This window comes from Microcella sp. (genome assembly GCF_030645145.1).
Classification (GTDB): Bacteria; Actinomycetota; Actinomycetes; order Actinomycetales; family Microbacteriaceae; genus Microcella.
The window spans coordinates 1-42,742 of sequence record NZ_JAUSMI010000085.1; the positions used below are offsets into that span (position 1 = coordinate 1).

Below are 42,742 nucleotides of genomic sequence, written 5' to 3' on the forward strand. Positions count from 1 at the left end.
CGCCGGAATCCTGATCCCGGTGGGCCTCGCGGGGCTCGTCGCGGGCGCGGTCGCCGGCATCGGGGCGACGGATGCCCTGCTCGCGCGCGCCGCCTCCCGACGCGTCGCGCGCATGACCCAGGAGTTCCCCACGATCGTCGAGTTCCTCGCCCTCAGCGTCTCGGCAGGGGAGTCGATCCTCGATGCTCTCCGCCGGATCGCCGGCACCGGCTCCGGCGAGCTCGCGAGTGAGGTCGAGCGCGTCGTCTCCCGCACGGCCGCGGGGCAGCCGCTCGCGCGGGCTCTCGCGGAGCTGCGCGACGACCTCGCGATGCCCGCGGTCTCCCGCCTCGTCGACCAGATCCTCGGCGCACTCGAGCGCGGAACCCCCCTCGCGGAGGTGCTGCGGGCCCATGCGCTCGACGCGCGGGAGGAGTCCAAACGGCAGCTTCTCGAGGCGGCGGGTACGCGCGAGGTCGCGATGCTCGTCCCGCTCGTCTTCCTCATCCTCCCCGTCACGGTCCTGTTCGCCGTCTGGCCGGGGCTCATGGTCCTGCAGGTGGGGCTGTGAGCGACGACGCGCGCGGAACCCGGCTCGGGCTGTGGAGAGCCTCCGTCGTCCTCGAGCGCGGATGCGCATCCTGTCGGCGGTCATCGAACGAAAGGATCCATCATGTCCCGCTGGAACGCCCTCACCTCCCGATTGCGAGCCGAGGATCGCGGCGACGTTCCCGGCTGGGTGCTCATCACGCTCATGACCGCCGGTCTCGTGATCGTCATCTGGGCGCTCGCCGGTCCGGCGCTCAGCGGGGTCTTCCAGCAGGCGATCGATCGAGTCACCGGCTTCTGATGCGCGCCGCGCGGGCGGACCGGGGCTCGGCGCCGGTGGAGTTCGTGCTCGTCGGAACGCTCCTCACCCTCGTCGCCCTGTCGGTCCTGCAGATCGCGCTCGCCTCGCACATCCGCTCCACCCTGATCGACGCCGCCGCCGAGGGAGCACGGCATGCGTCTCTGGCCGATACGACGATCACCGCGGGGGTCGAGCGAACGCGCGACCTCATATCCACCGCCCTGGGCCCGTCGTACGCCCGCAACGTCACCGCGACGACGAGCGACTACGCCGGCGCGCCCGTCGTCGTCGTGACGGTTCGCGCTCCGCTGCCGCTCCTCGGAATGGCCGGCCTAGACGACGGGCTGGAGGTGTCCGGTCGTGCCGCGATCGAGCCGAGCGGCTGACGATGCGGGCTCGGCATCGATCGAGTTCCTGACCGCGGGAATCCTCCTGCTCGTCCCGATCGTCTACCTCGTGATCCTCGTCGCGACGGTGCAGTCCGCCGCCCTGGCGACGGAGGGCGCCGCGCGGCAGGCGGCTCGCGTGTTCGTCCAGGCCCCGTCGGTCGAGGTCGGCGAGGCCGGCGCCGCCCGCGCGCTCTCGCTGGCTCTCGACGACCACGGCGTGTCCGCCGAGACGCGCGTGACGATCACGTGCGCCCCCGACCCCGCCGACTGCCTCGCACGTCGCAGCTGGGTGACCGTCCGCATCGACGCGCGGGTGCCGCTGCCGCTCGTGCCACCCCTCCTGGACGTCCGCGCGCCGCTCGCGGTGCCGGTCGAGGCGACCTCGACGCAGCAGGTCTCGCGCTTCGGCGGCGCTCCGTGAGCACCCGCGGGGTCGACTGGCGCCGCGACGACGGCTCGATCCTCCCGCTCATCGCCGGGTTGGCGAGTCTCGGCCTCGTCGTGGTCCTCCTCGTGACCGCGGCGACCTCCCTCTACCTCGAACGCAAGCGCCTGCTGTCGCTCGCCGATGGCGCCGCCCTCGTCGGCGCCGAGTCGTTCGACCTCGACGACGTCGAACTCGTCGGGCAGGACCTTCGGCCGCGGCTCACCTCCGCCGCGGTCGCGCGCGATGTCGTCGCCTATCTGAGCGAGGCACCGATCGGCGGGCTCGAGGATGTCCGTCTCGAGCGCGCCGCGACCGACGATGGTGCGACCGCTGTCGTGAGCCTCTCCTCCTACTGGCGCCCGCCGGTCGTGACGCTCTTCGTGCCGGAGGGCATCCGCATCGATGTGACCGCCGAGGCCCGGAGCGTGGTGCGACGATGATCCGGCGGCCGACGACCGACCGCACCCGACCCGTCAGGAGGCGGTCGTCATGAAGTTCCTGCTCACGTCGTCCGGCATCACGAATCCCAGCATCGCCGACGCCCTGACCGAGCTCCTCGGCAAGCCTGTCTCCGAGTCGCACGCCCTGTTCGTGCCCACCGGCGTCTATCCGTTCCCGGGGGGCGCGGCGAGCGCGTGGGAGGCGACCAGGGGCAAAGAGGGCGCGCCGCTGACCGACCTGGGCTGGAAGTCGATGGGAGTCCTCGAGCTCACCGCGCTCCCGACCATCCGGAGGGAGAACTGGGTCCCCGCCGTCGAGGAGGCCGATGCGCTTCTGGTCTGGGGCGGCGACGTCCTCTACCTGACGCACTGGATGCGCGAGTCCGGCCTCGCGGACCTGCTCCCGACGCTGACCGACCTCGTCTACGTCGGCACGAGCGCCGGGAGCATCGCCGTCACGCCCTACAACTGCGACGCCGAGTTCGACCTGGAGTTCGTGCCCGACGGCAGCGACATGGGCGAGAGCGCCGAGCGCGCTCTCGGGCTCGTCGACTTCACGGTGTACCCCCACCTCAACGACCCGGACATGGAGGACACGGCGCTCGCCAACATCACGACATGGGCGTCGACGATCCCCATCCCGACGTACGCGATCGACGATGAGACCGCCATCGCCGTCGTCGACGGAGAGGCGCGCGTCGTGTCCGAGGGGGAGTGGGCGCTCCTCAACGGCGCCTGAGGCCGTCGTTGTCTTCCGGCACCCCGGGCGACGTGACCGCGAAAGCAGGAAGCGGGATTCCTCGATGGGTCCGCGTCAACCCCGTACCTATCAGCGCACGTCCCCCGGAATGGTGTGGTTAGGTTGCTTCCATGGCTGAACTGGCTGGCTCTTCGATCCTCATCCTCGGCGCGACCGGGGGATTGGGTCGGCACCTCGCTCGACAGCTCGCCGAGGCGGGCGCGAACCTCATCCTCAGCGGTCGCTCCCAGCAGGCCCTCGACGAGCTCGAGGTGAGCGCGATCTCCATCGCCGGCGACCTCCGCGATCCCGAGCTGCCCCGCACCCTCGTCGCGACCGCCGTCATGGCCTACGGCCGCCTCGACGGCGTCATCAATGCCTCCGGCGTCGTGGCGTTCGGCCCCATCGCCGAGACGAGCGACGAGGTGCTCGACGAGCTCTGGCAGGTCAACGCCCTCGCCCCCATGCGCATCGTCCGCGCCGCCGCCCCCGCTCTCGCCGAGGCGAAGACCGAGGGCTCCGCCCCCTTCGTCGTCAACTTCAGCGGACTCGTCTCCGAAGCACCGACCTCCGGACTCGGCGCCTACTCGGCCGTCAAGTCGGCGCTCGCCATCTACCAGCAGGTCGCCGCCCGCGAGCTGCGCCGGCAGGGCATCCGTGTCCTGGATGCCCGTCCCGGCCACACCGAGACCGAGCTCTCCCGGCACCCCATCGCCGGCGAGGCGCCCAAGCTGCCCACGGGCTACGAGCCCGAGGGCGTCGCGCGCCGCGTGATCGCCGCGATCGTCGCCGACGAGAAGGACCTCCCCTCGAGCGCCTTCACCGAGGTGCCGGCGGCCGAGTCGGAGATGATCCCGGTCGAGCCCGCCGACGTGAACACCGGCGCGCACCCCGCCGTCCGCATGGCGGCGCAGATGCCGCTCGAGGCGTCCGCGCCCGTGAACAGCTCGTCCGAGCCCTCCTCCGCCACGGAGGGCGGCGCGGCTGACGGCGAGCAGGCCGGCGACGATCAGGCCGGTGACGATCAGGCCACGCTCGAGCAGCCCGCCGCGGCCATGCCCCACGCCGAGCAGACGGAGGCCGAGCAGCCCGAGCCCGAGCAGTCGAGCCCCGCATCGGTCGGCAGCCCTGCCTCCGTGGACAGCCCCGCGTCGGTGGAGAGCGCCGAGTCGGCGGAGAGCGCGGCCTCCGTGCCGAGCCCGCCGGACGAGGAGCACGAGAACCAGGCTGAGCCCGAGCAGCAGCCTGAGCCCGAGCACCAGGCTGAGCCCGAGCAGCAGGCTGAGCAGCCCGAGCACGACGCCGACGACGCGGACGACGATGACTCCGAGGTGTTCCACGCCGAGGCCGTCGAGTACGTCGCTCCCGACCACCACGACGACTCGCAGCACGACGGCGAGCAGCACGACGAGGGCCAGCAGCCCGAGCACGCCGAGCACCGCTGAGCCGAGCGGCGCGGGTCGCTCTCGCGCGTCAGCCGTCGTCGCGGGGCAGCTGGCGCGGGATGTACCGGGCGAGCAGCACGGCTCCGCCGAGCCCGACGACGCCGAGGGCGGCCGCGGCGACGGAGAGGCTCGCGACGGCGGTGATCGCCGACAGCAGGAGCGGGGCCGTCGCGCCCCCGGCATCCATCGTGAATCGCCACGCGCTGAGGAACGGCGCCGGGTTCTCGCGGCCCGCGAGGTCCGACCCCATCGTCATCACGACGCCCGCGCCGATGCCGTTCGCGAGCGACAGCCACAGGGCGACCGCGACGAACCACGCGACGGGGTTCGCGCTCCCGGCCGAGAGGGCGAGGCCGATGAGACCGAGCCCCAGGCCGATCATCGACGGCACGGCGGTGTAGAGGCGACCGAAGCGGTCCATGAGCCAGCCGCCGAGGTAGAACAGCGCGAAGTCGACGCCGCCTGCGATGCCGATGATGAGTGCGGTCTCGGCGCCGCCGAGCCCGATGCTCACCGCCCACAGGGGCAGGATCACCTGCCGCACCGACCGCGTCGCCGCGATCGTGAGCGCGCCGAGACCGAGGCGAGAGAGCACCGAGCGCCGCGCCGCGATCGTGCGGAACACGGCCCCGAGCCCGAGCTCGGCCCCCGCGGGCGTCGACCGGTGGTGGAGCATGCCCTCGGGGTCGGGCAGCAGCAGGATGCTCGCCGCGACCACCGCGCACATGACGAGCGAGAACCACAGGACCGACGTGAGCTCTCCGGTCAGGGCGATGATGCCCGCCGCGATGAACGGTCCGATGAGCAGACCCAGTCGGAAGGACCCGCCGAGCGTCGAGAGCGCTCGCGCGCGGAAGGCCGCGGGGACGACGCTCGTGAGGAGTGCGTGGCGGGCGAGCCCGAAGACGGCGGCGGCGAAGCCGATCATGGCCATCGCGGCGCCGAGCACGATCGGGGACGGGGCGAGCAGGGCGAGGAGCACGCCCACGCCCGCGAGCGCGGAGGCCCCGAGCATCGTCGTGCGCTCGCCGAGGCGGCCGACGATCCAGCCGGCGGGGATGTCGCCGAGCAGGACGCCGACGACGACCATCGCCGCGACGAGGCCCGCGCCGGCGAGGTCGGCCCCGAGGCGCCCCGCGAGGGCTGGGATGAGAGGCAAGATCGCGCCCTCGCCGATGATGAAGAGCGTCGACGGCACGAACGCGGGTGCGGCCATCGTCCTCCAGTTGAAGGCGGGCTCGTCGATCATCATCTCGGGGCCAAGGCTACGCCCGGGAAGCTCGCCCGCCCCGCCGGTAGGCTGGGGTCGACATGATCGAACTCGACATCGCCGAGCGCATCGCCGCCGCCCGCTCCACCTTCCGCGACATCAAGTCGGTCGTCGACGTCGAGGGCCTCGCGGCCGCCGTCGCCGAGCTGAGCGAGCAGGCGAGCGCTCCCGACCTCTGGGATGACACCGAGAAGGCGCAGAAGATCACGAGCGCCCTCAGTCACCGCCAGACCGACCTGCGCCGCATCACCGAGCTCGAGCAGCGCCTGGACGACCTCGACGTGCTGCTCGAGATGGCGAAGGAGGCCGACGACGAGGACGCGACGGCCGAGGTCGCGAGCGAGCTCGACGCGATCGAGAAGACCCTCGGCGACATGGAGGTGCAGACCCTCCTCGACGGCGAGTACGACGACCGGCCTGCCGTCGTCACGATCCGCTCCGGCGCGGGCGGCGTCGACGCCGCCGACTTCGCCGAGATGCTCATGCGCATGTACCTGCGCTGGGCCGAGAAGCACGGCTACTCGGCGACCGTCATGGACACCTCCTACGCGGAGGAGGCCGGCATCAAGAGCGCGACCTTCCAGATCGACGCCCCCTACGCCTTCGGCACGCTGAGCGTCGAGGCCGGCACGCACCGGCTCGTGCGCATGAGCCCCTTCGGCGCGGCCGGCAAGCGCCAGACGAGCTTCGCCGCGGTCGAGGTCATCCCCCTCATGGAGGATACGGCCGAGATCGAGATCCCCGAGTCGGACATCCGCGTCGACGTCTTCCGCTCGTCCGGCCCCGGCGGGCAGAGCGTCAACACGACCGACTCCGCCGTCCGCATCACCCACCTCCCCACGGGCACGGTGGTGTCGATGCAGAACGAGAAGAGCCAGATCCAGAACCGCGCCGCCGCGATGCGCGTCCTCCAGTCGCGACTGCTGCTCATCCAGAAGGAGCAGGAGGCCGCGACCAAGAAGGAACTCGCCGGCACGATCACCGCGAGCTGGGGCGACCAGATGCGCTCCTACGTGCTCGCGCCGTACCAGATGGTGAAGGACCTCCGCACCGAGTACGAGGAGGGCAACCCCTCCAAGGTGTTCGACGGCGACCTCGACGGCTTCATCGCCGCCGGCATCAAGTGGCGCAAGCGCCCGCAGGACGACTAGGAGCCCTCCCGCTTCCGGGTGTCGCTCCTCGCGGCCCCGTGCCCCCGGCTTAGGCTGACGCGCGATGATTCGATTCGACGAGGTCACCAAGGTCTACCGCGGAACCGCGAAGCCGGCGCTCAACAGCGTCAGCCTCGAGGTGCTCAGCGGCGAGTTCGTCTTCATGGTCGGCGCCTCCGGCTCCGGCAAGTCGAGCATGCTGCGCCTCGTGCTCAAGGAGGACCGCCCCTCGTCGGGCGCGATCCACGTCCTCGGGCAGGACCTCAACCGCATCTCCAGCCGCAAGGTGCCGTACTTCCGGCGCAACCTCGGCGTCGTCTTCCAGGACTTCCGCCTCCTGCCGAACAAGACCGTCTTCGCGAACGTCGCCTTCACCCTTCAGGTCATCGGCAAGAGCAAGGGCTTCATCCACGAGGCCGTTCCCGATGTCCTCGCGATGGTCGGGCTCGAGGGCAAGGCCGAGCGGTTCCCGCACGAGCTCTCCGGCGGTGAGCAGCAGCGCGTCGCGATCGCGCGCGCCGTCGTCAACAAGCCGTCGATCCTGCTCGCCGACGAGCCCACGGGAAACCTCGACCCCACGACGAGCATGGGCATCATGACGCTCCTCGAGCGCATCAACGCCAACGGCACGACCGTCATCATGGCCACGCACGACGCCGGCATCGTCGACCGCCTGCAGCGCCGCGTCGTCGAGCTCGTCGGCGGCCGCGTCGTGCGGGATGAGCGCGGAGGCGGCTACGTCACCCAGGCGATGCCGCAAGTGCAGCCCGACATCGTGATCCCCGCCGCGGGACCGAGGGAGGGCCTGCGATGAGGCTCGCGCTCGTTCTCGGCGAGGTCGGCCAGGGCCTCCGCCGCAACCTCTCGATGGTCGTCTCGGTCGTCCTCGTGACCTTCATCTCGCTGACCTTCGTCGGCACCGCGATCCTGCTGCAGGCGCAGATCAACCAGATGAAGTCGTACTGGTACGACCGCGCCCAGGTCGCGGTGTACTTCTGCACCGACTTCTCCGGCGTCGGGGGGTGCGATCAGACCGCCGCGACGCCCGAGCAGGTCGCCGCCGTCGAGGCGCAGCTCGAGTCGGAGACGCTCGCGCCGTTCATCGACGCCTACTACTTCGAGGATCGCGAGCAGGCGTTCGAGAACTTCCAGGCCCAGTTCGAGGGCAACGCGATCGCCTCGCTCGTCACGCCCGAGCTCATGACCGAGGCGTACTGGGTCAACCTCGTCGACCCGACGCAGAGCCAGATCCTGGCGGATGCCCTCTCCGGGCTCGCGGGCGTCGAGAGCGTCGTCGACCAGCGCTCCTATCTCGACCAGATCTTCAACATCCTCAACGCATCCAGCTTCACCGCGATCGGGATCGCCGCGCTCATGCTCGTCGCGGCCGCCCTCCTGATCGCCACGACCATCCGGCTCTCGGCGTTCTCGCGACGGCGCGAGCTCGGCATCATGCGGCTCGTGGGCGCCTCGAACCGGTTCATCCAGACGCCGTTCGTCATCGAGGGTGTCGTCGCGGCCCTCATCGGGTCGGTGCTCGCGGCCGGTGCCGTCGTCGCGATCGTGCAGTTCTTCGTGCAGGGCTACCTGTCGGAGACGCTCCCGCAGACCTCCTTCGTCGGTCTCGACGACGCGCTCCTCGTCGTGCCGGTGCTGCTCGGCGTCGGCGCACTGCTCGCGGCGGTGTCGGCGAACGTCGCCATCACGCGCTACCTGCGCGTCTGAGCCTCAGACCTCGAAATACAGGTGAGCGTGCAGTCGGCATCGCTCGTTGAAGGGGTGCGCGCATGCGGGGCACGCGTCGACGACGGCGTAGCGCTCGATCGTGAGCTCGTGACGGCAGACGCCGCAGACGATGGCTCGGCGATCCCACTCCTCGCGCGGCCAGCGCACGGCGTCGTGGTCTTCGCACTCCTCGTGGCACGAGAAGCACGGGTAGTACCGGCCGCAGCAGCGGAACCGGATCGCGACGACGTCCTTCTCTGTGCGGTAGTGCACGCACCGGGTCTCGTCATCGACGGTCCGACCGAATACGACGACCACGCGGCCCCCCTCATCGTCTGCGCCCCTTCGCGATCGCCCCTCAGCGACGGTGGACGATCGACATCATTCTCGGCGAAACTGCGTCGAGCCCCTCCAAGCGCCGCTCCACTCGATACTGCCAAGGTGGTTCTCATGAGCGAATCCCGACCCTTCAGCCTCTCACTCTCCGACCTCACCCGCATCGCCGTCTTCGCGGCGCTCGTCGCCGCGCTCGGCCTCGCCGGTGCCGTCTCCCTGTTCGGCAACGCGGTCCCGATCACCCTGCAGACGCTCGGCGTCATGCTCGCCGGCACGATCCTCGGCGCCTGGCGCGGCGCGATCTCGATGACCGTCCTCCTCGCGCTCGTCGCCGTGGGCCTCCCGCTGCTCTCCGGGGGGCGCGGCGGCTTCGGCGTCTTCCTCGGCCCCTCGGCGGGATACCTGCTCGGCTGGGTCGCGGGCGCCGCGGTCATCGGGTTGATCGCCGCTCCGCGGCGGGGCGCACGCCCGCGCGCGTGGCGCGTGCTCGTCGCCTGCCTCGTCGGCGGCATCGGGGTCGTCTATCTGATCGGAGTGCCGGTGCAGTCGCTCGTGACGGGCGTTCCGCTCGCCGAGACCGCCCTGCTCAGTCTTGCCTTCGTACCGGGCGATCTCGTCAAGGCCGTGCTCGCGACCCTCATCACCTCCGCCGTCGCCAAGGCCTACCCGGCGGCGTTCGGGGGCCGTCGCGCAGCATCGAGCCCCGCGGAGCCGTCGATCTCGAGTTCGACGACCGCCTCGTAGTCCGTGCTCATCGTCGACGCCGTTCTCGATCGCGCCAACGCGCGGCCCGATTCGGTGGCTCTCGCCACGGAGTCGGGCCGCGTGCGCTGGGCGGACCTCGTCGTCGGCGACGGGATCGATCACGGTTCCGGCGTCGTCGCGCTGCACGACGGCGACCCTCTCGCTCTCCTTCCGCGGCTCGTCAGCACGTTGCGCGGCGGTGGGGTTCCGCTCGTGCTCGACCATCGCTGGACCGCCGAGCACGTCGCCGCCGTCGTGGCCGGCCTCGACCCGCCACCCCCGATGCGAGCCGCGTGGGCGGCAGTGAGCTCCGGAAGCACCGGTCGCCCGCGCGTCGTGCTGCGCGAGGAGCGCTCGTGGAGTGCGAGCTTCGCCGCCGTCGATGAGCTTCTCGCGTTGCGTTCCGACGACCGCATGCTGCTGCCGACGCCGCTGTCGAGCTCGATCGCGCTCTTCGGGCTCGCGCACGCGCTGAGCCGGGGCTTGGCCGTGTTCGCACCCGCCCGCGCGCGCGACGCGGCGCTCCGCGCGCTGCTTCCCGAGGCCACGATCGTGCACACGACGCCGACCATGGTGCAGCGCGTTCTCGACCTGCTCGACGCGGGGGCCGAGCACCGGTTACGCCTCGCACTCGTCGGCGGAGCCGAACTCGACGACGCCCAGCGTGCTCGCGCCATCGCGCATGGCATCAGTGTCGTCACCTATTACGGCGCCGCCGAGCTCTCGTTCGTCGCCGTCGACCGCGACGGCAGCGGATTGCGCGCGTTCCCCGGCGTAGAGATCCGGCGCGAGCCGGTGCCCGGCGGCGCCCTCGCTCGGCTGTGGGTGAGATCGCCGTACCTCGCGAGCGGATATCTGGGCGCCGATGGCGCGCTCGAACGCTCCCCGGAGGGGTGGGCGACGGTCGGCGACCTCGTAGACCCGGTCGACGCGGCCGATCCGGAGCGCATCGTCGTTCGGGGTCGCGGCGACGCGGCGATCCTCACCGCCGCCGCGACGGTGCTGCCCGACGACGTCGAGCGCGTCCTGCGCTCGCTGCCCGGGGTGCGCGACGCCGCCGTGTTCGGCGAGCCGACAGCCCGCGTCGGGGCGCTCGTCAGCGCCCTCATCGAAGCCGATCCCGCAGCGGTCGACCTCGCCGCCTGGCGCGCGGAGTGCCGTCGCCGACTCGCCCCGGCGCAGCGGCCCCGGCACTGGTACCTCACCGCCGCGCTGCCCCGCACCGCTGCGGGCAAGGTCGCGCGGGCCGAGCTCGAGCGCGCGCTCGCCGAGTCGGCGGTGCAGCGCCTTGGCTGAGCGCCCCGTCATCGTCGCGGCACGGCGCACTCCGATCGGAACGGCGGGTCAGCGCCTGCACGCCGTGCCCGTTGACGAACTCGCGGCGCGCGCCCTGCGTGCGGCGCACGACGACGCGACGGCCGCCGTCGGGGCTCTCGCGCTCGCCGATGTCGTGCTCGGCAATTGCATGGGACCCGGCGGCAATACCGCCCGTGTCGCCTCCCTCGCGGCCGGCCTGGGCGAGCGAGTGCCCGGGATGACGATCGATCTGCAGTGCGGCAGCGGCCTCGCCGCGATCCTGACCGCGGCCGATTCGCTCGTCGCCGATTCCGCCGGACCGCGCATGCGCCTCGCCGGCGGCGCGGAGAGCGCCTCGACGGCGCCGACGCGCGTCCGTGACGGTCAGCCGTACTCGCGCGCCCCGTTCGCGCCAGCGGGGTTCGCGGACCCCGGGATGGGCGCCGCAGCCGAGGACCTCGCCGTACGGCGCGGCATCAGCCGATCCCGTCAGGACGCCTATGCGCTCCGCAGCCACGGCCGCGCCTTCGCGACGAGGGAAGCGGGCGGGTTCGACGCCGAGCTCGCCCCCGGCGGCGAGCTTCCGCGCGATGACGGGCCGCGGAGGATGACCGCGGCCGTGCTCGATCGCTTCGGTCCGGCCTTCGCCCGGCAGGGCACGGTGACCGCCGGCAACTCCTGCCGCGTCTCCGACGGCGCCGCCGTCGTCGCGCTCGTCCCTGAGAGCAGTCGCGGAGCTGCACCGGGGCTCGCGATCGTCGCCGGCGCCATTGTCGGCTGCGATCCGGCCCTGCCCGGCTGGGGGCCGGTTCCCGCCGTCGAGGAGGTGCTCCGTCGCGCCGGAGTGAGCCTCGACCGGGTTACCGCCATCGAGATCGTTGAAGCCTTCGCCGCCCAAGTGCTCGCCGTCGGCGATGCGCTCGGCCTGAGCGAGGGCGAGCACGTCGACGAGCGGCTGTGCGCCGAGGGAGGGTCACTCGCTCTCGGGCACCCCTGGGGGGCGAGCGGCGCGGTGCTCATGGTGCGCTTGTTCTCTCGGCTCGTTCGCGGCGGGGCGCCCGCCGGTGCGCTCGGCCTCGCGACGGCGGCCGTCGGCGGCGGGATGGGCGTCGCCGTTCTCGTCGAGGTCGTCAGGTGACGCCCGCCGCGACGCCGCACGCGATCGTCGTCGACGCGGTGAGCGTCGAGCGCAACGGAGTCCGCGTGCTCGAGAGCGTCACGACGACCGTGGATGCGCACCGCGTCGCCGTCATCGGAGCGAACGGCTCGGGCAAGTCCACGTTCGCGCGGTTGCTCAACGGCTTGATCACCCCCTCGAGCGGCTCGGTGCGCGTGGCCGGACTCGACCCTGCGCGTCAGGCCAGGAAGGTTCGCGAGCTCGTCGCATTCCTCTTCACCAACCCGGAGTCGCAGATCATCATGCCCACGGTCGCCGAAGACGTGGCGTTCTCGTTGCGCGGGAGCGGATTGCCCCGCGAGGAGGTCTCGCGGCGGGTGATCGGCATCCTGAGCGACTACGGGCTCGACGGGCTCGCCGATCGATCGGCGCACGAGCTGTCGGGCGGGCAGAAGCAGTTGCTCGCGCTGTGCTCCGGCCTCGTGCGTGAGCCGCAGATTCTCGTGGCGGACGAGCCGACCACGCTGCTCGACGCCGCGAACACCAGACGAGTCTCGGATGCGCTCGTGGCCCTTCCGCAGCGGCTCGTCGTCGTCACGCACGATCTCGTCCTCGCGGCTCGGTGCGACACCGCGCTTCTCTTCGATCGTGGTCGTCTCATCGCCCAGGGCGACCCCGCCGAGGTCGTCGCGCGGTACGAGCGGGAGTTCTGCTGATGGTCGGCGCGCTGAGCCTCTACGCGCCGGGCACGAGCCCGCTGCACCGCCTGCCGGCGTCGACGAAGCTGCTCGGGCTGCTCATCGGTGGCCTCGTCGTCACCGTGCCGCGACCCGATGCACTGCTGCTCGGCATTGCGGCCGCCGGAGTGGTCGCGCTCTACCTCGTCGCCCGACTCGGCCTCGCCGAGCTCGGCCGCCAGATCTGGGGAGTCCGCTGGATCATCGCGGTCGTCCTCGTGGGCCAGCTCATCTTCCTGCCCTGGCACGTCGCCGCCCTCACGAGCACGCGCATGCTGCTCGCCATCCTCCTCGCGGCGCTCGTCACGCTCACCACGCGGGCGAGCGACATCCTCGAGGCGATCGAGCGCGGGCTCGCGCCGTTGCGCCGATTCGGGCTCAGAACCGAGCGGATCGCGCTCGTGCTGGGAATGGCGATCCGTGCCGTGCCCATCGTGATCGATCTCGCTTCGGAGGTGCGCGATGCCCAGCGCGCCCGCGGCGTCGGCGGCAGCATCACGGCGATGGTCGTGCTGCTGCTCGTGGGCGCCCTGCGTCACGCCGACGATGTCGCCGATGCCCTCGCCGCCCGAGGAATGGACGACGATGAGGAGCCGGTTATGCTGGAGGGCTCCGTGCGCCCGCGCGGAGCATCCCGACTGCGCCTACGGAGGTGAATCGTGCCCAAGGAACAGGGCCGCAAGGTCGTCGCCACCAATCGCAAGGCCCGGCACGACTACACCATCGAAGACACCTTCGAGGCGGGCCTCGTGCTGAGCGGCACCGAGGTCAAGTCGCTGCGCATGGGCAGGGCGAGCCTCGTCGACGGCTACGGCTACATCGACGGCGGTGAGGCGTGGCTCGACGCCGTGCACATTCCCGAGTACTCGCAGGGCACGTGGACCAACCACCCTCCGCGCCGCAAGCGCAAGATGCTCCTGCACAAGCAGCAGATCATCAAGATCAGCCAGAAGACCAAAGAGGGCGGCTACACGCTCATCCCCTTGAGCATCTACTTCAGCGACGGGCGGGCGAAGGTCGAGCTCGCGGTCGCGAAGGGCAAGCGCGAGTATGACAAGCGGCACGCGCTGCGCGAGCGGCAGGATCGCCGCGAGGCCGAGCGCGCGATGTCGAGCCGCAAGAACCTCGGCGACTGAGCCGGGTCGCGCTCGAGCGTCCCGAGCGCGCGGGGCTCAGGGTGACCGCTGCCTGAACGCCGGGCCCTGATGCGCCGCGTAGGCTCGTCGTTCGTGACCGCACGATCGAATGCCCCCGAATCCGCCTCCGACGAGGCAGTGGGCGGCGGGTCGACGGGCGGCGGGGCGATCGGGGCGGATGGCGTGAGCGAGCGCACCCGCTGGCAGGCCTTCGCGGTCGCGGTCGCCGTCGCCTCGCTCACGATCCTCGACCTGTCGAAGGTCAACGTGGGCATCCCCGCCATCGAGCAGGCGTTCGGAGCCAGCCCGACGCAGATCCAGCTCATCGTCGCCGGCTACGTGCTCGCCTTCGGCATCGTGCTCGTCCCCTCGGGCCGCTACGGCGACCTGCACTCGCGGCGGCGCATGTTCCTCATCGGTCTCGTCGTGTTCCTCATCGCGAGCCTCCTGTGCGCGATCGCGCCGACGGTCGAGCTGCTCGCCGCCTCGCGCATCCTGCAGGGAGTCTCGGCAGGCCTGCTCATGCCGCAGGTGCTCGGACTCACCCAGCAGCTCTTCACGGGCGCCTCGCGCGGCCGCGCGTTCGGCATCTTCGGAGCGGTCATCGGCCTCTCCACGGCCTTCGGGCCGACCCTCGGCGGGCTGCTCATCGGCGTCGGCGGGCCCGAGCTCGGCTGGCGGCTCATCTTCTGGATGAACGTGCCGCTCGTCATCGGCCTCTTCCCCGTCGCCTACAAGCTCCTGCCGCGCACGCAGCCCGACGCGCACGGCCCGCGCGACCTCGACCTGTTCGGCACCGCCCTCCTCGGCGGCACCGTGCTGAGCCTCATGCTCCCCTTCGTGCTCACGACGGGCTCGCCCGATGACGACCCCGCCCGCTGGTGGTGGCTCGCGGCCTTCGTCGTCCTGGCGGCGGCGTTCGTCGCGTGGGAGCGCCGCTACACCGCCCGCGGTCGCGCCGCGATCGTCGACTTCGCGCTCTTCCGCATCGGCGCGTACCGCAACGGCACGCTCATCGCGACGGCGTACTTCGCGGCCCTGCCTGCCACCTTCCTCACGCTCTCGCTCTTCCTGCAGTTCGGCCTCGGCCTCGAGCCCGTCTACGCGGGCATGGTGACGATCCCGTTCGCCCTCGCCTCGGCGGTGACCTCCTGGTACAGCGGCCGCGTCGCGACGACGATCGGCCGCCCGGTGGTCGTGTGGGGGCTCATCGGCGTCGTGCTGGGTCTCGGCGGCACGATCGCCTCCGCGTTCCTCCTGCCCGCGGGCGTCTCGCCGTGGGTCATCGCGGCGTTCATGGCGCTCGCCGGCGCCGGCGGCGGCGCCGTCATCGCCCCCAACCAGACGCTGACCCTCGCGGATGTCCCGCTCACCTCCGCGGGCGTCGCCGGCTCGATCGGCCAGGTCGGCCAGCGCGCCGGCACCGCGGTCGGCATCGCGGCGGCCACCGCGGCCTTCTACGCCACGATCTACGCGGAGGAGGGAATGGCGGGCCGGGTCGACATCTACCAGAACGCGTTCTTGCACGCGGCCCTCGTCATCCTGGGCTTCGTCGGCGTCGCCCTCGTGCTCGCGCTGCTCGACCTGCGCGCGCGGCGCACGGGGGTGCTCGAGAACTCGCCGAGCGCCGCGGGCGAGCGGGTCGAGCAGGGCTGAGGATCAGCGCGACGTCGCCCGCAGCTCGACCGTCGCCTGGACGACGACGGGCTCCGGCCGCAGCTCGAACGCGCCGTCTCCCGCTGCGCCGCCCATGAGCGCCGTGGCGCGCTCCATGCGAGGCATGGGGGCATCGCCGCCGGCGCCGAGCATCCCCGGATCGGCGAGCGCGACCACCTCGAGCGCGCCGCGCCCGATGCTGCGAGCGTAGGCGGTGGCCTTCTCGACGGCGTCGGTCACCGCATCGTGCCGCACGGCCGCGATCGCGTCCGCGTAGCGATCGTCGGTGAGCGACCAGTCGACGCCGTCGATGCGCGCCAGAGTCTCGCCGCTGATGAGGTCGAGCAGCTCCGGGAGCGTAGCCGTGGTGCTGTCGCCGATCACCGTGATCGAGCCGGCGACCGACGCGCGGTGACGCACGACGGGAGGGCGGCCCTCGCCGACCCACTCGCGATCGGCGTGCACGTGCACGTCGTCGGCCGACCAGTCGTGCACGCGACCGTCGCGCCGATGCGACTCGATCGCGTCGGAAAGTCGCTCGAGCGTCTCGCGAGCGCTCACGAGGGCCGCCGCGCGATCGGGGGCCACTGCTCCGATCGAGAACGCGATGACGGCGCGATCGGGGGCGTGCTCGGCGCGGGCGCGGCCGCGGACGGTGATGGTCGTCTCGGTCATGGCTCTCCTTGGACGGTTTGTCAGCGGTGACGTATACTGTAGGGCTGTGCTCGAAGGAGCACTCGCAGGGCGATCAGTCGCTACCGGTGCGCGTCAGGCCGGGCAGGGGCCGCCCGTTCACAACTCCACAGCGCGTGATGACGACCCACCTCAGCGCCCCTCCACCGCCTCGTGCCCGGCACGACGCGACGCGACGGGTGAGGTGACGCACGGGGATGATCGGTTTCGACATTGCCTGCGAAACGATGAGAAGCGGGTCGAGGATGCAGGGTTATCTCGTTAACGATCTCTGCAAACAACAGGTGCCAATGCTAAGCGCACCGACTTCGCTCTCGCCGCCTAAGGCAGAGTAGATAGTCCGTCAGTCCGGGTTCGCCTCCGCCCCGGTCACTGGCGTCATCAAGGAGGCTCGCTGCGTGCTTGCGTCTCAGGTGCACGCGGGACTCGAACTGAGGCTGGGCTCGTCGACCTAGGGGTCTGCAACAAAGGTCGGAGCCGAGCAGAACGTCTCAGCAGACTACGCCCGTAGAAGGCATCGGATCACAGCAGTGGACGGGGGTTCGATTCCCCCCATCTCCACCACTGGTCGTCATCACGCGCTGTGCGAGTCGCCCCCATTCGCCCCTCACCGGATCGAGTCCTTCCGTGCGCACGCTCCTCAACATCATCTGGCTCGTGCTCTCGGGCTTCTGGCTCTTCCTCGGCTACGCGCTCGCCGCCGTCATCATGTTCGTGCTCATCGTCACGATCCCGTGGGGCATCGCCGCGTGGCGCATCGGCGTGTACTCGCTGTGGCCGTTCGGCAAGGAGGTCGTCGACCGCCCGACCGCGGGCATCGGATCGGCGATCGGCAACGTCGTCTGGGTCGTGCTCGCCGGCTGGTGGCTCGCCCTCGGGCACATCGCCTCGGCGCTCGCGCTCGCCATCACGATCATCGGGCTGCCCTTCGCGTGGGCCAACCTGAAGATGGTGCCCGTCGCCCTCCTGCCGCTCGGCAAGCAGATCGTCGAGCAGCGCTAGCCGACGTTCTTCGGCCGCACCCACTCCTCGCCGAGGACGTGCTGGCCGAGGAAGGCGAACACCGTCTCGTACCAGACGATCGCGTGCTGGGGCTTGAGCACCCAGTGGTTCTCGTCCGGGAAGAACAGGAACCGGTGCACGGTCGAGCCGTCGTCCTCCGCGTGGCGGGCGTTGAGCTCCGACCACAGGCGCAGGCTCTCGCCGATCGGCACGCGGTAGTCGCGATCGCCGTGGATGACGAGCATCGGCGTCACGATGTCGTCGATCGCGTGATGCGGCGAGTTCTCCGCGAGTCCCTTCTCGTCGAAGATGCTCATCCAGTACGCCGAGTTGTCGGTCGTGCCGCCGAACTGGTCGAGCGCCCACAGGCTCGCGTGGCTCACGATCGCCCGGAAGCGATCGGTGTGCCCGGCGACCCAGTTCGCCATGTAGCCGCCGAACGAGCCGCCCATCGCCGCCGTGCGCGACTCGTCGATCTCGGGTCGCTGCTCGACCGCGTCGGTGATCGCCATGAGGTCGGTGTAGGGCTTCTCGCTCCATGAGTTCCAGCCGCGGGCGATGAAGTCGAGGCCGTAGCCCGTCGACAGCGCCGGGTCGGGCAGCAGCACGGCGTACCCGCGCGCGACCGCGAGCTGCGGCGCCCAGCGCCAGCTCCACGCGTTCCAGCTGTTGAGCGGCCCGCCGTGGATCCACAGCAGCAGCGGCGCGGGGCTCTCGGCCGAGGCGCCCTCGGGCGTCAGGAGCCAGCCGCGCACGCGCGCGCCGTCCTCCGCCGTCGTCTCGACCTCGACCATGTCGCCGACGGGGGCGGGCGGCGCGGCCGGGGTCGCGAGCTCGGTCACGGCTCCGGTGCGGGCATCGATGCGCGCGGGATGCGGGGGCGACTGCCAGGAGGACCGCAGCGCGATCACGTCGCCGGTTCGCGCATCCACGCTCAGGTTCGCGTAGGCGAAGTGATCGTCGACGAGGCGGACCACGGGGCCGCCGTCGAGCGGGGCGCGGAAGACAGGGCCGCGCCCGTCGTGGTCAGCCGCGACCACGAGCGACTCGCCGTCGGGGGCGAAGAGGAACTCGGCCGGCCAGCGATCCCAGCCGATCGCGATGCGGCGCGGGTTCGCGCCGTCGAGGTCGGAGACCCAGAGCTCGTGGTCGCTCGGGCCCGCGGGCGTGCTCACGGGCACGCGCAGGTACGCCAGCAGGGTGCCGTCGTGGTTGATCGTCGGGAACTCGTACTGCACGCCCTCCTCGCCGAGGATCGTGCGGCGCTCGCCCGTCGCGACGTCGATCGAGACGAGCTCGTAGCGGGCGAGCCCGCGGCGCGGCAGCCGCACGGCGGCGATGAGCGTGCGCCCGTCGGGGGTCAGCGCCTGACCGGCGGTGTCGGCGGTGCGGCCCGGACGCGGCGTGAGGTCGCGCGGGCGCGGGAGGTGCGCGGGGTACGGGGTCGGTGCCGCGTCGTCGTCGCCGCTCGCGGGATCGACGGAGGAGCCGGCGGCATCGGGCGCGCGGTCGGGGAGCGCGTCGGCGAGCTCCGCGAGGTCGAGCGCGAGCAGGTGCGGCTCGGCGGGGCCGAGGTCGTGGTCCCAGTACCGCACGGGGTAGGTCTCGTGAAGGATCGCCTTCACCTTGCGCTTCTTGCGCTCGGCGAGAGCCGCAGCGTCGTCCTCGAGCGAGTCGGATCCGGGCAGCAGGTCGGCCGCGAGCACGACTGCGTCGCTCGAGAGCGCGGTCGCCGCGACTCCGCTCACGCCGCCCGCGAGACGGGTGATCGGGCGGGCCTCGCCGCCGCGCGCGGGCAGCAGCCAGAGCTGCGCGACCTCGTCGTCGCCGTCGCCGTCGGCATCGGGCCGGCTCGAGACGAAGAGCGCGTCGCCCGACGCCGTGAACGCGACGCCCGACTCGCCCTTCGCCGAGCGCGTCAGGCGCCGCGGAGCGCCTCCGCCGTCGGCGGGCACCTCCCACAGCGCGCGCTCGTAGCGGGTGCGGTCGGCGGAGAGCGTGGCGACCGTGAGCACGACGCGCTCGCCGTCCGGCGAGAGGGCGACGCCGTCCACGCGCGGCAGCGCGATGTAGGCGTCGAGCGAGTGGAACGGGGTCGAGGGCGTCGCGTCGGTCATGCCCTCGACGCTATCGAGAGGAACGGGGCGGCGTCGCCGAGCGCTCGCACGAGCATCCGCCCGCTCGGTCGCTCAGCCGCCCGCCGCGAGCTCGCCGCGCGACCGCTCGGGCGAGTGCAGGCGGCTGAGGATGCGGTCGGCGCTCACGGGCGTGCGGCCGTCGACGAGAGAGACGATCACGCTCGTGAGGGTCGCGGCGGAGATCGTCCAGAGCCCGGGCTGCGCGAGCAGGCTCGAGAGCGCGCCCGCGCCCGGCCCCACCGCGGCCGAGCCGATGAGCGCCGCCGTGCACGAGACCGCGCCGACGATCATGCCCGCGACGGCTCCGCGGGCCGTGAGCCGTCGCCACCAGATGCCGAGCAGGATCACGGGCGAGAGCGCCGAGGCCGCGAAGACGAACACGGTGCCGACCGAGGTCACGAGCCCCTGCGGCGCGGTCGCGAGGGCGACCACGAGCGGCACGAACGTACAGAAGACGGCCGCCCAGCGGAACGACGTGACGGTGCCGTGGAAGAGATCCTGGCTGACCGCGCTCGAGAGCGAGACTACGAGCCCGGAGGAGGTGCCGAGGAACGCCGCGAGAGCCCCCGCGACGACGAGGGCGGTGAGCAGGTCGCCGGCTGGCCCGGGGATGAGCCGCGAGGGCAGCTGGAGGGCGACGGTGTCGGCGACCCCGGGGGCGGCGAGGTCGGGGGCCGCGATGCGCGCGATGAGGCCGATCGTGCTCGAGGCGATGTAGAAGGCGCTGATGAGCACGATGACGCCGACCGTCGTCCAGCGCGCCGAGCCGCCTGTGGGGCTCGTGTAGAACCGCACGAGCACGTGGGGGAGGCCCACGGTGCCGAGCAGCAGGCCGATGAGCAGCGAGGTCGTCGCATAGGCGTCGAGGCCGGCGGGCCCGAGACCCTGCGGGAAGACGAGAGCGGGGTCGATCCGGGGCTCGGTGCCGCTGAGGGTGATCGCGAAGAAGATCGCGGGCACGGCGAGCGCGGCGAGCTTGAGCCAGAACAGGAACGCCTGCACGAAGGTGATCGAGCGCATGCCGCCCGCGGCGACCGATCCGCCGACGACGAGCGCGACGGTCGTCGCGCCGACCCAGGGTGGGATGTCCGCTACGACCGTGAGCGCGAGCGATGCGCCGTGCAGCTGGGGCACGATGTACAGCCAGCCGATGATGAGCACGAGCGCGCTCGTGAGCCGGCGGGCGAGGAGCGAGTCGAGCCGCGCGTGGATGAAGTCGGGGATCGTGTACGCCCCGCTGCGCCGCAGGGGAGCGGCGACGAGCATGAGGACGAGCAGGTAGCCGGCGGCGTACCCGATCGGGAACCAGAACGCGTCGGAGCCCGACAGCAGAACGAGACCCGACAGCCCCAGGAACGTTCCCGCGGAGAGGTACTCGCCGCTGATGGCCGAGGCGTTCCAGACCGGGCGCACGGTGCGCGAGGCGACGAAGAAGTCGCTCGTCGTGCGCGAGATCCGCAGCCCCCAGATGCCGATGACCGCGGTCACGACGACGACCGCGACGATCGCGGCGATCGAGAGCGCGGCGTTCACTCGTGCTCCACGAGCTGCGTGAACCGGCCCTCGAGCCGCTGGCAGGCGAGCGTGTAGCCGACCGCCCAGATGACCATGAGCGGGTAGAAGCCGTACGCGTGGATGAGCCACGACAGCGGCACGCCGCCGAGCACGATCGCGTCGAGCAGCGGGATCCGGCTCATCACGACCGTCACGAGCACGAGCGCGACGCCGAACGACAGGAGGCAGACGATCGCGAGCCGCCCCTGAGCCCGCATGAGGGTGCGGGTGAAGAGCGTCTCGGCCTCGCCGACCGCCCAGCGGCCCGTCCGCGGCGCGGGATCGGTGCGCGCGCTCGCCGCGTCGATCGAGGTCACGCGCTCGCGCGGCGGGCGGGACGCGCCGCGGCGGCGCTCGGCACCGCCCCCCGTGCCGTTCTCGGTCATCGCCCGCCCTGGCGCGGCTGCAGCATCGCCTCGCGCACGATCGGGATCGAGCGGCGGCTCACCGGGACCTCCTCGCCGGCGACCGTCAGGGTCGGATGCGCGCCCCCGAGCCGCACGGCCGTGATCGCGTCGCGGCGCACGAGGTACGAGCGGTGCACGCGGATGAACCCCGCGCCCTGCCAGCGCTGCTCGAGCTCGGAGATCGGCTCGCGGATGAGGTGGCTCTCGGTCTCGGTGACGAGCCGCGAGTAGTCGCCCTGCGCCTGCACCCAGCGCACGTCGCTGCGGTGGACGACGCGCATGATGTTGCCGACCCGCACGGGGATGCTCTCGTCCGGCGGCGCATCCGGCCCGGCGGGGCTGTCGCGCAGCGCGAGGATGCGGCCGACCGCGCGCCGCAGCCGCTCGCGCCGGATCGGCTTGAGGATGAAGTCGACCGCCTGCACGTCGAAGGCCTCGATCGCGCCGGCCTCGTCGGCGGTGACGAAGACGATCGCGGGCGGCTCGGCGAAGCGGGAGACGGCGCGCGCGAGGTCGAACCCCGAGAGCCCCGGCATGTGGATGTCGAGGAAGGCCGCGTCGACCTCGTGCTCGGCGAGCAGGCGCAGGGCCTCCGACCCCGTCGAGGCCCGCAGGATCCCGCCCACGCGCGGGTCGCCCCGCAGGAGCGACTCGAGTTCGTCGAGCACGCGGCGCTCGTCGTCGGCGATGAGGAGGTCGATCGTTCGCGCGGCCTCGGCGACGTCCGGGCGAGCGGTCATGCGCTCGACCCCCGATCGGTCTCGTTGAACGGCTGCGATTTCGGGATGCGCATCCGCACCATCGTCCCCGCTCCCTCGTTGGTCTCGATGATGAGCGCGTGATCGTCGCCGTAGATGCTCCGCACGCGCGCGTCGACGTTGCGCAGCCCGATGTGGTCGGTGCGCTCGCTCTCGGTGAGCAGCGCGCGCAGGGCCGAGGGTCGCATGCCGACGCCGTCGTCGTCGACCGTGATCTCGGTGTGCGTGCCGTCGTCGCGCGCCGCGATCACGACCGTGCCGCCTGCCTCGCGCGGCTCGAGCCCGTGACGGATGGCGTTCTCGACCAGGGGCTGCAGGCTCAAGAAGGGGATGACCGTCGCGAGCGTCTCGGGCTCGATGCGGAGGGTCACGCTCAGACGCTCCTCGAAGCGCGCGCGCTCGAGCTCGACGTAGGAGTGCACGCTCGTGAGCTCGTCCGCGAGCGTCGTGAACTCGCCCTGCGAGCGCAGCGTGTAGCGGATGAAGTCGGCGAAGTCGAGGAGCAGGTCGCGCGCCCGCTCGGCGTCGGTGCTCGTGTAGGAGGCGATGACGCTCAACGCGTTGTAGATGAAGTGGGGGCTGATCTGGGCGCGCAGCGCCCGCAGCTCTGCCTCCGCGAGCGCGGCGCGGGAGGTCTCGAGCTCGCCGAGCTCGATCTGCGCGCCGCACCACGCGGCGACCTCCGTCGTCGCGCGCACGAGGGGAGCCTGCACGCGGGTCGCGAACGCGACGATCGCGCCGACGACGCGGCCGTTCGCGATGACGGGGGCGCCGACCGCCTGCGGCGCGTCGTGACTCTCGACGCCGTCACCCGCCGATCGCCCGGAGAGCACCTGGCGCTGACCCGACTGGATGACGCTCGCCGCCAGCCCGGAGGCGACGGCGCTGAGGTCGCCGCGCCCGTCGATCGAGACGACGCCGCTCCGGTCGGCGAGCGCGATCGCCTCGCTGCCGAGGAGGGTGCGCAGGTATCGGCTCGCGCGATGCGCGCCCTCGCCGTCGAGCCCGCCGCGCAGGTGGACGGCCGCGCGCGACGCGAGCGAGAGGGTGCGGAAGGTCGCGCGCTCCGCATCGCTCCCGAGGTCGGTGCCGCCGCGCGCCTGCCGCCGGATGAGCTGCGCGAGCAGGGTGACGGCGATGCCGAGCGCGAAGGCGGCGACGGCGAGGAGCGCGGCGTCAGGCATGGGCGCTCCTCATCGCGTCGTCGTCAGCAGCAGCGGGCCCCGGGGTTCTGGTCCTGCTCGTCCATTCTGCCCCGCCAGAACTCCCGCTCGGTGAGGGGCTCCACGTCGGCGCCGTGCGTCGCGACGTGATGGTCGAGGTAGGTGCGGTAGGCCGTGTCGCCCATGAGCTCGCGCATGTACCAGGCGATCGCGCGACCGGCGCGCCCGAGCGCGGCGGCGCCCGCCCGGACCGAGATGATCCGGGCGGGACGCCGTGCTGCGGTGGCGGTCATCAGTGCCTGGCTGACGCGGGTCGCTGGTCCGCGGGCAGCTGGTCCCACTGCCGCTCGAGCTCGCGCTCGGCCCTCGTGGCGAAGAATCCCTGCGGCGCGTACCGGCGCGAGGCGACGGGCGCATCCTCGTGCGTCTCGCCGCCGCCGGCGCGGATCGCCCGCACGGTCGCGATGAGCGACGTGATCACGACGGTGATCGCGAGCGTCACGAACACGATCGACAGGATGCCCTGCACCATCGTGTTCCGCACGACGGCCTCCATCGCCTCGACCGTCTGGGCCGTGCCGAACGAGGTCTCTCCCGCCTCGAGCGCTCCGCGGAAGGCGAAGTGGTTCGACCAGTACCCGACCTGCGGCACGGGGGAGAAGATCTTGAACGCCGACGCGGTGATCGTGACGATCGCGGCGAAGGTGAGCGGCAGCCCGATGATCCACAGCCAGCGCACGTAGCTCGGCCCGCGCTTGGCGACGATCGCGAGCACGACCGCGAGCGCGATGACCGCGAGCAGCTGGTTCGCGATGCCGAACAGCGGGAAGAAAGTGTTGATGCCGCCGAGCGGATCGGTGACGCCGAGGATGAGGATCCAGCCCCAGCCCGCGACCATGAGCGCGGTCGTGATCCAGACGCCGGGGCGCCACCCCGTGTCCTTGAACTTCGGGATCACGTTGCCGATCGAGTCCTGCAGCATGAAGCGCGCGACGCGCGTGCCGGCATCGACGGCGGTGAGGATGAACAGCGCCTCGAACATGATCGCGAAGTGGTACCAGAAGCCCGCGAGCGCGGCGCCGCCGAAGAGCTGCTGCATGATGTTCGCGATGCCGAGCGCGAGGGTCGGGGCGCCGCCCGTGCGCGAGACGATCGACTCCTCGCCGACGGCCGAGGCGGTGCTCGTGAGCAGCTCGGGCGTGAGGTTCACGCCCATGAGGCCGAGCGAGTTCACGAACGCGACCGCGCCCTCGACCGTTCCGCCGGTGGCGGCCGCGGAGGAGTTCATGGCGAAGTAGATGCCGCGGTCGAGCGACAGGGCGGCGACGAGCGCCATGATCGCGACGAACGACTCCATGAGCATGCCGCCGTAGCCGATGAAGCGGGTCTGGCGCTCCTTCTCGATGAGCTTCGGCGTCGTGCCCGAGGCGATGAGCGCGTGGAACCCGGAGAGGGCGCCGCACGCGATCGTCACGAACAGGAAGGGGAAGAGCGTTCCCGAGACGACCGGGCCGAGCTCGCCGCCGGCGAACTCGCTGAAGGCCGGCACCGAGATCTCGGGGCGCACGAGCACGACGGCGCCCGCGAGCATGACGATCACGCCGATCTTCATGAACGTCGAGAGGTAGTCGCGCGGGGCGAGCAGGAGCCAGACGGGCAGGACGGCGGCGATGAAGCCGTAGATGATGATGCCCCACGCGATCGTCGTGCGGTCGAGCGTGAAGAGCTCGATGCCCCACGGCGTCTCGGCGACCCAGCCGCCCGCGATGATCGCGGCCATGAGCAGCACGAAGCCGATGATGGAGACCTCGGAGATCTTGCCGGGGCGCAGGTAGCGCAGGTATACGCCCATGAAGAGCGCGATCGGGATGGTCATCGCGACGCTGAAGACGCCCCAGGGGCTCTCGCCGAGCGCGTTGACGACGACGAGCGCGAGGATCGCGATGATGATGAGCATGATGAGCAGCGAGGCGATGATCGCCGCCGTGCCGCCGATGCGACCAAGCTCGTCGCGGGCCATCTGGCCGATCGTGCGACCGCCGCGGCGCATCGAGAAGAACAGCACGAGGTAGTCCTGCACGGCGCCGGCGAGCAGCACGCCGACGATGATCCAGATCGTGCCGGGCAGGTAGCCCATCTGCGCGGCGAGCACGGGCCCGACGAGCGGGCCGGCGCCCGCGATCGCGGCGAAGTGGTGGCCGTAGAGCACGCGGCGGTCGGTCGGCACGTAGTCCTTGCCGTCCGCGCGCACCTCGGCGGGCGTGGCCCGGCGGTCGTCGGGGCGCGTGATGTAGCGCTCGATGACCTTCGAGTAGAAGCGGTAGCCGATCAGGTAGGTGCACACGGCCGCGAACACGAACCAGAGCGCGTTGACGGTCTCGCCGCGCACGATCGCGATCATGGTCCACGAGACGCCGCCGAGCAGCGCGACCGCCGCCCAGATGATGATCTTCGGAAGGGTCCATCGGCTCTCGCGCTCGCGCTCGGCGGCGGGAAGCTCGGTGGGTGGGAGCGCCGGGTCGGGCTCGGGTCCGTCGGGCCGGGCCTCGACGGTCGATCCGGGTGGCTGTGACGTCATCGTTCTCCTCCAGGGGGTCGCGTCATTGCGTGAGGTCACCCTAGGAAGCGGCGTCGGCGCGCGGAGGGCCCCGCCGACGGGTGGCGGTTCGGTGCGACGAACGGCGGATCCGTGCGACGAACTGCGAGCCGAGCTGCGAGGGCGGCGCGCTCTCACGGCGGCACGAGCATCCACGATGTGTAAAAAATCATTGACAGGATGTCCGCTGCGCTTTACCTTGTGCATGTCAGCAATTCTTGACATCCGCATCGATCGACCAGAAGGAGCACCCCATGGCCCAGGAGGAGAAGGTGGCCTGGATCGGCCTCGTCGTCGGCATCGTGACGGGCGTCGTCTACGGCGTCGTGCTCGCCGCCCGCGCGGCCGGCGGCCCGCTCGTCGAGGCGCCCTACGTCGACGCGATGCTGTGGAGCCTCGGCGTCGGCATCGTCGTGACGATCGTCGTCACGATCCTCGTCTCCATCCTGACCCGTCGAGACGGGCACGGCACCGACGTGCGCGACCGGCAGATCAGCGCGCGCGCCGAGCACACCGCGCGCGCCGTGCTCGTGATCGGCGCCCTCGCGGCCCTCGTGCTCGCGATGCTCGAGGCCGACCACTTCTGGATCGCCCACGCGCTCTTCGTCGGCTTCTACGCCTCCGCGGTGCTCGAGGGCATCACGAAGGTCGCGCTCTACCGCGGGGGAGTGCCGGCATGGTGAAGCCCACGCGCGTCGAGAACCGCATTCGCGCCCTCCGCTTCGCCCACGGCGAGCTGACGCAGGCCGAGCTCGCCGAGCGCATCGGCGTCACCCGCCAGACCGTCATCGCGATCGAGCAGGGCAAGTACTCGCCCTCGCTCGAGGTCGCCTTCCAGATCGCGCGCGTCTTCGGCGTCCCGCTCGACGACGTGTTCCAGTACCCGGACGGCGCGTGAGCGCCGCATCCGCCACCGCCCGACCGATGAGACGAGAGACCACCATGACCACGATCACGACGCCCGCGACCATGCGGGCCCTGCTCCAGAGCGGCTACGGCGGCGTCGAGATGCTGCGGCTCGGCGATGCGCCGGCGCCCGCACCCCGCGCCGGTCGCGTGCTCGTGCGCGTCGAGGCGGTGAGCCCCGACTCGGGCACGATCCACCTGCTGACCGGGAGGCCGACGCTCGTCCGTCCGTTCCTCGGGCTGCGCCGGCCCCGACAGCCGATCCCCGGCCTCGCGTTCGCGGGGCGCGTCGAGGCGCTGCCGCCCGGCGCGACGCCCGAGCAGGTCGGATTCGCGGTCGGCGATCGCGTCGCCGGGTCGGCGCCCGCGGCGTTCGCCGAGCTCGTCCTCGCGATGCCGCGGAAGCTCGCGCGCATCCCCGACGAGGTGTCGACGACCGACGCCGCCGCGCTCCCGATCTCGGCCGTCACGGCCCTGCAGGCAGTCCGCGACGCCGCTCGCGTCAGCGCGGGGCAGACGGTGCTCGTCATCGGCGCGGGGGGCGGAGTCGGGGCGTACCTCGTGCAGCTCGCCGTTCTCGCGGGCGCCCGCGTCACGGGCGTCGCGAGCGGGGGGAAAGCCGTTTTCGTGCGCTCGCTCGGCACCGAGCGCACGATCGACTACCGCACCGACCCCGGGCCCGAGGGCTGGGGCCGCTTCGACGCCGTCATCGACACTGCGGATGGCCGCGACCTGCCGGTGCTGCGCCGGCTGCTGACCGAGCGCGGCGCGCTCGCCATCGTCGGCGCCGACCACGTCGGCGGGCCCGTGCTCGACGGGCTCGACCGGCAGTTCCGTGCGGCGCTGCTCGACCCCTGGGTGCGGCACCGCCTCGCGATGGTCATGCAGAAGGAGTCGGGCGCCGACCTCGCGATCCTGCTCGATCACCTCGCGGCGGGGCGGATGTCCGCGGCCGTCGACGAGGTCGTCCCCGTCGAGCGAGCCCTCGACGCGATCGACCGGCTCCGGCGCCGCGAGGTGCGCGGCAAGGTCGTCATCGCGCTCGGCGCGCGGTGAGCGCTCAGCTCGACGAGCCCTCGAGGCTGCCCGTCACGGGCCCGGCCGGGTCGTAGATGACGCAGAGGATCTCGCGGTCGCCCTCGCTCCAGCTGCCCTCGGTCGGGAAGTAGTAGCTGAAGTCGTACGGCGAGTCGTTGTAGCCGCCGCCGACGAACGCCTCGAACTCGGTGAGGCACTCGGCGTCCGCGCGCTCGAGGATGGCCTCCTGGCCGGGGTAGTCGTCCTCGGTCATGATCACCGAGGCGAAGACCTCGCTGTCGTGCGGCTCGTCGCACGGCGTCGTCGGAACGGTCTCGACCTGCTCGATCGCGTCGGCGTCGTTGAGGCAGTCGCCGACGCGGAGCGTGAAGACGTCGGTCGAGTCATTGCCCTCGACGACCTGGCCCTCGGTGTCGCGCTGCGCCTCGCCGGCGCCGGTGAACTGCGAGAGGAACGCGCAGCCCGAGAGCGCGGCGGTCGCCGAGACGACCGCGAGCGCGCCGACGGCGAGGCGGAGGGGGGTGGGGGCGGGCATGGACTACTCTTCTTCGTCGGGTGCGGAGTCGGGTGCTGTGCGTGATCCGGCGGCGGGTGCGCCGGTGGGTGCCGTGCGCGCGACGAGCGCGAGCACCGCGTCGTGCAGGTGCCCGTTCGTCGCGAGAGCGCTGCCGTGCCACGGCCCCGTCTCGCCGTCGACCGAGCTGAAGCGGCCGCCGGCCTCCTCGATGATCGGCTGCAGCGCCGCCATGTCGTAGGGCTGCAGGTCGAACTCGCCCGCGACGTCGATGACGCCCTCCGCGACGAGCATGTACGACCACATGTCGCCGATCGCGCGCGACCGCCAGGCGGCGCGCGTGAGCGCGAGCAGGCCGTCGAGGCGGCCCTCGTCGTCCCATCCGGGGAGGCTGTTGTACGAGATCGAGGCGTCGGCGAGATCGCGCACGCCGCTCACGCGGAGCGGGCGGGCATCCGGCTCAGGGGCGGGGCCCGTGCGCAGCACGAAGGCGCCGAGACCGCGCGCGCCCCACCAGCGGCGCTCGAGAGCGGGCGAGCTCACGACGCCGACCACGGGAACGCCGTCGATCGCGAGCGCGATGAGGGTGCCCCAGATCGGCATGCCGCGCAGGAAGTTGGCGGTGCCGTCGATGGGGTCGATGATCCACTGGCGGTGGGCGCCGTCGCCCGTGCCGGTCGCCGTGCCGTACTCCTCGCCGAGGATGCCGTCATCCGGTCGCGCCGCGGCGAGACCCTCGCGGATGACGCGCTCGACGGCCCGATCGGCGTCGGTCACGGGGGTGCGGTCGGGCTTCGTCGTCACCTCGAGGTCGACCGCGCGGAACCGGTCGACCGAGACGGAATCCGCTCGCTCGGCGAGCTCGAGCGCGAGCGCCAGATCGGCGGCGAGGTCGGTCACGGCTCTCACAGTAGCGGTCGCGAGCCTCGCTCAGTACGCGGACTTGGTGAGCGTCGTCAGCAGCCGCTGGAGCGAGTCGAGACGCTGCGGGCCGAGCTCGCCGAGTTCGCCGCGCGCGGCCGCCTCGACGAGCTCGCAGTCGGGGGAGTCGGGCAGGTGCGTGCAGCCCCGCGGGCACGAGCGGGCGACCTCGGCGAGATCCTCGAACGCCGTGAGGATGCTGTCGGGGTTCACGTGCCCGAGTCCGAACGAGCGCACGCCGGGGGTGTCGATGATCCAGCCGCCGTCGGGCAGTCGGAGCGACACCGTCGAGCTCGAGGTGTGCCGGCCGCGGCCCGTGACGGCGTTGACGTGGCCGATCGCGCGCTGGGCCGAGGGCACGAGCGCGTTGACGAGGGTCGACTTGCCGACGCCCGAGTGCCCGACCGCGACGGTCGTCCGATCGCGCAGCAGCGCGTGCAGGGCATCGAGGGGCGGATGCTCGGCCGAGCTCGTGACGACGCGCACGTCGAGCCCCGCGAAGTGGGCGAGGAAGGCCGTGGGGTCGGCGAGGTCGGTCTTCGTCACGACGAGCAGCGGAGAGATGCCCGCGTCGAACGCGGCCACGAGGTAGCGGTCCACGAGCCGGGGCCGCGGTTCGGGGTTCGCCGCGGCGACCACGATCATGAGCTGGTCGGCGTTCGCGACGACGATTCGCTCGACGGCGTCGGTGTCGTCGGCACTGCGCCGCAGGAGGGTGCGGCGCTCGTGCACGCGGACGATGCGCCCGAGCGCGCCCACCTCGCCGCTCACGTCCCCGACGACGTCGACGCGATCGCCCGTGACGATCGCGGTCTTGCGCAGCTCGCGCGCGCGCGTGCAGATCACCGCGCGCTCGGTCGGCTCGCCCTCGTCGATGAGGGCGAGGTACCGGCCGCGGTCGACCGTGACGATGCGGCCGACGACGGCGTCATCGTGGGCAGGGCGCTGCTTCGAGCGCGGCCGGTTGGCCTTCGGGTTCGGGCGCGAGCGCACGGCCGACTCGTCGTACGCGCCGTAGGGCTCGTCCTCGTCGTCGTCGGGCGGAAGCCAGCTCATGCGGAGTCGGACCCCGCCCGCGTCGAGGCGACGAGCCGCTGCCACAGCTCGGGGAACTCGGGCAGGGTCTTCGACGTCGCGCCGATGTCGTCGATGTCGATGCCGTCGACGGCGAGCCCGATGACGGCTCCCGCATGGGCCATGCGGTGATCCGCGAAGGCGCCCCAGTCGGCCCCGTGCAGGGCGTGCGGCTCGAGCGCGAGGCCGTCGTCGAGCTCGGTCGCGGCGCCTCCGACGCGCGACAGGTCGTCGGCGAGCGCGGCGAGGCGGTCGGTCTCGTGACCGCGGAGGTGCTCGATGCCCGTGATGCGGCTCGGCGAGTCGGCGAGGGCCGCGAGCGCGACGATCGCGGGGGCGAGCTCGCCGCCGCGCGAGAGGTCGAGCTCGACGCCCGGCATCGCTCGGCCGCCGAGGAGCCCCTCGCCGCCGTCGACGACGAGCGCGTCGCCCTCGCGGCGGACGCTCGCGCCGAAGCGGGGGAGGATGTCGATGAGGTCGGCGCCGACCTGCGTCGTCGTCTCGGGCCAGCCCTCGATCGCGACCGTGCCGCCCGCGACGACCGCGGCGATGAGGAACGGCGCGGCGTTCGAGAGGTCGGGCTCGATGTCGACGTCGCGCGCCGCGATCGGCCCGGGCGCGACGACCCAGACGCCCTCGTCGGGGCTCGAGACGGTCACGCCGCGCGCCGCGAGAGCGGCGATCGTCATCTCGATGTGCGGCATCGACGGCAGGCGCTCGCCCGTGTGCCGCAGGGTCAGACCCTCCGCGAAGCGGGGGGCGGCGAGCAGGAGGCCCGAGACGAACTGGCTCGACGCGCTCGCGTCGATCGCGACCTCGCCGCCGCGCACCGCGCCCGAGCCCCACAGGCTGAAGGGGAGCGCTCCGCGGCCGTCGTCGTTGACGTCGACGCCGAGCGCCCGCAGCGAGTCGATCGTCGTGCGCATCGGGCGCCGCCGCGCGGCCTCGTCGCCGTCGAAGGCGACCGGCCCGAGCGCGAGCGCCGCGACGGGCGGGAGGAAGCGCATGACCGTGCCCGCGAGCCCGACGTCGATGCTCGTCGAGCCGGTCAGCTCGGTCGCGGGCGTCACGCGCAGGTCGGGGCCGTAGGCGCCGTCGCCCGGCATCTCGTCGATTCCCACGCCGAGCGCGCGCAGAGCCGCGATCATGAGCGCCGAGTCGCGCGAGTGCAGGGGCCGGCGCAGCAGCGACGGGCCGTCGGCGAGAGCGGCGAGCACGAGCTCGCGATTGGTGAGGCTCTTCGATCCGGGCAGGGCGAGCCGGGCATCCAGCGGGCCCGTCGCTCGCGGCGCGCGCCACGGCCCCGCGTCGCCCGTCGGAGCCGAGTGGTCGGCGCGGTCGTCGTCGTAGGGGCTGAATCGGGGCGAGGAATAGCCGAATACCTGCATCGGTTACAGAGTATCGGCAGCACGAGCGAAGGGAGCCGCCGTATGACGAGCGCCGTCCTCGAGCGGGTGAGCACCGCATCCGTCGACCCCGACGCCCGGCAGCGCACCGGCGCGACCCCGCAGGCGCCGGTCGTAGACTCGCTCCCGATGACTGACGAGCTCGCCGAGCGCCGCCAGCTGTTCCAGGAGCAGGCGCTCCCCTTCATGGACCAGCTCTACGGCGCCGCCATGCGCATGACCAAGAACCCCGCCGACGCCTCCGACCTCGTGCAGGAGACCTTCGTGAAGGCGTTCGCCGCCTTCGGCCAGTTCGAGCAGGGCACGAACCTCAAGGCGTGGCTGTACCGGATCCTCACCAACACGTTCATCAACGTGTACCGCAAGAAGCAGCGCGACCCCTACCAGGGCTCGACCGACGAGCTCGAGGAGTGGCAGCTCGGCAACGCGCAGTCGGCGACGTCGAGCTCGAGCCGCTCCGCCGAGGCCGAGGCGATCGACCGGATGCCCGCGAGCGCCGTGAAGGACGCCCTCCAGTCGATCCCGGAGGACTTCCGTCTCGCCGTCTACTTCGCGGACGTCGAGGGCTTCTCGTACCAGGAGATCGCCGACATCATGAAGACCCCCGTCGGCACCGTGATGAGCCGGCTCCACCGCGGCAGACGGCTGCTGCGCGAGCTGCTCGCCGACTACGCCCGCGAGCGCGGGATGACGCTGAAAGAGACCACCACCACTTCGAGGAGCACGACATGACCGACTGCGGCTGCGACCAGGCCAAAGCCGAGCTCGAGGAGTTCCTGCACAACGAGCTCAGCGCCGAGCAGTGCCAGGACATCCGCGACCACATGAGCAACTGCGACGACTGCTCGGCCGAGCATCTCGTCGGCCTCACCCTCACCACCAAGGTGAAGGAGGCCTGCCAGGAGAAGGCGCCGGACGAGCTCCGGGCGATGATCCTCGGCACGATCGAGAAGCTCGACTCGAAGGCCTAGAGCCCGCGTTCACGCGAACGGGCCCGCCCCTCCTGACGGAGGGAGCGGGCCCGTTCGGCGTACTGGGCCTAGTCGCCGAGCGCGGCCTCCATGATGGCGGCGTGCTCTTGCGCGCTGCGCTTGGTCGACCCGGTCGCGGGCGACGCGGATGCCGGGCGCGAGATGACGCGGACGGGCCGGCCCTCGCGCTTGGCGCTCTCGAGCGCGAAGAACGGCCACGCGCCCTGGTTCTCGGGCTCGTCCTGCACCCACACGAGCTCCGCGTTCGGGTACCGGTCGACGACCTCCTGCAGCTCGACCTCGGGGAGCGGGTAGAACTGCTCGAGCCGCACGAGCGCGACGCCCTCCGTGCCGCGCTTCTCGATCTCGCTCTTGAGGTCGTAGTGGATCTTGCCCGCGTGCAGCAGGACGCGCCGCACCGACTGCGGGTCGGTGATGTTCGCGTCGTCGAGCACGGGCTCGAAGCGGCCCTCGGTGAAGTCGGCGACCTCGCTCGTAGCGCCGCGCAGTCGCAGCATCGCCTTCGGGGTGAAGACGATGAGCGGGCGGCGCGGGCGGGCGTAAGCCTGGCGGCGCAGGAGGTGGAAGTACGACGCGGGCGTCGACGGGCGCGCGACGGTCATGTTCTCCTCGGCCGCGAGCTGCAGGTAGCGCTCGATCCGCGCCGACGAGTGGTCGGGGCCCTGGCCCTCGTAGCCGTGCGGCAGCAGCAGCACGACGCTCGAGCGCTGGTTCCACTTCTGCTCGGCGGAGGAGATGAACTCGTCGATGATCGTCTGCGCGCCGTTGGCGAAGTCGCCGAACTGCGCCTCCCACAGCACGAGCGAGTCGGGGCGCTCGACCGAGTAGCCGTACTCGAAGCCCATGGTCGCGTACTCGCTGAGCAGCGCGTCGTAGATCCAGAGCTTGGCCTGGTTCTCGGCGAGGTTCGCGAGCGGCAGCCACTCCTGCCCGTTGGCGCGGTCGTGCAGGACGGCGTGGCGCTGCACGAACGTGCCGCGGCGTGAGTCCTGGCCCGACATGCGCACGGGCGTGCCCTCCATGAGGAGGGAGCCGAGCGCGAGCAGCTCGCCGAAGCCCCAGTCGATGCCGCCGTTGCGGCTCATCTCGACGCGCTTCTTGAGCATCGCCTGCAGCTTGCCGTGGATGCTGAAGCCCGCGGGCGGGTTGTCGTGCGCGTCGCCGATGTGCTGGATGACCTCGACCGGCACGCCCGTCGTCTCCGGCTCCGCCGCGATGGTCTCCATCGCAGGCGAGGTGACCGCGCCGGCGCCGACGACGGGGATCTGCCCCGTCTGGACGGCGTGGGTCTCGGCGAAGGCGACCTCGAGGCGCTCCTGGAAGTCGCGGTGCGCGGCGTCGAACTCGTCCGGCGTGATGTCGCCGCGGCCGACGAGCGACTCGGTGTAGAGCGTGCGGACGGAGCGCTTGGCCTCGATGAGGTTGTACATGAGCGGCTGGGTCATCGAGGGGTCGTCGCCCTCGTTGTGGCCGCGACGGCGGTAGCAGACGAGGTCGATCACGACGTCGCGCTTGAACTCCTGCCGGTAGGCGAACGCGAGCTCGGCGACGCGGACGACGGCCTCGGGGTCGTCGCCGTTGACGTGGAAGATCGGCGCCTGGATGGTCTTCGCGACGTCGGTCGAGTAGTTCGACGAGCGCGCCTCGCCGGGTGGCGTCGTGAAGCCGACCTGGTTGTTGACCACGACGTGGATCGTGCCGCCCGTGCGGAAGCCGCGCAGCTGCGACAGCTGCAGCGTCTCGAGCACGACCCCCTGGCCCGCCATCGCCGCGTCGCCGTGGACGAGCACGGGGAGGACGCCGAACTGGCCGTCGCCCTTGCGGTCCTGCTTCGCGCGGACGATGCCCTCGAGCACGCCGTTGACGGCCTCGAGGTGCGAGGGGTTCGCGGCGAGGTAGACGGGGATCTGCTTGCCGCTCATGGCGGTGAAGACGCCCTCGGTGCCGAGGTGGTACTTCACGTCGCCCGAGCCCTGCACGCTGCGCGGATCCTGCGTGCCCTCGAACTCGCGGAAGATCTGCCCGTACGTCTTGCCGGCGATGTTGGCGAGCACGTTGAGGCGGCCGCGGTGGGCCATGCCGATGGCGACCTCGTCCATCTCGGCCTCGGCGGCGCCCTGCAGGATCTCGTCGAGGAGCGGGATGACCGACTCGCCGCCCTCGAGGCTGAAGCGCTTCTGGCCGACGTACTTGGTCTGCAGGAACGTCTCGAACGCCTCCGCCTGATTGAGCTTGCCGAGGATGCGCATCTGCTCGTCGTGCGTCGGCTTCTGGTACGGCCGCTCGAGATGGTCCTGGAACCAGCGCCGCTGCGCCGGGTCGGCGATGTGCATGTACTCGAGGCCGACCGTGCGGCAGTACGAGTCGCGCAGCACGCCGAGGATCTCGCGCAGCAGCATCGTGCGCCGGCCGCCGAAGCCGCCCGTGACGAACTCGCGGTCGAGATCCCAGAAGGTCAGCCCGTGGCTCGCGATGTCGAGGTCGGGGTGCGAGCGCTGACGGTACTCGAGCGGGTCGACGTCGGCCATGAGGTGGCCGCGCACGCGGTAGGAGTTGATGAGCTCCTGCACGCGCGAGGTCTTCGAGACCGCGTCGGAGAGGTCGACGTGGATGTCCTGAGCCCAGTGGATCGGGTCGTAGGGGATCCGCAGGTCGGCGAAGATGTCCTCGTAGAAGCCGCGCTGGCCGATGAGCAGCTCGTGCACCTTCTTGAGGAACTCGCCCGACCCGGCGCCCTGGATGACGCGGTGGTCGTAGGTGCTCGTGAGAGTGATGGTCTTGCCGATCCCGAGCTCGGCGAGCGTCGCGGGCGAGGAGCCCTGGAACTCGGCCGGGTACTCGAGCGCACCGGCGCCGATGATGGCGCCCTGCCCGCGCATGAGGCGCGGCACCGAGTGCACGGTGCCGATGCCGCCGGGGTTCGTGAGCGAGATCGTGTTGCCCTGGAAGTCGGCGGCGGCGAGCTTGTTGTCGCGGGCGCGCTTGACGACGTCCTCGTAGGCAGTCAGGAAGTCGCCGAAGCCCATCGACTCGCACTTCTTGATGCCGGGCACGAGCAGCGCGCGCGAGCCGTCGGGCTTGGGGAGATCGATCGCGATGCCGAGGTTGATGTGCGCGGGCGTGACGACGACGGGCTTGCCGTCGACCTCGTCGTAGAAGACGTTCTGGCTCGGGAACTCGCGCAGCGCGCGGACCATCGCCCAGGCGATGAGGTGCGTGAACGAGACCTTGCCGCCGCGGGCGCGCTTGAGGTGGTTGTTGATGACGATCCGGTTGTCGATCATCAGCTTCGCGGGGATCGTGCGGACGCTCGTCGCGGTCGGCACGCTGAGCGAGGCGTCCATGTTCGCGGCGAGCGACTTCGCCATGCCCTTGAGCGGGGTGACGGTGTTCTCGGCCGGATCCTCGGCCGTCGCGGCGGGGGCGGAGGTCGCCGCGGGCGCCTGCGCCGGGATCGGCTGGCGCTGCGGGGGAGCGGAGGTCGTGCGGGCGACGGGCTGGCTGCCCGTGATCGGCACCGAGGCCGGGGGGACGGACGACGCCGCGGGGGCGGAGGCGGGGGCGGCCTCGGGCGCATCCATCGCCACGGGGGCGGGGGCGGGCGCCGGCGCGGGCTCCGAGCCCGACGCGGGCGGCGGGGCGTCGGCGAGAGCCGACTGGTGGTACTTCTCGAGGATCGGCCACCACGACGGGTCGACCGAGTTCTTGTCGGTCTTGAACTGCTCGTACATCTCGTCAACGAGCCACTCGTTGGCACCGAACTCGCCCGCGGCGCCGCCGTCGGGGCTCACTCCGGTCACTTGGCTTGACACAGCCGACCGCCCACTTCCGTTTCGCTAGATGCTCGGATCGATTGGGAACCCTCGCTGGTCCCCAGCCCGTCAAGCCTACCCACTGAAGACCGGTCCCCCGCGCGCGAGAGGCCCGCCGTAGGCTGAAAGATGTGCGATTCTTCGACGAGCGACCCGCCCATGATCTGACGTACTCCGACGTGTTCCTGGTGCCCGGTCGGTCGGATGTCGGAAGCCGCCTGAGCGCGGACCTGACGGTCGATGATCCGACGGCCCTGGGCATCCCCATCGTGGCCGCGAACATGACCTCGGTGACGGGTCCGCGCCTCGCCGCCGCCCTCGCGCGACGGGGCGGGCTCGGGGTCCTCCCGCAGGACACCCCGCTCGGCGAGCTCGACGCCGCGATCCGCGCAGTCAAGGCCGCGCCCGTCATGCTCGACCCGCTCGTCGCCGTGGGCGTCGAGACGACTATCGCGGAGGCGCTGCGCCGGGCGCCCGATACTCAGGGGGCCCTGCTGACCGTCGTCGACGCCGACGGGGCGCCCGCGCGGTGCATCCCCGTCAGCCGCCTGCGCGGCGCGCTGCCCGATTCGCGCATCGGCGACCTCGTGGGCGACCCCGTCCCGGCCCTCGACGACGAGGACGTCACCGACCCGCGCCAGGCGTTCGACCTCATCGACGCGGCGGGCGTCGAGGCCGTCGCCGTCATGCACCACGGTCGAATCATCGGCTCGCTGAGCGCGCGCAGCGCCGTGCGCGCGACGCTCTACACCCCGGCGACGGATGCCCGTGGCCGGCTCCGCGTCGCGGCCGCGATCGGCGCCAACGGCGACCCGGCGGCGCGAGCAGAGGCGCTCGTCCAGGCGGGCGTCGACGTCATCGTGCTCGACACCGCGCACGGCCACCAGGAGTCGATGCTCGCGGCCGTGCGGGCTGTGGCTGGCAAGAGGCTGGGCGTCCCGCTCGTCGCGGGCAACGTCGTCACGCCGGAGGCCGTGCACGACCTCGTCGAGGCGGGAGCGGACATCCTCAAGGTCGGCGTCGGACCGGGCGCGATGTGCACGACGCGCATGATGACGGCCGTGGGGCGCCCGCAGTTCTCGGCCGTGCTCGACACGGCGCAGGCGGCCCGCGAGAAGGGCGCTCGCGTCTGGGCCGACGGTGGCGTGCGCTACCCGCGCGACGTCGCACTCGCGCTCGCCGCGGGTGCTTCCGCCGTCATGATCGGCTCGTGGTTCGCCGGAACGCTCGAGGCGCCCGGCGAGATCGAGGTCGACGAGGAGGGGCGCTGGTTCAAGAGCTCGTGGGGCATGGCGTCGACGCGCGCCGTCGAGCAGCGGTTCCGGCGGCTCGACGCCTTCGACCGGGCGCGGAAGACGCTCTTCGCGGAGGGCATCTCGAGCTCGCGCATCCTTCTCGACCCGCAGCGGCCCTCGATCGACGACCTGCTCGACATGATCACCTCGGGGCTGCGCTCGTCGATGACCTACGCGGGCGCGGCGACGCTGCCGCAGTTCCACGAGCGCGCGGTCGTCGGCGTGCAGTCGGCCGCGGGGTACGAGGAGGGGAAGGCGCTGCCGGTCTCCTGGTGATCGGGCGCGTCGTCGCGGAGGCGCCCCCGGGCATCCGACGCTCAGCCGCGCCGGGCGCGCCTGGCTATACTTCCTCGCATCATGGATGACCCGCCGTCTTCGCCGTCCGACCCCAGTCATAGTCCCTCGCCGATGATCGGGGGCACCCGTGGGCGCTGAGTGGATCCTCCTCGGCGCCGGTGTGCTCCTCACCATCGGCACCGGCTTCTTCGTCGCGAGCGAGTTCGCGCTCGTCAATCTCGATCGCTCCGATCTCGAGGCGCGCCAGGCGCGCGGCGAGAAGCGGCTCGGGCCCACGATCGCGGCCCTCAAGATCACCTCCACGCACCTCTCGAGCGCGCAGCTCGGCATCACGCTCACGACGCTCCTCACGGGCTACACGATGGAGCCCGCGATCTCGATGATGCTCGCCGGCCCCCTCACGGCCCTCGGCCTGCCCGAAGGTGCCGTGAGCATCGTCGGAACGATCATCGCCGTCGTCATCGCGACGCTGCTGTCGATGATCGTCGGCGAGCTCGTGCCCAAGAACTTTGCGCTGTCGCTGCCGCGCCAGACGGCGAAGTTCGTGATCCCTTTCCAGGCGCTCTTCACGACCGTGTTCAAGCCGGCGATCTCACTGCTCAACAACACCGCGAACTCCATCCTTCGCGCGGTGGGCATCGAGCCGAAGGAGGAGCTCAGCGGCGCGCGCACCGCCGAGGAGCTCGCCTCGCTCGTCCGCCGCTCGGCGAAGGAGGGCTCGCTCGAGGCCGACACCGCGACCCTTCTCTCGCGCACGCTCGCCTTCTCGCAGCACTCGGCCTCCGACGTGATGACGCCCCGCCCGCGCGTGGCGAGCATCGACCGCTCGGACTCGGCGCTCGCCGTCATCGAGCTCGCACGCCGCACCGGCTTCTCCCGCTTCCCCGTCACCGACGACTCGATCGACGACATCGTCGGCATCGTCCACGTCAAGCAGGCCGTCGCCGTGCCGCACGATCGCCGCCCCGACGTGCCCGTCTCCGCTCTGCAGAGCGACGCGCTGCGCGTGCCGGAGACGATGATGCTCGACACGCTGCTCGCCGAGCTGCGCGGCCGCGGCTACCAGATGGCGATCGTCGTCGACGAGTACGGCGGCACCGCGGGCGTCGCGACGCTCGAGGATCTCGTCGAGGAGCTCGTCGGCGAGGTCTCCGACGAGCACGATCGCGTCCTCGTCGGCGTCGTCCGCTCGCGCGACTGGCTCACCTTCCCCGGCATGCTCCGCCCCGACGAGCTCCGCGATCGCGCGGGCGTCTCCGTTCCGGACGACGGCCCGTGGGAGACCGTGGGCGGCTGGATGATGTCCGAGCTCGGGCGCCTCCCGGCCGTCGGCGACGTCGTCGAGATCGACCCGGGCGCGTTCCGCGTCGAGCGGCTCGACGGCCGCCGCATCGACCGGGTCCGGTACACGCCGAGACCGCGCACCGACGATGAGGAGGCCGGCCGATGATCAGCGACTCCGACTGGTGGGGCCTCGTCTGGCTCGTCGTCCTCCTCGCGGGCAACGCCTTCTTCGTCGGCGCGGAGTTCGCCGTCATCTCGGCCAAGCGCTCGCAGATCGAGCCGCGCGCCGACGCCGGCTCGCGTGCCGCGAAGACCGCCCTGTGGGCCATGGAGCACGCGACGCTCATGCTCGCGACGAGCCAGCTCGGCATCACCGTGTGCTCGCTGCTCATCCTCAACGTCTCCGAGCCGGCGATCCACCACATCCTCGAGATCCCGCTCGAGCTCACGGGGCTGCCGTACGAGGTCGTGAGCGGCATCGCCTTCACGATCGCGCTGCTGCTCGTGTCGTTCCTGCACGTCGTGCTCGGCGAGATGGTGCCGAAGAACATCTCGTTCTCGCTGCCGACGCGCTCGGTGCTCCTGCTCGCGCCGCCGCTCGTCGCGGTCGCGCGCGTGTTCGGCTTCGTGATCGTCGCCCTCAACGCCGTCGCGAACGGCGTGCTGCGGCTGTTCAAGGTCGAGCCGAAGGACGAGGCGACGAGCGCGTTCACGCTCGAGGAGGTCGCGACGATCGTCGAGCAGTCCCAGCGCGAGGGCCTCCTGCACGACCGCTCCGGCGCGCTCAGCGCCGCGTTCGAGTTCACGACGAAGAAGGTGCACGACGTCGCCGTGCCGATGGACGAGCTCGTCCAGCTACCGGAGGACGCCTCGCCCGCCGACGTCGAGCGGGCCGTCGCGCAGCGCGGCTTCAGCCGCTACGTGCTCGTCGATGAGGATCGCGAGCCGACCGGGTACGTGCACCTCAAGGACGTCATCGATCTCGACGAGGACGAGTTCGACGACCCCGTGCCGCCGAAGCGCATCCGGCGTCTCGTGTCGATCCTCGCGAGCGCGGATCTCGAGGACGGCCTCGCCGTCATGCGCCGCTCGGGCGCGCACCTCGCGCGCTCGGTCGACGCGCAGGGCCGCACCACGGGCGTGCTCTTCCTCGAGGACATCATCGAGGAGCTCGTCGGCGAGGTGCAGGACGCCACCCGGCGCCGGCCCTAGGCGGGTTCTCGCGCAGACGGCGACGGCGCCGCTCCCGAGGGGGCGGCGCCGTCACAGTGCGCAGGGGATGCGCCCCTTAGAAGAACGCGCGACGGTACTGCGGCGGAACGAGCTGCTGCAGCGCGGCCTCATCGCCGAGGTCGCGCGCGAAGCTCAGCGCCGCGTGCGGGTCGCGCATCCACTTGCGCCCCATGAGGATGGCGTCGGCCTGGCCGGACTCGATGATCTCCTCCGCCTGCGCGGCCTCCGTGATGAGGCCGACCGCGGCGACGGGCACGTCGCCCTCCGAGCGCACGTGCGCAGCGAGCGGCACCTGGTAGCCGGGTCCGACGGGAATGCTCGCCCGGACGAGGCCGCCGCTCGAGATGTCGAAGAGGTCGGCTCCGGCCTCGAGCGACCACGCCGCGACCTGCGCGGTCTGCTGCTCGTCCCAGCCGCCCTCCGTCCAGTCGGTCGCCGAGAAGCGCACCAGGACGGGCACGTCGACGGCCGCGCGCACCGCGCGCACCGTGTCGAGCACGATGCGGGCGCGGTTCTCGAGCGAGCCGCCCCACGCGTCGTCGCGCGTGTTCGACAGCGGCGAGAGGAACTGGTGGAGGAGGTAGCCGTGGGCGGCGTGCACCTCGACGAGATCGAAGCCCGCCGCGACGGAACGGCGGGCGGCGTCGGCGAAGGCGGCCACGACATCCGCGATGCCCTGCTCGTCGAGGGCCGCCGGGGTGTCGTAGCCGTCGAATGCCACGGCCGACGGGGCGACCGTCTGCCAGCCGCCCTCGCTCGCGGGCATCGTGCCGCGGCCCGAGTAGCCCTCGCGCGTCTCGCCCCACTCGGGGTAGATGCTCGCCTTGCGGCCGGCGTGCGCGAGCTGGATGCCCGCCGCCGAGCCCTGCGAGTGGATGAAGTCGACGACGCGCGCCCACGCGTCGGCCTGCGCATCGTTCCAGATGCCGGTGTCGTGCGGGCTGATGCGGCCCTCGGGCGTCACGGCGGTCGCCTCGGCGATCACGAGGCCGGCGCCGCCGCGCGCGAACGAGCCCAGGTGCACGACGTGCCAGTCGGTGGGCACGCCGTCGCGCTCGTCGACGGAGTACTCGCACAGGGGGGCGACCCACAGCCGGTTGCGCAGCGTGAGGGAGCGGACGGTGAGCGGGGAGAAGAGCGCGGAGGTCACGAGTCAATGCAAGCAGGGGGCGGGCTGAGGTATTCCTGGGCGCGGTCTGACGGTGCCGGCGTGCGGCGGGTGCGGGGCGTGCGGCGGGCGCGGGGCGTGCGCGTGCGAGCGGGTCGACCGGGCGTGGAGCGCCGATCGATAGGGTGTCGGCGTGACAGGCCCGACGCAGTTCCTCCCCGACGACGCCGCCCGACTCATCGCCGTCCCCGGCGAGACCGACGACAAGTACCGGCGCGGAGTACTCGGCATCGTCACCGGCTCGGCTCAGTACCCCGGCGCCGCGGTGCTCGGCGTCGAGTCGGCCCTCCGCACCGGAGTCGGCATGGTGCGCTACCTCGGCCCGGCGCGCGCCGCCGACCTCGTGCTGCAGCGCCGCCCCGAGGCGGTCACCGAGCCGGGGCGCGTGCAGGGGTGGCTCCTGGGCAGCGGGATGCCCGTGCCCGGGCCCGGCGCGGAGCGCGACGCCGCCACGCGCGATCGCTTCCACCACGCGCTCGAGTCGGACCGCCCGCTCGTGCTCGACGCCGGCGCGCTCGACCTCGCCGCCTCGTCGACGGCGCCCACGGTCATCACTCCCCACGCCGGCGAGCTCGCCCGGCTCACAGGCGTCGAGGCGGACGCCGTGCGCGCCGACCCGCTCGGCTCCGCCCGGCGGGCGGCCGAGCGCTTCGGAGTGACCGTGCTGCTCAAGGGGCACACGACCCACGTCGTGGGCGCCACCGGCGAGGAGCTCGTGGCGCGGACGGCGCCCGCGTGGCTCGCGACCGCAGGCGCGGGGGATGCCCTCGCGGGCATCCTCGGAGCCCTCGTCGCGACGCATGGCGACGCGGTCGTCGACGATCCGGCGCTGCTCGGCCGGCTCGCGGCGGCCGCCGCGGTCATCCACGGGCTCGCGGCGCAGCGCGCCTCGGCCGGCGGGCCGTTCACGGTGCTCGACCTGTGCCGCGAGCTCGGCCCGACGATCGCGCAGCTCGTGAAGTACCGCCCGCTCGTGTAGCGCGGGCCGCGCCGGGCCGCGCTCGGCCGCGCCGGGCCGCGCTCGGCCCCACCCAGCCGCATTGCCGCGGGCCAT

The 42,742-nt window shown here is 72.0% G+C and carries 43 protein-coding genes and 1 other RNA gene; 28 read left to right on the forward strand and 16 right to left on the reverse strand.

All coding sequences use genetic code 11. The features are described 5' to 3' along the window. The 7 genes from Q7T15_RS05380 to Q7T15_RS05410 form a co-directional block, all read left to right on the forward strand. The coding region (locus tag Q7T15_RS05380) for a type II secretion system F family protein (protein ID WP_304694044.1) at positions 1-550 on the forward strand (550 nt) is incomplete at its 5' end. Positions 551-652: 102 nt separating this feature from the next. Continuing rightward, positions 653-829, forward strand: a complete 177-nt coding sequence (locus Q7T15_RS05385) for a hypothetical protein (protein ID WP_304694046.1) — start codon at positions 653-655, stop codon at positions 827-829. A 35-nt stretch (positions 830-864) separates the two neighbouring features. Then, entirely contained in the window at positions 865-1,215 is a 351-nt protein-coding gene (locus Q7T15_RS05390) for a TadE family protein (protein ID WP_370689105.1), read from the forward strand. Continuing rightward, complete coding sequence (locus Q7T15_RS05395; RefSeq protein WP_304694050.1) at positions 1,190-1,639, forward strand: hypothetical protein; 450 nt, start codon at positions 1,190-1,192, stop codon at positions 1,637-1,639. The genes Q7T15_RS05390 and Q7T15_RS05395 overlap by 26 nt, the downstream gene beginning before the upstream one ends. Then, on the forward strand, positions 1,636-2,085 hold the full coding sequence (locus Q7T15_RS05400; protein ID WP_304694052.1) for a pilus assembly protein TadG-related protein: 450 nt from the start codon (positions 1,636-1,638) through the stop codon (positions 2,083-2,085). The genes Q7T15_RS05395 and Q7T15_RS05400 overlap by 4 nt, the downstream gene beginning before the upstream one ends. Positions 2,086-2,134: 49 nt before the next feature. After that, on the forward strand, positions 2,135-2,824 hold the full coding sequence (locus tag Q7T15_RS05405) for a Type 1 glutamine amidotransferase-like domain-containing protein (RefSeq protein WP_304694054.1): 690 nt from the start codon (positions 2,135-2,137) through the stop codon (positions 2,822-2,824). 131 nt (positions 2,825-2,955) lie between these two features. Continuing rightward, on the forward strand, positions 2,956-4,269 hold the full coding sequence (locus Q7T15_RS05410; protein ID WP_304694056.1) for an SDR family NAD(P)-dependent oxidoreductase: 1,314 nt from the start codon (positions 2,956-2,958) through the stop codon (positions 4,267-4,269). A 28-nt stretch (positions 4,270-4,297) separates the two neighbouring features. Here Q7T15_RS05410 and Q7T15_RS05415 read toward each other — a convergent pair whose 3' ends face one another. Beyond that, a complete protein-coding gene (locus Q7T15_RS05415) occupies positions 4,298-5,521 on the reverse strand; it encodes an MFS transporter (RefSeq protein WP_304694059.1) in 1,224 nt (407 codons plus the stop codon). A gap of 59 nt (positions 5,522-5,580) precedes the next feature. On the opposite strand from Q7T15_RS05415, the gene prfB reads away from it, so the two are divergent. The 3 genes from prfB to ftsX all read left to right on the forward strand — a co-directional run bounded on the left by prfB (position 5,581) and on the right by ftsX (position 8,415). Continuing rightward, positions 5,581-6,690 (forward strand): peptide chain release factor 2, encoded by a 1,110-nt coding sequence (gene prfB, locus Q7T15_RS05420; RefSeq protein WP_304694061.1) that lies wholly within the window; start codon positions 5,581-5,583, stop codon positions 6,688-6,690. Between the two features lie 64 nt (positions 6,691-6,754). Further along, positions 6,755-7,504, forward strand: a complete 750-nt coding sequence (ftsE, locus tag Q7T15_RS05425) for a cell division ATP-binding protein FtsE (protein WP_304694063.1) — start codon at positions 6,755-6,757, stop codon at positions 7,502-7,504. After that, a complete protein-coding gene (gene ftsX, locus Q7T15_RS05430) occupies positions 7,501-8,415 on the forward strand; it encodes a permease-like cell division protein FtsX (RefSeq protein ID WP_304694065.1) in 915 nt (304 codons plus the stop codon). The genes ftsE and ftsX overlap by 4 nt, the downstream gene beginning before the upstream one ends. 3 nt (positions 8,416-8,418) lie before the next feature. Here the strand turns inward: ftsX and Q7T15_RS05435 are convergent, their stop codons facing one another. Further along, entirely contained in the window at positions 8,419-8,733 is a 315-nt protein-coding gene (locus Q7T15_RS05435) for a CHY zinc finger protein (protein ID WP_304694067.1), read from the reverse strand. 132 nt (positions 8,734-8,865) lie between these two features. Between Q7T15_RS05435 and Q7T15_RS05440 the strand changes: the two genes are divergently transcribed. From Q7T15_RS05440 to Q7T15_RS05470, 7 genes are all read left to right on the forward strand, one after another. Further along, positions 8,866-9,495, forward strand: a complete 630-nt coding sequence (locus tag Q7T15_RS05440; protein ID WP_304694069.1) for a biotin transporter BioY — start codon at positions 8,866-8,868, stop codon at positions 9,493-9,495. A 3-nt stretch (positions 9,496-9,498) separates the two neighbouring features. Next, a complete protein-coding gene (locus Q7T15_RS05445) occupies positions 9,499-10,791 on the forward strand; it encodes a class I adenylate-forming enzyme family protein (RefSeq protein WP_304694072.1) in 1,293 nt (430 codons plus the stop codon). Beyond that, a complete protein-coding gene (locus Q7T15_RS05450; protein WP_304694074.1) occupies positions 10,784-11,929 on the forward strand; it encodes a thiolase family protein in 1,146 nt (381 codons plus the stop codon). Before Q7T15_RS05445 ends, Q7T15_RS05450 begins: the two co-directional genes overlap by 8 nt. Further along, the gene (locus Q7T15_RS05455) at positions 11,926-12,624 is read left to right on the forward strand and encodes an energy-coupling factor ABC transporter ATP-binding protein (RefSeq protein WP_304694076.1); all 699 of its coding nucleotides are present in this window, start codon (positions 11,926-11,928) and stop codon (positions 12,622-12,624) included. Before Q7T15_RS05450 ends, Q7T15_RS05455 begins: the two co-directional genes overlap by 4 nt. Beyond that, a complete protein-coding gene (locus tag Q7T15_RS05460) occupies positions 12,624-13,301 on the forward strand; it encodes an energy-coupling factor transporter transmembrane protein EcfT (protein WP_304694077.1) in 678 nt (225 codons plus the stop codon). Before Q7T15_RS05455 ends, Q7T15_RS05460 begins: the two co-directional genes overlap by 1 nt. Positions 13,302-13,304: 3 nt before the next feature. Further along, the gene (gene smpB, locus Q7T15_RS05465; protein WP_304694079.1) at positions 13,305-13,781 is read left to right on the forward strand and encodes an SsrA-binding protein SmpB; all 477 of its coding nucleotides are present in this window, start codon (positions 13,305-13,307) and stop codon (positions 13,779-13,781) included. 183 nt (positions 13,782-13,964) lie between these two features. Next, positions 13,965-15,437, forward strand: coding sequence for an MFS transporter (locus Q7T15_RS05470; RefSeq protein WP_370689106.1), 1,473 nt, complete (start codon positions 13,965-13,967; stop codon positions 15,435-15,437). Positions 15,438-15,440: 3 nt separating this feature from the next. Here the strand turns inward: Q7T15_RS05470 and Q7T15_RS05475 are convergent, their stop codons facing one another. Continuing rightward, entirely contained in the window at positions 15,441-16,112 is a 672-nt protein-coding gene (locus tag Q7T15_RS05475; RefSeq protein ID WP_304694083.1) for an SIMPL domain-containing protein, read from the reverse strand. Between the two features lie 211 nt (positions 16,113-16,323). On the opposite strand from Q7T15_RS05475, the gene ssrA reads away from it, so the two are divergent. Next, positions 16,324-16,694, forward strand: a transfer-messenger RNA (tmRNA) gene (gene ssrA, locus Q7T15_RS05480). A gap of 63 nt (positions 16,695-16,757) precedes the next feature. After that, complete coding sequence (locus Q7T15_RS05485; RefSeq protein ID WP_304694085.1) at positions 16,758-17,132, forward strand: YccF domain-containing protein; 375 nt, start codon at positions 16,758-16,760, stop codon at positions 17,130-17,132. On the opposite strand, the gene Q7T15_RS05490 is transcribed toward Q7T15_RS05485, so the two are convergent. The 7 genes from Q7T15_RS05490 to Q7T15_RS05520 all read right to left on the reverse strand — a co-directional run bounded on the left by Q7T15_RS05490 (position 17,129) and on the right by Q7T15_RS05520 (position 25,730). After that, positions 17,129-19,249 carry an alpha/beta fold hydrolase gene (locus Q7T15_RS05490; protein WP_304694087.1) on the reverse strand — a complete coding sequence of 707 codons (2,121 nt, stop codon included), beginning with the start codon at positions 19,247-19,249 and terminating at the stop codon, positions 17,129-17,131. The genes Q7T15_RS05485 and Q7T15_RS05490 overlap by 4 nt on opposite strands. Positions 19,250-19,321: 72 nt before the next feature. Beyond that, positions 19,322-20,803 (reverse strand): cation acetate symporter, encoded by a 1,482-nt coding sequence (locus Q7T15_RS05495; RefSeq protein ID WP_304694089.1) that lies wholly within the window; start codon positions 20,801-20,803, stop codon positions 19,322-19,324. Next, a complete protein-coding gene (locus tag Q7T15_RS05500; protein ID WP_304694091.1) occupies positions 20,800-21,210 on the reverse strand; it encodes a hypothetical protein in 411 nt (136 codons plus the stop codon). The genes Q7T15_RS05495 and Q7T15_RS05500 overlap by 4 nt, the downstream gene beginning before the upstream one ends. After that, entirely contained in the window at positions 21,207-21,971 is a 765-nt protein-coding gene (locus Q7T15_RS05505; RefSeq protein ID WP_304694093.1) for a LytTR family DNA-binding domain-containing protein, read from the reverse strand. Before Q7T15_RS05505 ends, Q7T15_RS05500 begins: the two co-directional genes overlap by 4 nt. Beyond that, positions 21,968-23,173 (reverse strand): sensor histidine kinase, encoded by a 1,206-nt coding sequence (locus tag Q7T15_RS05510; RefSeq protein ID WP_304694095.1) that lies wholly within the window; start codon positions 23,171-23,173, stop codon positions 21,968-21,970. Before Q7T15_RS05510 ends, Q7T15_RS05505 begins: the two co-directional genes overlap by 4 nt. A gap of 23 nt (positions 23,174-23,196) precedes the next feature. Beyond that, complete coding sequence (locus Q7T15_RS05515) at positions 23,197-23,445, reverse strand: YbdD/YjiX family protein (protein WP_304694097.1); 249 nt, start codon at positions 23,443-23,445, stop codon at positions 23,197-23,199. Beyond that, complete coding sequence (locus tag Q7T15_RS05520) at positions 23,445-25,730, reverse strand: carbon starvation CstA family protein (RefSeq protein ID WP_304694099.1); 2,286 nt, start codon at positions 25,728-25,730, stop codon at positions 23,445-23,447. Before Q7T15_RS05520 ends, Q7T15_RS05515 begins: the two co-directional genes overlap by 1 nt. A gap of 272 nt (positions 25,731-26,002) precedes the next feature. Here Q7T15_RS05520 and Q7T15_RS05525 point away from each other — a divergent pair, with 272 nt between their 5' ends. Genes Q7T15_RS05525 through Q7T15_RS05535 form a run of 3 tightly spaced genes read left to right on the forward strand, consistent with a single transcriptional unit; the run spans position 26,003 to position 27,710 of the window. Next, complete coding sequence (locus Q7T15_RS05525) at positions 26,003-26,431, forward strand: hypothetical protein (RefSeq protein ID WP_304694101.1); 429 nt, start codon at positions 26,003-26,005, stop codon at positions 26,429-26,431. Continuing rightward, positions 26,425-26,646 carry a helix-turn-helix transcriptional regulator gene (locus Q7T15_RS05530; protein WP_182490294.1) on the forward strand — a complete coding sequence of 74 codons (222 nt, stop codon included), beginning with the start codon at positions 26,425-26,427 and terminating at the stop codon, positions 26,644-26,646. The genes Q7T15_RS05525 and Q7T15_RS05530 overlap by 7 nt, the downstream gene beginning before the upstream one ends. Before the next feature lie 44 nt (positions 26,647-26,690). Continuing rightward, the gene (locus Q7T15_RS05535; protein WP_304694104.1) at positions 26,691-27,710 is read left to right on the forward strand and encodes an NAD(P)-dependent alcohol dehydrogenase; all 1,020 of its coding nucleotides are present in this window, start codon (positions 26,691-26,693) and stop codon (positions 27,708-27,710) included. A 4-nt stretch (positions 27,711-27,714) separates the two neighbouring features. Here the strand turns inward: Q7T15_RS05535 and Q7T15_RS05540 are convergent, their stop codons facing one another. The 4 genes from Q7T15_RS05540 to aroA are packed head-to-tail and all read right to left on the reverse strand — an operon-like array spanning position 27,715 to position 31,589. Continuing rightward, complete coding sequence (locus Q7T15_RS05540; RefSeq protein WP_304694106.1) at positions 27,715-28,227, reverse strand: septum formation family protein; 513 nt, start codon at positions 28,225-28,227, stop codon at positions 27,715-27,717. 3 nt (positions 28,228-28,230) lie between these two features. Beyond that, on the reverse strand, positions 28,231-29,106 hold the full coding sequence (locus Q7T15_RS05545) for an inositol monophosphatase family protein (protein ID WP_304694108.1): 876 nt from the start codon (positions 29,104-29,106) through the stop codon (positions 28,231-28,233). A 30-nt stretch (positions 29,107-29,136) separates the two neighbouring features. After that, entirely contained in the window at positions 29,137-30,183 is a 1,047-nt protein-coding gene (gene rsgA, locus Q7T15_RS05550) for a ribosome small subunit-dependent GTPase A (RefSeq protein WP_304694110.1), read from the reverse strand. Beyond that, positions 30,180-31,589 (reverse strand): 3-phosphoshikimate 1-carboxyvinyltransferase, encoded by a 1,410-nt coding sequence (gene aroA, locus Q7T15_RS05555; RefSeq protein WP_304694112.1) that lies wholly within the window; start codon positions 31,587-31,589, stop codon positions 30,180-30,182. The genes rsgA and aroA overlap by 4 nt, the downstream gene beginning before the upstream one ends. Before the next feature lie 147 nt (positions 31,590-31,736). On the opposite strand from aroA, the gene Q7T15_RS05560 reads away from it, so the two are divergent. Next, positions 31,737-32,339 carry a sigma-70 family RNA polymerase sigma factor gene (locus Q7T15_RS05560; RefSeq protein ID WP_304694129.1) on the forward strand — a complete coding sequence of 201 codons (603 nt, stop codon included), beginning with the start codon at positions 31,737-31,739 and terminating at the stop codon, positions 32,337-32,339. Further along, entirely contained in the window at positions 32,336-32,578 is a 243-nt protein-coding gene (locus Q7T15_RS05565) for a zf-HC2 domain-containing protein (protein WP_304694114.1), read from the forward strand. Before Q7T15_RS05560 ends, Q7T15_RS05565 begins: the two co-directional genes overlap by 4 nt. Before the next feature lie 68 nt (positions 32,579-32,646). On the opposite strand, the gene Q7T15_RS05570 is transcribed toward Q7T15_RS05565, so the two are convergent. Continuing rightward, a complete protein-coding gene (locus tag Q7T15_RS05570; protein ID WP_304694117.1) occupies positions 32,647-36,411 on the reverse strand; it encodes a multifunctional oxoglutarate decarboxylase/oxoglutarate dehydrogenase thiamine pyrophosphate-binding subunit/dihydrolipoyllysine-residue succinyltransferase subunit in 3,765 nt (1,254 codons plus the stop codon). A 131-nt stretch (positions 36,412-36,542) separates the two neighbouring features. On the opposite strand from Q7T15_RS05570, the gene Q7T15_RS05575 reads away from it, so the two are divergent. From Q7T15_RS05575 to Q7T15_RS05585, 3 genes are all read left to right on the forward strand, one after another. Then, the gene (locus Q7T15_RS05575; protein WP_304694119.1) at positions 36,543-37,982 is read left to right on the forward strand and encodes a GuaB1 family IMP dehydrogenase-related protein; all 1,440 of its coding nucleotides are present in this window, start codon (positions 36,543-36,545) and stop codon (positions 37,980-37,982) included. Between the two features lie 148 nt (positions 37,983-38,130). Beyond that, positions 38,131-39,453, forward strand: coding sequence for a hemolysin family protein (locus tag Q7T15_RS05580; RefSeq protein WP_304694121.1), 1,323 nt, complete (start codon positions 38,131-38,133; stop codon positions 39,451-39,453). Further along, positions 39,450-40,499, forward strand: coding sequence for a hemolysin family protein (locus Q7T15_RS05585; protein WP_304694123.1), 1,050 nt, complete (start codon positions 39,450-39,452; stop codon positions 40,497-40,499). The genes Q7T15_RS05580 and Q7T15_RS05585 overlap by 4 nt, the downstream gene beginning before the upstream one ends. Before the next feature lie 76 nt (positions 40,500-40,575). Here the strand turns inward: Q7T15_RS05585 and Q7T15_RS05590 are convergent, their stop codons facing one another. Beyond that, complete coding sequence (locus tag Q7T15_RS05590) at positions 40,576-41,670, reverse strand: NADH:flavin oxidoreductase/NADH oxidase (RefSeq protein WP_304694125.1); 1,095 nt, start codon at positions 41,668-41,670, stop codon at positions 40,576-40,578. A gap of 151 nt (positions 41,671-41,821) precedes the next feature. On the opposite strand from Q7T15_RS05590, the gene Q7T15_RS05595 reads away from it, so the two are divergent. Further along, entirely contained in the window at positions 41,822-42,667 is an 846-nt protein-coding gene (locus tag Q7T15_RS05595; RefSeq protein ID WP_304694127.1) for an ADP/ATP-dependent (S)-NAD(P)H-hydrate dehydratase, read from the forward strand. The last annotated feature ends 75 nt before the right edge of the window (positions 42,668-42,742 follow it).

Excerpts from the sequence above, each read along its gene's own strand:
- Q7T15_RS05385 (WP_304694046.1), top strand. The coding sequence starts at position 653 with ATGTCCCGCTGGAACGCCCTCACCTCCCGATTGCGAGCCGAGGATCGC.
- Q7T15_RS05405 (WP_304694054.1), top strand. The coding sequence starts at position 2,135 with ATGAAGTTCCTGCTCACGTCGTCCGGCATCACGAATCCCAGCATCGCC.
- Q7T15_RS05410 (WP_304694056.1), top strand. The coding sequence starts at position 2,956 with ATGGCTGAACTGGCTGGCTCTTCGATCCTCATCCTCGGCGCGACCGGG.
- Q7T15_RS05415 (WP_304694059.1), bottom strand. The coding sequence starts at position 5,521 with ATGATGATCGACGAGCCCGCCTTCAACTGGAGGACGATGGCCGCACCC.
- prfB (WP_304694061.1), top strand. The coding sequence starts at position 5,581 with ATGATCGAACTCGACATCGCCGAGCGCATCGCCGCCGCCCGCTCCACC.
- ftsE (WP_304694063.1), top strand. The coding sequence starts at position 6,755 with ATGATTCGATTCGACGAGGTCACCAAGGTCTACCGCGGAACCGCGAAG.
- ftsX (WP_304694065.1), top strand. The coding sequence starts at position 7,501 with ATGAGGCTCGCGCTCGTTCTCGGCGAGGTCGGCCAGGGCCTCCGCCGC.
- Q7T15_RS05440 (WP_304694069.1), top strand. The coding sequence starts at position 8,866 with ATGAGCGAATCCCGACCCTTCAGCCTCTCACTCTCCGACCTCACCCGC.
- Q7T15_RS05460 (WP_304694077.1), top strand. The coding sequence starts at position 12,624 with ATGGTCGGCGCGCTGAGCCTCTACGCGCCGGGCACGAGCCCGCTGCAC.
- Q7T15_RS05475 (WP_304694083.1), bottom strand. The coding sequence starts at position 16,112 with ATGACCGAGACGACCATCACCGTCCGCGGCCGCGCCCGCGCCGAGCAC.
- Q7T15_RS05490 (WP_304694087.1), bottom strand. The coding sequence starts at position 19,249 with ATGACCGACGCGACGCCCTCGACCCCGTTCCACTCGCTCGACGCCTAC.
- Q7T15_RS05500 (WP_304694091.1), bottom strand. The coding sequence starts at position 21,210 with ATGACCGAGAACGGCACGGGGGGCGGTGCCGAGCGCCGCCGCGGCGCG.
- Q7T15_RS05505 (WP_304694093.1), bottom strand. The coding sequence starts at position 21,971 with ATGACCGCTCGCCCGGACGTCGCCGAGGCCGCGCGAACGATCGACCTC.
- Q7T15_RS05510 (WP_304694095.1), bottom strand. The coding sequence starts at position 23,173 with ATGCCTGACGCCGCGCTCCTCGCCGTCGCCGCCTTCGCGCTCGGCATC.
- Q7T15_RS05515 (WP_304694097.1), bottom strand. The coding sequence starts at position 23,445 with ATGACCGCCACCGCAGCACGGCGTCCCGCCCGGATCATCTCGGTCCGG.
- Q7T15_RS05520 (WP_304694099.1), bottom strand. The coding sequence starts at position 25,730 with ATGACGTCACAGCCACCCGGATCGACCGTCGAGGCCCGGCCCGACGGA.
- Q7T15_RS05525 (WP_304694101.1), top strand. The coding sequence starts at position 26,003 with ATGGCCCAGGAGGAGAAGGTGGCCTGGATCGGCCTCGTCGTCGGCATC.
- Q7T15_RS05530 (WP_182490294.1), top strand. The coding sequence starts at position 26,425 with ATGGTGAAGCCCACGCGCGTCGAGAACCGCATTCGCGCCCTCCGCTTC.
- Q7T15_RS05535 (WP_304694104.1), top strand. The coding sequence starts at position 26,691 with ATGACCACGATCACGACGCCCGCGACCATGCGGGCCCTGCTCCAGAGC.
- Q7T15_RS05540 (WP_304694106.1), bottom strand. The coding sequence starts at position 28,227 with ATGCCCGCCCCCACCCCCCTCCGCCTCGCCGTCGGCGCGCTCGCGGTC.
- rsgA (WP_304694110.1), bottom strand. The coding sequence starts at position 30,183 with ATGAGCTGGCTTCCGCCCGACGACGACGAGGACGAGCCCTACGGCGCG.
- aroA (WP_304694112.1), bottom strand. The coding sequence starts at position 31,589 with ATGCAGGTATTCGGCTATTCCTCGCCCCGATTCAGCCCCTACGACGAC.
- Q7T15_RS05560 (WP_304694129.1), top strand. The coding sequence starts at position 31,737 with ATGACTGACGAGCTCGCCGAGCGCCGCCAGCTGTTCCAGGAGCAGGCG.
- Q7T15_RS05565 (WP_304694114.1), top strand. The coding sequence starts at position 32,336 with ATGACCGACTGCGGCTGCGACCAGGCCAAAGCCGAGCTCGAGGAGTTC.
- Q7T15_RS05585 (WP_304694123.1), top strand. The coding sequence starts at position 39,450 with ATGATCAGCGACTCCGACTGGTGGGGCCTCGTCTGGCTCGTCGTCCTC.